Annotated in this window: 62 protein-coding genes (1 of these 62 running past the window's edge); 13 read left to right on the forward strand and 49 right to left on the reverse strand. The window is 44.4% G+C overall.

Annotation, left to right across the window (positions count from 1 at the left end):
- Nucleotides 1-124 precede the first annotated feature (124 nt).
- Nucleotides 125-3,199 carry a hybrid sensor histidine kinase/response regulator gene (locus tag AB432_RS30090; protein WP_048035438.1) on the forward strand — a complete coding sequence of 1,025 codons (3,075 nt, stop codon included), beginning with the start codon at nt 125-127 and terminating at the stop codon, nt 3,197-3,199.
- 17 nt (nt 3,200-3,216) lie between these two features.
- Here the strand turns inward: AB432_RS30090 and AB432_RS31230 are convergent, their stop codons facing one another.
- The 3 genes from AB432_RS31230 to AB432_RS30100 all read right to left on the reverse strand — a co-directional run bounded on the left by AB432_RS31230 (nt 3,217) and on the right by AB432_RS30100 (nt 4,829).
- Nucleotides 3,217-3,531 carry a bacterial transcriptional activator domain-containing protein gene (locus AB432_RS31230; protein WP_268811860.1) on the reverse strand — a complete coding sequence of 105 codons (315 nt, stop codon included), beginning with the start codon at nt 3,529-3,531 and terminating at the stop codon, nt 3,217-3,219.
- 15 nt (nt 3,532-3,546) lie between these two features.
- Entirely contained in the window at nt 3,547-4,350 is an 804-nt protein-coding gene (locus AB432_RS30095) for a response regulator (protein WP_235617582.1), read from the reverse strand.
- 101 nt (nt 4,351-4,451) lie between these two features.
- On the reverse strand, nt 4,452-4,829 hold the full coding sequence (locus tag AB432_RS30100; RefSeq protein WP_048035439.1) for a winged helix-turn-helix transcriptional regulator: 378 nt from the start codon (nt 4,827-4,829) through the stop codon (nt 4,452-4,454).
- Between the two features lie 125 nt (nt 4,830-4,954).
- Between AB432_RS30100 and AB432_RS30105 the strand changes: the two genes are divergently transcribed.
- Both AB432_RS30105 and AB432_RS30110 read left to right on the forward strand, forming a co-directional pair.
- On the forward strand, nt 4,955-5,998 hold the full coding sequence (locus AB432_RS30105; protein ID WP_048035440.1) for a zinc-binding alcohol dehydrogenase family protein: 1,044 nt from the start codon (nt 4,955-4,957) through the stop codon (nt 5,996-5,998).
- 340 nt (nt 5,999-6,338) lie between these two features.
- A complete protein-coding gene (locus AB432_RS30110) occupies nt 6,339-6,905 on the forward strand; it encodes a DUF4062 domain-containing protein (protein WP_048035441.1) in 567 nt (188 codons plus the stop codon).
- Between the two features lie 104 nt (nt 6,906-7,009).
- On the opposite strand, the gene AB432_RS30115 is transcribed toward AB432_RS30110, so the two are convergent.
- The 4 genes from AB432_RS30115 to AB432_RS30130 all read right to left on the reverse strand — a co-directional run bounded on the left by AB432_RS30115 (nt 7,010) and on the right by AB432_RS30130 (nt 11,187).
- Nucleotides 7,010-7,432 (reverse strand): tetratricopeptide repeat protein, encoded by a 423-nt coding sequence (locus tag AB432_RS30115; RefSeq protein ID WP_048035442.1) that lies wholly within the window; start codon nt 7,430-7,432, stop codon nt 7,010-7,012.
- Nucleotides 7,433-7,502: 70 nt separating this feature from the next.
- Entirely contained in the window at nt 7,503-8,000 is a 498-nt protein-coding gene (locus tag AB432_RS30120) for an imm68 putative immunity domain-containing protein (protein ID WP_048035443.1), read from the reverse strand.
- Nucleotides 8,001-8,094: 94 nt separating this feature from the next.
- Nucleotides 8,095-9,768, reverse strand: a complete 1,674-nt coding sequence (locus tag AB432_RS30125; protein ID WP_048035444.1) for a DUF6138 family protein — start codon at nt 9,766-9,768, stop codon at nt 8,095-8,097.
- Nucleotides 9,769-10,341: 573 nt separating this feature from the next.
- The gene (locus AB432_RS30130) at nt 10,342-11,187 is read right to left on the reverse strand and encodes a restriction endonuclease (protein ID WP_048036012.1); all 846 of its coding nucleotides are present in this window, start codon (nt 11,185-11,187) and stop codon (nt 10,342-10,344) included.
- A gap of 1,002 nt (nt 11,188-12,189) precedes the next feature.
- Here AB432_RS30130 and AB432_RS30135 point away from each other — a divergent pair.
- The gene (locus tag AB432_RS30135) at nt 12,190-13,086 is read left to right on the forward strand and encodes a hypothetical protein (protein ID WP_053079653.1); all 897 of its coding nucleotides are present in this window, start codon (nt 12,190-12,192) and stop codon (nt 13,084-13,086) included.
- 47 nt (nt 13,087-13,133) lie between these two features.
- Here the strand turns inward: AB432_RS30135 and AB432_RS30140 are convergent, their stop codons facing one another.
- The 5 genes from AB432_RS30140 to AB432_RS30160 form a co-directional block, all read right to left on the reverse strand.
- The gene (locus tag AB432_RS30140; protein WP_048035445.1) at nt 13,134-14,093 is read right to left on the reverse strand and encodes a caspase family protein; all 960 of its coding nucleotides are present in this window, start codon (nt 14,091-14,093) and stop codon (nt 13,134-13,136) included.
- Complete coding sequence (locus AB432_RS30145) at nt 14,094-14,504, reverse strand: TIR domain-containing protein (RefSeq protein ID WP_048035446.1); 411 nt, start codon at nt 14,502-14,504, stop codon at nt 14,094-14,096.
- A 322-nt stretch (nt 14,505-14,826) separates the two neighbouring features.
- Nucleotides 14,827-16,092 (reverse strand): M48 family metalloprotease, encoded by a 1,266-nt coding sequence (locus tag AB432_RS30150; protein ID WP_162630276.1) that lies wholly within the window; start codon nt 16,090-16,092, stop codon nt 14,827-14,829.
- A 54-nt stretch (nt 16,093-16,146) separates the two neighbouring features.
- On the reverse strand, nt 16,147-16,641 hold the full coding sequence (locus AB432_RS30155; protein WP_048035448.1) for a toll/interleukin-1 receptor domain-containing protein: 495 nt from the start codon (nt 16,639-16,641) through the stop codon (nt 16,147-16,149).
- 863 nt (nt 16,642-17,504) lie between these two features.
- On the reverse strand, nt 17,505-18,002 hold the full coding sequence (locus AB432_RS30160; RefSeq protein ID WP_327378110.1) for an ATP-binding protein: 498 nt from the start codon (nt 18,000-18,002) through the stop codon (nt 17,505-17,507).
- A 9-nt stretch (nt 18,003-18,011) separates the two neighbouring features.
- Between AB432_RS30160 and AB432_RS30165 the strand changes: the two genes are divergently transcribed.
- The gene (locus tag AB432_RS30165) at nt 18,012-18,236 is read left to right on the forward strand and encodes a helix-turn-helix domain-containing protein (RefSeq protein ID WP_048035450.1); all 225 of its coding nucleotides are present in this window, start codon (nt 18,012-18,014) and stop codon (nt 18,234-18,236) included.
- A gap of 264 nt (nt 18,237-18,500) precedes the next feature.
- Here AB432_RS30165 and AB432_RS30170 read toward each other — a convergent pair whose 3' ends face one another.
- Together AB432_RS30170 and AB432_RS30175 are read right to left on the reverse strand one after the other, a co-directional pair.
- Entirely contained in the window at nt 18,501-18,686 is a 186-nt protein-coding gene (locus AB432_RS30170) for a hypothetical protein (RefSeq protein ID WP_048035451.1), read from the reverse strand.
- Between the two features lie 126 nt (nt 18,687-18,812).
- Entirely contained in the window at nt 18,813-19,490 is a 678-nt protein-coding gene (locus tag AB432_RS30175; RefSeq protein ID WP_162630277.1) for a hypothetical protein, read from the reverse strand.
- 220 nt (nt 19,491-19,710) lie between these two features.
- On the opposite strand from AB432_RS30175, the gene AB432_RS30180 reads away from it, so the two are divergent.
- Together AB432_RS30180 and AB432_RS30185 are read left to right on the forward strand one after the other, a co-directional pair.
- Nucleotides 19,711-20,016 carry a hypothetical protein gene (locus tag AB432_RS30180; RefSeq protein ID WP_048035453.1) on the forward strand — a complete coding sequence of 102 codons (306 nt, stop codon included), beginning with the start codon at nt 19,711-19,713 and terminating at the stop codon, nt 20,014-20,016.
- A 32-nt stretch (nt 20,017-20,048) separates the two neighbouring features.
- Nucleotides 20,049-20,987, forward strand: a complete 939-nt coding sequence (locus AB432_RS30185; RefSeq protein ID WP_048035454.1) for a hypothetical protein — start codon at nt 20,049-20,051, stop codon at nt 20,985-20,987.
- On the opposite strand, the gene AB432_RS30190 is transcribed toward AB432_RS30185, so the two are convergent.
- The 3 genes from AB432_RS30190 to AB432_RS30205 form a co-directional block, all read right to left on the reverse strand.
- Nucleotides 20,984-21,892 (reverse strand): DNA cytosine methyltransferase, encoded by a 909-nt coding sequence (locus tag AB432_RS30190; RefSeq protein WP_048035455.1) that lies wholly within the window; start codon nt 21,890-21,892, stop codon nt 20,984-20,986. The two genes, AB432_RS30185 and AB432_RS30190, sit on opposite strands and share 4 nt — an antisense overlap.
- 440 nt (nt 21,893-22,332) lie before the next feature.
- On the reverse strand, nt 22,333-22,812 hold the full coding sequence (rlmH, locus tag AB432_RS30200) for a 23S rRNA (pseudouridine(1915)-N(3))-methyltransferase RlmH (protein WP_048035457.1): 480 nt from the start codon (nt 22,810-22,812) through the stop codon (nt 22,333-22,335).
- A gap of 4 nt (nt 22,813-22,816) precedes the next feature.
- A complete protein-coding gene (locus AB432_RS30205; RefSeq protein ID WP_235617583.1) occupies nt 22,817-23,083 on the reverse strand; it encodes a CxxH/CxxC protein in 267 nt (88 codons plus the stop codon).
- A gap of 2 nt (nt 23,084-23,085) precedes the next feature.
- On the opposite strand from AB432_RS30205, the gene AB432_RS30620 reads away from it, so the two are divergent.
- Nucleotides 23,086-23,496, forward strand: a complete 411-nt coding sequence (locus tag AB432_RS30620; RefSeq protein WP_162630278.1) for a hypothetical protein — start codon at nt 23,086-23,088, stop codon at nt 23,494-23,496.
- 141 nt (nt 23,497-23,637) lie between these two features.
- On the opposite strand, the gene AB432_RS30215 is transcribed toward AB432_RS30620, so the two are convergent.
- Nucleotides 23,638-24,873, reverse strand: a complete 1,236-nt coding sequence (locus AB432_RS30215) for a S1C family serine protease (protein WP_048035459.1) — start codon at nt 24,871-24,873, stop codon at nt 23,638-23,640.
- A gap of 281 nt (nt 24,874-25,154) precedes the next feature.
- On the opposite strand from AB432_RS30215, the gene AB432_RS30220 reads away from it, so the two are divergent.
- The gene (locus tag AB432_RS30220; protein WP_048035460.1) at nt 25,155-25,391 is read left to right on the forward strand and encodes a hypothetical protein; all 237 of its coding nucleotides are present in this window, start codon (nt 25,155-25,157) and stop codon (nt 25,389-25,391) included.
- Here the strand turns inward: AB432_RS30220 and AB432_RS30225 are convergent.
- The 6 genes from AB432_RS30225 to AB432_RS30250 all read right to left on the reverse strand — a co-directional run bounded on the left by AB432_RS30225 (nt 25,386) and on the right by AB432_RS30250 (nt 32,630).
- Nucleotides 25,386-26,174, reverse strand: a complete 789-nt coding sequence (locus AB432_RS30225) for an MBL fold metallo-hydrolase (RefSeq protein WP_048035461.1) — start codon at nt 26,172-26,174, stop codon at nt 25,386-25,388. The genes AB432_RS30220 and AB432_RS30225 overlap by 6 nt on opposite strands.
- A 43-nt stretch (nt 26,175-26,217) precedes the next feature.
- Nucleotides 26,218-26,991: a two-component system regulatory protein YycI gene (locus tag AB432_RS30230; protein WP_048035462.1), complete on the reverse strand. Its 774-nt coding sequence runs from the start codon at nt 26,989-26,991 to the stop codon at nt 26,218-26,220.
- The gene (locus tag AB432_RS30235) at nt 26,978-28,360 is read right to left on the reverse strand and encodes a YycH family regulatory protein (protein ID WP_048035463.1); all 1,383 of its coding nucleotides are present in this window, start codon (nt 28,358-28,360) and stop codon (nt 26,978-26,980) included. The genes AB432_RS30230 and AB432_RS30235 overlap by 14 nt, the downstream gene beginning before the upstream one ends.
- Nucleotides 28,357-30,180, reverse strand: a complete 1,824-nt coding sequence (walK, locus tag AB432_RS30240; protein ID WP_048035464.1) for a cell wall metabolism sensor histidine kinase WalK — start codon at nt 30,178-30,180, stop codon at nt 28,357-28,359. Before walK ends, AB432_RS30235 begins: the two co-directional genes overlap by 4 nt.
- Nucleotides 30,177-30,887: a response regulator YycF gene (yycF, locus tag AB432_RS30245; RefSeq protein WP_048035465.1), complete on the reverse strand. Its 711-nt coding sequence runs from the start codon at nt 30,885-30,887 to the stop codon at nt 30,177-30,179. The genes walK and yycF overlap by 4 nt, the downstream gene beginning before the upstream one ends.
- Before the next feature lie 246 nt (nt 30,888-31,133).
- A complete protein-coding gene (locus AB432_RS30250; protein ID WP_048035466.1) occupies nt 31,134-32,630 on the reverse strand; it encodes a LysM peptidoglycan-binding domain-containing M23 family metallopeptidase in 1,497 nt (498 codons plus the stop codon).
- 173 nt (nt 32,631-32,803) lie between these two features.
- On the opposite strand from AB432_RS30250, the gene AB432_RS30255 reads away from it, so the two are divergent.
- Complete coding sequence (locus tag AB432_RS30255) at nt 32,804-33,259, forward strand: hypothetical protein (RefSeq protein WP_082196027.1); 456 nt, start codon at nt 32,804-32,806, stop codon at nt 33,257-33,259.
- Nucleotides 33,260-33,325: 66 nt separating this feature from the next.
- Here the strand turns inward: AB432_RS30255 and AB432_RS30260 are convergent, their stop codons facing one another.
- The 10 genes from AB432_RS30260 to ychF form a co-directional block, all read right to left on the reverse strand.
- A complete protein-coding gene (locus AB432_RS30260; protein WP_007720197.1) occupies nt 33,326-33,541 on the reverse strand; it encodes a hypothetical protein in 216 nt (71 codons plus the stop codon).
- 131 nt (nt 33,542-33,672) lie between these two features.
- Nucleotides 33,673-34,959: an adenylosuccinate synthase gene (locus AB432_RS30265; RefSeq protein ID WP_048035468.1), complete on the reverse strand. Its 1,287-nt coding sequence runs from the start codon at nt 34,957-34,959 to the stop codon at nt 33,673-33,675.
- Nucleotides 34,960-35,140: 181 nt separating this feature from the next.
- Complete coding sequence (dnaB, locus tag AB432_RS30270) at nt 35,141-36,490, reverse strand: replicative DNA helicase (RefSeq protein WP_048035469.1); 1,350 nt, start codon at nt 36,488-36,490, stop codon at nt 35,141-35,143.
- A 24-nt stretch (nt 36,491-36,514) separates the two neighbouring features.
- Nucleotides 36,515-36,958 (reverse strand): 50S ribosomal protein L9, encoded by a 444-nt coding sequence (gene rplI, locus AB432_RS30275; RefSeq protein WP_017246819.1) that lies wholly within the window; start codon nt 36,956-36,958, stop codon nt 36,515-36,517.
- Nucleotides 36,959-36,984: 26 nt separating this feature from the next.
- Nucleotides 36,985-38,922, reverse strand: coding sequence for a DHH family phosphoesterase (locus AB432_RS30280; protein ID WP_048035470.1), 1,938 nt, complete (start codon nt 38,920-38,922; stop codon nt 36,985-36,987).
- Between the two features lie 4 nt (nt 38,923-38,926).
- Nucleotides 38,927-39,835 (reverse strand): DUF2232 domain-containing protein, encoded by a 909-nt coding sequence (locus AB432_RS30285; RefSeq protein WP_048035471.1) that lies wholly within the window; start codon nt 39,833-39,835, stop codon nt 38,927-38,929.
- Between the two features lie 101 nt (nt 39,836-39,936).
- Nucleotides 39,937-40,167, reverse strand: a complete 231-nt coding sequence (gene rpsR, locus AB432_RS30290) for a 30S ribosomal protein S18 (protein ID WP_016739387.1) — start codon at nt 40,165-40,167, stop codon at nt 39,937-39,939.
- Between the two features lie 40 nt (nt 40,168-40,207).
- Entirely contained in the window at nt 40,208-40,687 is a 480-nt protein-coding gene (locus tag AB432_RS30295; RefSeq protein WP_016739386.1) for a single-stranded DNA-binding protein, read from the reverse strand.
- A gap of 29 nt (nt 40,688-40,716) precedes the next feature.
- Nucleotides 40,717-41,004 carry a 30S ribosomal protein S6 gene (gene rpsF / locus AB432_RS30300; RefSeq protein ID WP_007720183.1) on the reverse strand — a complete coding sequence of 96 codons (288 nt, stop codon included), beginning with the start codon at nt 41,002-41,004 and terminating at the stop codon, nt 40,717-40,719.
- Nucleotides 41,005-41,147: 143 nt separating this feature from the next.
- Complete coding sequence (ychF, locus tag AB432_RS30305) at nt 41,148-42,248, reverse strand: redox-regulated ATPase YchF (protein WP_015894083.1); 1,101 nt, start codon at nt 42,246-42,248, stop codon at nt 41,148-41,150.
- 214 nt (nt 42,249-42,462) lie between these two features.
- On the opposite strand from ychF, the gene AB432_RS30310 reads away from it, so the two are divergent.
- Nucleotides 42,463-43,086, forward strand: a complete 624-nt coding sequence (locus AB432_RS30310; protein WP_048035472.1) for an NAD(P)-dependent oxidoreductase — start codon at nt 42,463-42,465, stop codon at nt 43,084-43,086.
- A gap of 66 nt (nt 43,087-43,152) precedes the next feature.
- On the opposite strand, the gene pepF is transcribed toward AB432_RS30310, so the two are convergent.
- The gene (gene pepF / locus AB432_RS30315; RefSeq protein WP_048035473.1) at nt 43,153-45,063 is read right to left on the reverse strand and encodes an oligoendopeptidase F; all 1,911 of its coding nucleotides are present in this window, start codon (nt 45,061-45,063) and stop codon (nt 43,153-43,155) included.
- A gap of 357 nt (nt 45,064-45,420) precedes the next feature.
- On the opposite strand from pepF, the gene AB432_RS30320 reads away from it, so the two are divergent.
- A complete protein-coding gene (locus AB432_RS30320; protein WP_017246824.1) occupies nt 45,421-45,507 on the forward strand; it encodes a YjcZ family sporulation protein in 87 nt (28 codons plus the stop codon).
- 219 nt (nt 45,508-45,726) lie between these two features.
- On the opposite strand, the gene AB432_RS30325 is transcribed toward AB432_RS30320, so the two are convergent.
- The 4 genes from AB432_RS30325 to AB432_RS30340 form a co-directional block, all read right to left on the reverse strand.
- Nucleotides 45,727-46,506 (reverse strand): Ig-like domain-containing domain, encoded by a 780-nt coding sequence (locus tag AB432_RS30325; RefSeq protein ID WP_048035474.1) that lies wholly within the window; start codon nt 46,504-46,506, stop codon nt 45,727-45,729.
- 114 nt (nt 46,507-46,620) lie between these two features.
- Complete coding sequence (locus tag AB432_RS30330; RefSeq protein WP_007720174.1) at nt 46,621-46,830, reverse strand: DUF951 domain-containing protein; 210 nt, start codon at nt 46,828-46,830, stop codon at nt 46,621-46,623.
- A 15-nt stretch (nt 46,831-46,845) separates the two neighbouring features.
- Nucleotides 46,846-47,721 carry a mechanosensitive ion channel family protein gene (locus tag AB432_RS30335; RefSeq protein WP_048035475.1) on the reverse strand — a complete coding sequence of 292 codons (876 nt, stop codon included), beginning with the start codon at nt 47,719-47,721 and terminating at the stop codon, nt 46,846-46,848.
- The gene (locus AB432_RS30340; RefSeq protein ID WP_048035476.1) at nt 47,718-47,999 is read right to left on the reverse strand and encodes a putative Se/S carrier protein; all 282 of its coding nucleotides are present in this window, start codon (nt 47,997-47,999) and stop codon (nt 47,718-47,720) included. Before AB432_RS30340 ends, AB432_RS30335 begins: the two co-directional genes overlap by 4 nt.
- 214 nt (nt 48,000-48,213) lie before the next feature.
- Between AB432_RS30340 and yyaC the strand changes: the two genes are divergently transcribed.
- Nucleotides 48,214-48,819, forward strand: coding sequence for a spore protease YyaC (gene yyaC / locus AB432_RS30345; protein ID WP_048035477.1), 606 nt, complete (start codon nt 48,214-48,216; stop codon nt 48,817-48,819).
- A 91-nt stretch (nt 48,820-48,910) separates the two neighbouring features.
- Here yyaC and AB432_RS30350 read toward each other — a convergent pair whose 3' ends face one another.
- From AB432_RS30350 to mnmG, 10 genes are all read right to left on the reverse strand, one after another.
- Nucleotides 48,911-49,810, reverse strand: a complete 900-nt coding sequence (locus tag AB432_RS30350; RefSeq protein WP_048036014.1) for a diacylglycerol/lipid kinase family protein — start codon at nt 49,808-49,810, stop codon at nt 48,911-48,913.
- A 168-nt stretch (nt 49,811-49,978) separates the two neighbouring features.
- Nucleotides 49,979-50,692: a DUF554 domain-containing protein gene (locus tag AB432_RS30355; RefSeq protein WP_048035478.1), complete on the reverse strand. Its 714-nt coding sequence runs from the start codon at nt 50,690-50,692 to the stop codon at nt 49,979-49,981.
- Between the two features lie 30 nt (nt 50,693-50,722).
- Entirely contained in the window at nt 50,723-51,877 is a 1,155-nt protein-coding gene (locus AB432_RS30360; RefSeq protein WP_048035479.1) for an aminotransferase class V-fold PLP-dependent enzyme, read from the reverse strand.
- Between the two features lie 15 nt (nt 51,878-51,892).
- Nucleotides 51,893-52,738: a ParB/RepB/Spo0J family partition protein gene (locus AB432_RS30365; RefSeq protein WP_048035480.1), complete on the reverse strand. Its 846-nt coding sequence runs from the start codon at nt 52,736-52,738 to the stop codon at nt 51,893-51,895.
- Entirely contained in the window at nt 52,735-53,493 is a 759-nt protein-coding gene (locus tag AB432_RS30370; RefSeq protein WP_015894094.1) for a ParA family protein, read from the reverse strand. Before AB432_RS30370 ends, AB432_RS30365 begins: the two co-directional genes overlap by 4 nt.
- Nucleotides 53,494-53,997: 504 nt before the next feature.
- Nucleotides 53,998-54,852 (reverse strand): nucleoid occlusion protein, encoded by an 855-nt coding sequence (gene noc / locus AB432_RS30375; protein WP_048035481.1) that lies wholly within the window; start codon nt 54,850-54,852, stop codon nt 53,998-54,000.
- A 634-nt stretch (nt 54,853-55,486) separates the two neighbouring features.
- Entirely contained in the window at nt 55,487-55,789 is a 303-nt protein-coding gene (locus tag AB432_RS30385) for an MgtC/SapB family protein (RefSeq protein WP_235617585.1), read from the reverse strand.
- A gap of 189 nt (nt 55,790-55,978) precedes the next feature.
- Nucleotides 55,979-56,185 carry an MgtC/SapB family protein gene (locus AB432_RS31385; protein ID WP_268811845.1) on the reverse strand — a complete coding sequence of 69 codons (207 nt, stop codon included), beginning with the start codon at nt 56,183-56,185 and terminating at the stop codon, nt 55,979-55,981.
- 162 nt (nt 56,186-56,347) lie between these two features.
- Nucleotides 56,348-57,064 carry a 16S rRNA (guanine(527)-N(7))-methyltransferase RsmG gene (gene rsmG / locus AB432_RS30395; RefSeq protein ID WP_048035483.1) on the reverse strand — a complete coding sequence of 239 codons (717 nt, stop codon included), beginning with the start codon at nt 57,062-57,064 and terminating at the stop codon, nt 56,348-56,350.
- A gap of 11 nt (nt 57,065-57,075) precedes the next feature.
- Nucleotides 57,076-57,671: the 3' portion of a tRNA uridine-5-carboxymethylaminomethyl(34) synthesis enzyme MnmG gene (gene mnmG, locus AB432_RS30400; RefSeq protein WP_048035484.1), read on the reverse strand. It continues 1,303 nt past the right edge of the window; only the last 596 of its 1,899 coding nucleotides appear in the window; its start codon lies off the right edge, out of view — the gene reads right to left on this strand; its stop codon occupies nt 57,076-57,078.

A 57,671-nucleotide genomic window follows, 5' to 3' on the forward strand; every position in this document is an offset into this window, starting at 1 on the left:
ATTCTTTAGTAAGAGGTGTCCTGAAAATCTTGTCGAAGAGTATTCATTATGAGAAAAAATGATATTCTTTGGATCTGGGGCCTAACAATTTTCTTACTACTATTCATTGAGGGTAATCATTGAAATGAAAACAGTCGCCTGGAAATGGACGAAAATGATCGTTGTTGCTCTACTAGTGGTAACAGCCATTCGCTTACTCTGGATGAGTTTTCTTACCACCTTTGACTACGCTGAAAAACCAGTGGCTGTACAAGGTGTGCTTGATTTACGCGGGTGGGAATTCTCGGAATACCAAACATTACGGTTGGATGGGGAGTGGGAGTTCTTCCCTTCTCAGTTCATAGAGGGAAACGGCCTGAAGAAACCTGAGGGACAGACATACCTCCAAGTGCCCAGTCGGTGGGATGAGGCATTCGTTCATGAGCAGGGTATACCGGACTCCTTTCACTTCGGCACGTATCGACTACGCATCTTGCTTGATCCGGAACATGAACAGACACTTGGGCTCAGGATCAATGAGCTTCGAACTGCCTCGGCCGTCTATGCCAATGGGAAATTAGTCGCCCAGGTGGGACAACCGGCAACCAGCTTCATAGAGCATCAGGCACGCAATATTCCCTATACTGTCAAACTGACACCAGAACAAGGCCAAGTAGAGTTGCTTATCCATGCTTCCAATGATGCCGGGGCAGGAGGAATCACAAAAACTATTCGCTTCGGTACGATAGAAGCTGTACAGATGCGGACGATCCTCTCCATCAGTTTGCAACTATTATTACTCGTCGTGTTTCTGATCCATAGTTTATATGCCTTGCTCCTGTACTTCTTGGGTGCCAGAAATAAAGGCTTGGTATATTTCTCTTTGGTCATGATTTGTGGAATATTGACTGTGGTAACAGCCGATGACAAGTTATTATTTGTCTGGTTGCAGTTCGACTATGATTGGACCGTTAAGTTGACATTTCTCGTCTATGTTGGTGCAGTCGCCTTCATACCTGCCTTGTTTCATCATCTGCTTCCTGCTTATCTGAACAGAAGGATTTTACAAGGTTTCGGTGGCTTGTGCTGTTTATACGCCATGTTCATCCTCTTCGTACCCGTTGGAACTATCTTAGCTATGATCAGAATACTTTCTATCGTGATGCTCCTATCCGTCATTATTTCTGCCTACATACTCTGGAAAGCCATTCGGGACAAGGAAGACATTATATTTCTCCTGCTAGCTTGCTTGTATGTAGGGGTGAATGTGATCTGGACGATTGCTTATGCCATATTAGGCATAGAATTTGTTCACTACCCCTTCGATCTGATCTTTGCCGTACTTGCTTTTGCGGCATATTGGTTTAGACGATTTTTCCGGGCAACGACTGAGACGAAACATCTTGCTGAGAAATTACAGCAAGAGGATAAGCGCAAGGATGAATTTTTGGTAAATACTTCTCATGAACTGAGAAACCCATTACATGGCATCATCAATATCACACAATCGATTATCGAGGATACAAACACGCCCCTTCATGAAGAACACAAAAAGCGTCTGGATATTCTCCTGCATGTCAGCAGACGTCTGACGCTCATGCTAGATGATTTACTGGATGTAACCCGATTAAAGGAGAACACCATTCGCCTGCATGAGAAAAAATTAAACCTGCAGTCTATCTTCGCTGGTGTTTTCGATATGGCGAAACTGATGCTGGACGGAAAACCGATTGCTTTAAAAGTGGAAATAGACGATTCGTTTCCTTCTGTTCGGGGAGATGAAAATCGGCTGATTCAAATTCTTTTTAATTTGGTGCATAATGCCATTAAATTTACAGATGAAGGAACCATCACGATTCGCGCGACAACGTCGAAAGGATTTGCGCATATCCAGGTAGTGGATACTGGGGTTGGTATCGAGGAAAAGGCTCTGCAAACCATTTTTCAACCTTATGAACAAGCGGAACTCAATTCAATCAGAGCAAGTGGCGGATTCGGGCTTGGCTTACATATTTCCAAACAGTTGGTGGAGCTACACGGCGGTACTCTATCCGTTCAGTCCACCCTGGGAAAAGGCTCTGCCTTTACTTTTACACTCCCACTAGCTACAGATTCCGTTCCAATAGAAGAAAGCAGCGCTCAGACATTGATGCAGACTTCACTAGAAATGGCCGCTGCAACGACTGATCAAATCACGACATCGACAGAAACGGTTTCTTCTATGAATAGAAAAGCAAAAATTATCGTTGTGGATGACGACAGTATTAACCTGAACATCCTTAGCAAAATGCTTGAATCAGATCAATATGAAGTAAGCACGGCAACCAGCGCTCAGCAAGCCCTGTCCATACTGGAACGTAAACCGGTGGATCTGGTCATCTCAGACGTCATGATGCCCCACGTATCCGGCTATGAACTAACACGCATCATCCGGGAACGATTCTCTGTTTTAGAACTGCCTGTCCTGCTCTTGACTGCGCGCAATCGTACCGAGGATATCATAGCCGGCTTTCAAGCAGGAGCGAACGACTATGTTAAGAAACCCGTCGATGCTTGGGAATTAAAGGCAAGAGTAAAAGCCTTAACAGAGTTTAAAATCTCCTTCGATGAACGTTTGCGTATGGAAGGAGCATGGTTACAATCACAAATCGAACCTCATTTTTTATTTAACGCATTAAATTCAATTGCCGCCTTGGGACTCCAGGACTTCACGAAAATGCAGGCACTGCTTGAAGAATTTAGCAACTATTTGCGTTTGAGCTTCGACTTTCATAATTCTGAACCCGTTATCTCGCTTCACGATGAACTTGACCTTGTTCGATCTTATTTGTATATCGAGAAGCAACGATTTGGCGATCGATTGCAAGTGGAATGGGATCTGAAGCCTGATCTCGATTTTTGTTTACCGCCCTTATCCATACAACCGCTAGTCGAAAATGCAATCAAACACGGCTTAATGCAACGCACAAGTGGGGGAACAGTCTGGATTCACATCAAAGACAAAGAGGAGTATTTCGAAGTTTCAATCGAAGACGATGGGGAAGGGATAACAGAGGAAGATCTGAATCAACTTTTCAGCCAAACCAGGCATGGCAAAAAAAGAGCAAGCGTAGGTCTGCGAAATATCGAACGGCGACTAAAACAACTATATAGCCAAGGATTAACGATTGATAGCTCACCTGACCAAGGTACGATCGTTACTTTCAGAATCCCAAAATAAGGAATAATCCACTTGGTTTATTCCTTATTTTTCTGCTTCCAAAGTTGATACCATTCTGTAATAGCCGGATTAGGCTGTTCTTGCAATTCGTTCCATAACACACTCGTTAATTGATCGTATTGCTTGTGAACCGAAGAGTGCCTTCCCATGTCAGCAAATATTTTCATAAGGAAAAAATAAGCTTCTTCCTCGAGCGGATAACGGTGACAAATGTCCAAACATAGCGTGATGGCTTTGTCCCATTCATCATTGGCGTAATACCAATCCACTACTTTCACGGCGGTTTGCACCCATTGCAGTTGTAATCTTTGACGCTCGCTTTCAGCCCATATGTAATTATGCTCTTGCTAATAATCTCCTTTACACAAAGCTATGGCTTGTTCATATTCGCCAATCGTCTCCGCAGATAAGGATAAATCAGAGCGAAAAAAACGCTCAAACTGATCCACATCCAAGATGGTTTTTTCTAGTCTTACCTTATAGCCTTCTGATGTATTGCTGATTTGAAAATGTTTACTAAATGGCGCCAACGTTTTACGAATATGATAGATAGCCGTATACAATTGATGATAGGCTTTTTCCGGTTCAAGCTCTGGCCAGAGCAACTCAATGATCGCCGTTTTATTAACCACCGCTCCCCTGTGTTGAACCAAATATAAGAACAACTGCTGCACCTTGGCAGTTCGCCAACGAAGTAGGATTTCCTGGCCTCCATCTACAATCGTTACTTGTTGAAACAGACTCATTTGTAAATTCTCCGATTTCTGAAGGGAGAAGGTCGTATGTTCTTCCATCATGGATTGAATTCGTTTCATTGTATTTTGCAGACGTTGCTTGCCAACTGGCTTTAAGACATAGTCAAGGGCGTTCAGCTCAAATGCTTTAATCGCATATCTCTCATATGCGGTGACGAAAACAATTTGTAATTGAGGTTTCACTTCCAAAAGCTGTTCGGCCAACTCGATACCGTTTAGCTTTGGTGTTTGAATATCCAAAAAGACAATATCAATCTCATTTTTTTCAATCTCTCGTTTGCCGATCATCGGGTCCGTAAACTTGCCAACAATTTGAAAATCGCCGATATTTAATAGCTGATGCTCCAAATAATTTAATGCTAGCTCTTCATCGTCGATTAAGATCGCTTTCATCATGTTCACCACTTTAATATTCTATCTATTTTTAAACTATTCCCTCCCTGAACATTTACTCAAACCTTCCCGCTCCACTACTTAGGTTGCTGCTCAACTTGCCTTTAACTCTCCTCCCCTTGTATCGTTGGATTTTCATTAAGCCGCACTTTATAAGACTCGCCCCATACTTTCATTGACATAATGACCGGTTCGAGAGTCCTTCCGAAATCAGTAAGGGAGTATTCCACTCTTGGAGGAACCTCTTTATATATTTCGCGATGAATGATGCCATCCCGTTCAAGCTCTCTTAACTGCAATGTAAGCATAAACTGCGTGATTCCCGGATTGAGGCGTCTGAATTCATTGAATCTTTTTGTTCCGTTCAGGAGCTGATAGAGAATGATCCCCTTCCACTTTCCACCAATCACATCCAGCGTTGTTTCAACTGGACATGCTTGCATATCTGGACTCGCTCCATATTTCTTTCTTCGGTCTCCCATCAGCTTATCCCCCAATGGTTTGATTTTTAATACTATACCATAAAAATATGCGTACTTACTTAAAGTAATTGAATCGATTTACAATGCAACTGTACAATATTTCCTATTTGAGAGGATGAATACCCATGAATACTCACCAAAAGATGAAAGCTGTCGGTGCTTACCAATACCTCCCCATATCCAATCCGGAAAGCCTTTTTGATCTGCACTTGGATAAACCGGAACCTACAGGCCGCGATTTGCTTGTAAGTGTGAAAGCAATCTCCGTCAACCCTGCAGACGTAGGCGTCCGCGAAAGCCATAACTACGAAGCCGATTCACCGAAAATTCTTGGTTGGGATGCCGCTGGAATCGTAGAACAAGTTGGTCCTGACTGCCAAATGTTTAAACCTGGGGACAAGGTCTATTATGCAGGCAGTGTGTCTCGACCTGGCAGTAACAGTGAATTTCACTTAGTTGATGAACGAATTGTGGGAAATATGCCAAGAAGCTTGGATTTCGCCGCCGCGGCCGCATTACCGCTCACCTCGATAACTGCATGGGAGGGCCTTTTTGATCGTCTAGGAATTAACGTAAATACAGGTGAAAACAAGAACATACTGATTATCGGTGCAGCTGGAGGAGTAGGATCGATTGCTATTCAACTTGCAAAATTAGCAGGTTTGACCGTCATCGGTACTGCTTCACGTCCAGAGTCAATTCAATGGGCTAAAGGTCTCGGCGCAGATTTTATCATAAACCACAACACCCCTTTTCTCCCTCAACTCAAGGAAGTTGGTATTGACGCCGTCGATTATATCCTTTGCTTGAATGATACGGTTCAACATCTTGAAAATATGGCGGAAGTCATTGTCCCCCAAGGTAAAATTTGCTCTATCGTTCCTACAAATAAAACGACTTGGGCAGGGAGCTTGAAAATGGACTTGCTATTTTCTAAAAGTGTAACGTTTGTATGGGAGTTCATGTTTACACGATCCTTGTTTCATACCAATGACATGATCAAACAACACGAATTGTTGAATGAACTGGCGGACTTAATCGATGATGGAAAAATAAAAACTACGCTGACGGAACGACTCGAGCCTATCAATGCAGCAAACCTACGTTTCGCCCATGAGAAGCTGGAATCTGGACGGACCATTGGAAAAATCGTTTTAGAAAACTTCTGATACTACGAAGACAAAGTAGGCACCAATAAACAACTCTAAGGCCCCTTGCTACTATGGGGCCTTTTTCGTTCAACGATATGTGCTGGCGAGACAAATTCTCCCCAAACTCTGTAAAAACTTGCCTTTACCTTGTGATAAGGCTCAGCTTGACGAGGCTATCAGCGAAAATTTGGTCACGCGCTTGGCTATTTGCCGCCAATGCTTCGGTGTTATTCATAAAAATCCAGGTGAGAGAACTGGACAATCACTTGCTTGTCGCATGAAAACCCAGTCAATTTTGACAAATAAAGTGAGTGAGTGGTAGATTCTTTTTATACAATTCTTTCATTTGGGTGGGCCTATGAGAAAAAAATTACAAATTTACATATCGTCTACTTTCAACGATCTTATTGAAGAAAGACATACCGCTGTTGAAGCCGTACTTCAAGCCGGTCATATCCCTGCTGGAATCGAGCAATTTTTCAAGGAAAGTCCTATGAAAATTAGGAAGAGATGGATCGACGAGTCCGATGTATATATCCTGATTCTTGGAGGATTCTATGGTTTAACGCTTCCTGATGAATCCAAGAGCTATACGCATTGGGAATATGAGTATGCCGCAGAAGCAGGCAAACCTAGATTTGCTTTTGTTGTCACAGATGAAGCATTAAGACAAAAGCCATACGACTTCGCAGCAATAGAATACTATCAGAAGTTTCAAGAGTTTAAGCAATCGGTCATGGAACAAATCCCTATCTATTATGTTGAAGATGTACGGCACATTAAAATGGTACTTCGTGATCTATTGCCGGAGTATGCAGCAAGAGACGATTTATATGGCTGGGTTTCCGGCAAGGATGTCCCGGACGTTCAAAAGCTATTGGAAGAGAATGCAAGATTAAAGGCGGAGTTGGAGAAAAAGAAATGAAAGAGGGGCTGACACAACCAGCCCCTTTCTTCCGTCTTCCCCGCCAGCTTAGACTTCCCTAACTCCGCGGGAACCTTTATCCCTATTGTTCTAATCCCGGAACTTCAAATCTCTATTTTTGTCTCCAGAAACTCAAGGTACTTTGGGTCATCTTCCATAAAGATCGCAATCCCGGCACCCATATAAGCCCGGGTCAGCTCGTCTGCCGCTTTATCAAGGTTTTCCTGTTCGTAATACAATTGCCCTAACCGAAGATGAACGTAGGGATTCCCCAGCCCTTCCGGACACTGTACAGCATTATAGAAACACTTGAATGCCTTATCGTAATTCTTCATTTGAAAATGGACATCCCCAATAGCCACATATATCCACGTTGCCGCCTCCCATTCTCGATGATTTTCCGGCAATAATCGAAGGGCAGCGACGTACTTATTCTTGCCCTCCTCAAGATTGCCTGCTCTCACCAAATCATCGCCTTGTTTACACAGCACGGTAATTTCGGCATGGGTGGAATCTGAAAGTTGCACCGTCGTCTCTCCTATCCTGTGTGATTTGAAGCCGCCATAGCAAAAATTTTGCCGTTACTTGTGGAATGGTTCAGCTTAACGGTGCCAGCTCATCTGCGATCATTTTTGCCTTTTCCGCAAGCTCTCTCATATCATCAGCCGGAACAAGCTCGGCTAATTCGTAAGCCAGCGGATCACGGGAAAACTTGTACAATTCATCCCGAAGCAGGTTCCTTTTTTCTTCGGAGGCATCTATATAAAGTTTGCGCGGCTGCCTATCCTCATCCAAATCATGCAAATCGACATAGCCTGATTTTTGGGACTCCAACACAATGGCTGAAAGATCAATTAGAACTGAGCAGGCAATATCAAGTTCTGCTCGAAACGTGCCGTTAGCATTTTTTATATCAAATCCAATACTTCCGCCGCTTTTCAAGTCTCCCTCGGAAAGCAGAACATCCAGACCCAAGTCCTTTAAAATCTGATTGAGCGTCACACTCGTTGAGCCCAATTGTTCCAAATAGTCTACTAATGCCAGCGAATCATCGGAACCGCCAATTAAATCTCCCCACCATTTGCTTATGTACATGTTCTTTTCCCACTTTCTTGAAGCATTGTAATTATCTAAATAAGATCGTTTCACTCAAAAACATACTTATCAATGCACTTTCACCGAGCCACCGTCAGGCTATACCCGCCGCCTTTTGCAGACGAATTATAAGCTCCTTGTGCGGTTCCCGCGCCTTGCGAGCCAATGCAGCTAACTTCTCCACATTGCCCCAAATCGGGTACAGTACCCTTTCAACCTCGTCATCCGACAGCCTCTCTATTTGTTGTACGAATAGCGACAGCTTGTCTTCGCTTTCCAGCTCCGGCTGAATCTTCAGTTTTAGCGAATCGTGGGAGCGCAGCAGGCAGGTGATCAAGGTGGGAGTCGAGCGTTCCGTTATACCATAGGTTTCGGCAAAAACAGCTGTGAACTTGTCATGCACCAACTGATGCTCGTCATCCACAAGGTCCATGTATGCTTCAACAAGCGGAAAATACCGCTCGGACGAAAGCCCCAGCCCGAACACAGCATAACTGCCCGGCATTACGCTTTTTTCACTTTCCGTATCCTCGTACCATTCATACTCTTCCATCGCCTCACGAGCGTATTCCTCCAATAGAGGATGCAGCTCGGAATAAGCCAGAGCATTCGCAAAAAAACGGTGCGTGTCCGATTTGGCTAGCCCCTTAATGGGTAAATACTCTCTCGCGCTGGATTTCAACTTGATTTTGTAGCTTTTCGGGAAGTCCTTTCGGAGCAGGGAGAGAATAAACGAAATCGCCCGCTCGTACGCCCCGGCTTCTTCCTTGCGAATAACGATTGTGAAAAGGGAAAAAACATCGTTAGCCTTGCATTCGACCAATTCATGGCGCAAATGGACGTCTTCTTGTGAGAAGCTATCGCTGCCATCCTTCAGCATACGCGCGGCTTTACCGCTACCAAGCTGCTTCGCCAGCTCCAGAAAAGTCTGTCCCATGAATTTGCTGAATTCCGGCTCGTAACGAATAATCATCACCGCTCCGTACAACAGAAGGTCGATAGGCTGATTCGGCTCATCCTTATCCTCAAAAACAGCATCCGGCTTGAGCATATACTCATTGGCCCTGTATTCGGAACGGGTGACATCATAGTAACGCGGCAAAAATACATTCTCGACCCAGTCGGTCAAAGCCCTTATGATATCTCTTCGATGCTCCGCGAGAGCCTCAACCTGTTCTTTATTCAACTCCTGAATCCTGTCAAATAAAGCGATCGTCTTTGCGGCTTCCGGTTCGGGGAACAAATACGGGTCCAGCAGATGGCGCGCCAAAAAGAAGGTTTCCAGCCTGTTTGTCGGGTAAGAGCCCTTCTCCAGTTTTTCCTCGATATAGGAGTGAATTCGCTCCAGAAGCTGCCGCTTTTTCTCTTCATATTCAGTTTCCAGCACCGTTAATTCCACCAGCCCGTCCATCGTTGCGAAGGTTCCTTGGAAGGTAAAACGGTAGTTGATCAACGGCGACGTTTCCAGCTTGTCCAGCCTCTCCCTTACGATTTCCACCAGCAGGGGCTGAACCTCATGCAATATCTGCTCCCGTGTAAAGGGTGAAGCTTTCATCGACTTTTTGCCTGCGGCACTCCCCACAGATTTCGAACTCTCAACCCTAGTCCTGCCCGGCCGATAATCCAGAGTGACAAAGTTAAAGATGCCTACTTGCAGCGTGGTGCGTAAGATCACTTCCTCTGCGTTCTTTCGATTCTCCTGTTCGTCAAACCATTTATGAATCGCCGTTTTCATCTCTTCCAGCGCTTCTTTTTGTAGTTCGTTCATTGTCTCCCGCCTTTTTGCATGTTCCATCTTAGCTCAATACAATCATACTACGAAAATGGGAAAGCTTGTTGGAACTGTATGCCTCTTCCTGGGGTTGGCTAAAGCTTAATCCTTAGGATGTAGGAAGTAGAGAGGGGGGTATTATAAGTCAATTGGCTTGGGGAGGCTTATGCACAAATAGAAGATAAGGGAGGCTATATATGAGTAGAATCTGACTCAAAAAAACACATTATCTTCCTGCAAAGCAAAAGGGAGAGCGCAACAGAGGACGTTCTCCCTTTTGTTTATCTTAGATATGCAACATATGGATCAATATATATATTAGCCATAGTTAACTGCCTTTTCCGATTTTTTGCCGTCACTTATGGTATGGTCCACCGGGGTGGATGCTTCGGCAAAGAAATGCAAAAAAGAGGGAGAGTCTGCCCTCTCCTTCGTTATGCGAGTCTATTTAAAAGGTAGAACCTTTTAAATAAGAAAAGTTGGACATACTACAATGGTCTTAGAGAGAACTGCCGACCAAGTATCCTGCTATTTTAACAAGTGCACACAACTGAATACTCTTACTGGAAACTACAAGTTATTAAACCATTCACTATTAATACTTATATCTTCAATGATCCTTTCTTCCACATGAACCCCTAGTCGAGTCTCTTTAAGTTTCTCTGTCAGTTGATCGCCATCAATGAGATCAATCGGAGAAGCTCCATCTCGCTGTGCTTCTAATCGAGCATCTCTAGTAAATGTACCGGTTGTAATTATTAATCCTTTGTCTGCTCTTCCTTGCATCGCCCCCCTAAAGTCCCTTATGACAGCTGAACTCACACTATCCCTATATCTTTTGCATTGAAAGACTACATGGAATGAGAGTAACCCTCCGATCTTTACAACTCCTTTGCCATCAATTCCTCCATCTCCACTTTTCCCCGTCACGGTTACGTGAGTAAAACCAGATTCACGCAATAGTCTCATGCATAGCCTTTCAAATGAATCAGGAGGTATCTGTTTAACTATTTCGAGTAACGAGTCTTTCCACTCAAACTGTTCTTGAATGTTCATATTTCCATCATCGTTATTATTGATACCTTCATTATTAAGTTGGTACTTTTCATCTTTAACAAAGTCCTTCACTTGCTTCTTATTAATTGATTTGGTTTGAAGCCCTTTTTGAGTTAGTGACCATACTCCTCTAGCTGAGTTATCGAGCAATCCAAATCTCTTTAAATACGTTCTTGCCCAAGCTAAACGATAGCTTAATTTTGTAGTATTACCTCTATGTATATCAGCAACATCATCCTCGGACAAGTTCAACATCTTTATTACTTCATCTTCCATTTCAGATATTGAAGACGAACCCCCAAGATTATGTAGAGCCTGTAGTGCAGGGTTCATTAATTCATCGTATTTTGGAACCGCCATACATAATAACCTCCCGATACCAACTAGATATCTCTTGTTCCTTTGAAAATAACAAGCTTTCAAACTTACCACAATCATATCACCAATTTGGAAAACACTATCGCATTTTCCCATACAAAAATCCCCCTAAACTCTAACTTTAGGGGAATACACATGTATCACTCCTATAGACCTCTACTCCTCTCTAACCCAAGTTTTCCCATCAATTATGATAAGGCTCACCGTAACGGATCGAACGTAAAATTTCTTTACGGGCATAACTATAAATCCGCCAACACGGAACATACATTCCATTCCTATGATGCAAACAATTACTGTTAATTGGTCACTCATCTTTCCAGCGTCTAATAGTTACTTTCCATATCATTAATTACTCCTATTCATCTCTGGGGTACAGAATATCTGTGGGGTTTTACTTTGATAAACTCTTAGAGACTTTCATCTAAAATATGAAAAACGATTCATTATCTCTTCCATAATTAATAATCCTTTAACGTTAACCGTCTGGATTGACTTTCGTGTTAGGGTATTAGTTTACAACCCCACTCTTTGCTTTACCTACTATCTATAATAAGGCTCACCAAGCCTAAAAAACCTGTTTAACAATTATAATATATAGAATTCCACTGAAAATCTAAATTATTTAAAAATCATTTATAAATGGTGAAAACTTCTATTATAATTTACATGATACCCAACAGTTCAAAGTCGTTGATGAATTATTGTCTTTAGTGAATGCTACCCACGTTAAAAGCACTTCAAGAATTAACAACTTTATGCTAATCCGGCAAAAAACAAATCATTAATGGCTGCAAATTTACGCTTATATAGAGCTTGTTAGATGTATCTCCAACGAGCAGAATCTGTTATTAAGTAGCCCAAAATTTCAAAATTAAATATAACTTATATTCGTCGCCTCAGATTTGAGTCACTCGATAGATACTGCACAAGGTGGCATTAAACAACGTATAAACTAAATAAATTTATCAGAGGGGAAATCAAATGAATTTATATACTTTTAAGGAATTAGTCAGCAACTTAGAAAATATTAGTTGGAAACTTGACAGGTTTAGAATCCATACTGTTAATCACATAAACAAATTTTTCGAAGATCAAAATTGTGCAGAAGCCGACATTAATCTACCTTGTGCAGAGTGGGATGAGGAAGAACGTGAGGAATTCGAAAGTGAATGGGCGTATTTAGGTAATAATGTTGTTGCATCGCTATACAGTGAGATGGGATGGGATTATGAAGAGCTTTCTTCAATTAAAACCATCCAAAGATCTTATCTTGCTGATTGTAGTTATTATAACTATACATTTTATGATGTTTGGAAGAAAATTATTCAATGCGATAACGTCGAGTTTTGCTATGCAATGAATGTATTAAGATATCTTGTTTATGAAAGAACAAAATTAGGCAACTCTATTGTCAATATTACAGACTATGCACTAAAAAAATACGAATTAATTGTGATTCGAGATTTGCTATCTCACCAAAAACGACCGACAGTTTTTATTGCCATGAGCTTCGCTGATGAACTGAGAGAAGCCGGAAGATACATATGTGATTCTATAAAGGCAGCTGGATATGAACCAATATTAATGCATCAAAAGGAACATAATGAATGGATCGTCCCTGAAATAATATATGAAATAAAACGAAGCTTATTTGTAGTTGCCGATTTTACAGGACAAAAAAACGGCGTTTATTATGAAGCAGGATTTTCTAAAGCCCTCGATAAAGTTGTCATCATGACTTGTAGAAAAGACAGCTTTAATGATGTGAATTTTGATACAAGTCAAATTAATCATATAGTATGGGAAAATGAAAATGATCTATATGAGAAGTTACTTACCCGAATAGTTAAAACAATTGGGCGCAATGAAGTTATTTAATTTTATCTAAAAAGAAGCGACCGCAAATTATTCTCGGTCGCTTCTTTTTAGATTCTCTCATTCTTCACTAGATTCCAATAATGCATTCCTAAAGGTGTTAATTCGCAGGATTTACTGTTTATGGCTGCAAAATACATATGTTCCGCACCGATCGGTACTACCAGGTTTACACGATTATAATTTTGTAGCACTCTAAATATTTTTGTGTTTTCTTCGAAGGGGTGTTCACTCTCTGGCTCGAATGAAGGATCCAGTTGAAATTGGCTACTTATTTCTTCAAAAAGGTCAGGTAGCAATTTTAAATCAGAAAGACTAATCGGTGGATTTACTTTTCGTAAGGAAACGAAATTCTTTACATTTGTTTTAAATATCGGTCTCTGCTCCCACGGACCTAATGACTGATCTATGTGAGCATACACACTTCCTGGAGTAATTTCTCCAACGAGATTTGAGGAACCACCGTTTAATGCATCAACAAAAAGTGTAGTAAACACTCCACTTCCATTCATTTCTGTAGCATATTGTTTTGCACTTGATGCGGTCAGTATCGTTACTCCTTCACTCAACAAGGCATTATTATCTGATATATTAGTACCTGCTATTCCAGAATGGCAGCTATCTAACACAATTATTTTATTTTTTGCCCTAGATGTATTCACAATAGCAAGGAGTTCATTTAAAGACAGTCCATCATCTCCATCCTTGCAATCAGAGGTAAGTAGAAAGCCACCAACACTCTCGATATATCCATGCCCAGCAAAATAAAATAATGCGACTTCACAGTCATCATAAAAAAGTTCTTGTACATTATCCTTCAACTGTCTTCTTGAAATAGCACTGTCTTCACCCATAGCTACCATCAAATTGACAGAAAAATTGATTGTACCATCACTATTTCTATCAAGCACTGATTTGATAGAATATGCATCATTTACACAACCATATAGTGGGGAAATTTCTTTGTAGTAATTGATTCCGACAACCAATGCTTTTCTGTTTATCGACATCTATTTGTTCTTCCCTTCCCCCATCATCTGGTCAATTTTCTCTGCGATTTTTTCCCAATCCCACTTTACTACCCTACTTCTTAGCAATCCATCTGGCAAATTACTGCTCGAATCCGCTCCGCCAACATAAACTCCAAATATAGGAACGTCGTTATCCTTTGCCATTTTTATCTCTTTTTTTACTCCTGTTGCACTAGCCATGTACTTTCCTACCAAGACAATGAGCATATTTGTTTTCTTTATCTTCTCTTCAACAATAGCCTCCCACTTGCTTTGAGGCATAGAGGATTTAGCCGACCAGTCTTGAATGGAGAATGGTGTTTTAGAGTTCTTACTCTGACCAATAAATAGTGTCTTTTCTGTGCTATCATGATCATAATCGAAGCTAATAAATGCTCTTGGGTCTGCCAAGTTACTATCCCCTTTCGAATATAGAAAACCACAACCATAACTCCCGTTCGCTTAGTTCATTACACTTTTATTTTTCTTACTATTCAATATATTACCTCCGAAGCAAACGGAAAACAATCCGTTTCACTGACAAAAGCAGGACGGGTTGTTTACTTTAGTAGGTAATTTAGCCTCAAATTGGATCTGAGTAACCCAGAAAATGACTTACAGTCCTACCAAAGTTACTTTTGCATCTCAACCAATCTGTTCTTCTAGGTTTTCGCTATGGTAGAAACCTTAATACAAACGGATTACTGAGGTTATCAATTCTTCTGACAGACCCTTAAAAGTCTTTAAGTTTTCTTTTTATTATTTTTTCATATATTTTAGTTATTAAAATCATTATTATCATAAGCATCAATGGGGGGATAGCTAAAAATTTTAGTTTAGGAAAAATAGCTACTATGCATAAAAAACATAATGAAAGGAAGAATAGGGATATAGTAATCAATCTTAATTTCTCTATCCAAACTTTGTTTAAACGGAATGCTCTAACTATCTTTACAATGTTCCAAGCTACACATCCCCCTGTAATAATTGCGAAAAATGTAATCAAAGCAAGATGCGTGTTTCCGTTAAATAATTCAGTCCATTTTTTTGTGGCCATATTAATTATTACATCGCCTAATTTTGAAGTGTATTGCAAGCTTTTATTTACCATATATAAAGTTCCGGTTACAGATATTAAAATGGAAATAACAATTGCCCTACTTCGTCTCCAGTCTTTACGAATGTATTTAAAATAGTAATATTTATTAATTATTTTATAGCGCATTATTGAAGGAAGATGAGAATTAAAGATTATATCATCAAACTCACCTAAAACATTTTGTTTATCCTCTCTAAATAATTTAGCGAATTTTCTACTTTTCGTTAAATCAATTGCTAATTTATCAGCAAGTATTTCATCAATAAGTATTCGATATAGATTGAAGCTTATAGATACCAGAAACAAAAACATAAATGAACAAAAAATCCAAAGTGAAGTTAAAGTATTTAATGTAAATAATTTTGAAATTTTACTATTATTAGCTTTTTCATCAACTCTTTGTAGCTTTTGATAAACACTTTTAATTAAATTGTGTATTTCATAGTTTATAAGTGTGATGCTCCAATTCTTAACGTGATGTAGTTCATGGCACACAACTGCAAGTATAATATCTTTATTAATAGATGAAACAAACAATCCTTTATTCAACGAAACAATACCATACTTGGCATTACCCACTGCATAAGCGTTAATATCATAATTGTCATTAACAAAGAAGTCTACCCTCTTAATAATCCCTAATTGTTGCAAATAGTTATTTATTGGCTCTTCATATTCAGGATATACTTTAAATAAAGGTATTCCCCTTCCTTCTAAAGTGAACGGTTCTCTAGACTTTTTAATGAATATTATTATCACAGGTAATAATACAGAAGTTGTAATTATATAATCTATCCAATTAAATACATGATCACTTAGCTGAACTGTTACAAGAAAAGGTAGGATAATTAGTTTAGGTAATAAACTTACAAACCATCCTACGGTCAATAAATATGCCACAGTGATAATTCGATATATTTTGCTAATATACGTTCAACTCCGATAAATTTTCATCTAAATTGGTTGGCCTAATTTAGTTTTCAAACTACGGTGGAATGCCTCTGCATAATTAGGTGTTATTCTTCCCAGTAACCCCCTTTCAATTGTCTGTTCCCGTATAATCACTCTCTTATCTTTAATCAGTATTGAAATATATTGATCTAAGTCATTTTTAGATTTAAGTAATGGCCATTTCCATAAATACTCTGGTATTTGATCCTGTTTGGGAAATGTAACAAAACTAGATATAGGATACTCTTTTTCAGTAGCTAACCCTATTTCGAAAGGTACCCACCATGAAAGTTTTGTATTTTCCGAAAGTACTGCAATCAAATGTGAACATTCACTTAATTTATTTCTTAGATGGTTAGTAAGATTATCACCAGAGCCACTAAGTTGCTTATCTAAGACATCCAAATAATAATCAATATTATGCAATAATAAATAATTTGCGATCCTTATCGCTGTATCACAATCTTCTTGTTTATGCGAAATAAATATTTTTAACATTTCCATTACTCTCCCTTTTTACAAAAAGTAACAACATATCTCTCTCATTCAAGACGATAAGGAACTAAAATTTAAGTTAATTGGAGAGCCTTTCGAGAGTAGTATCAATTTTCTAGTTTAGGATTTTTTACTGCATCATCAATACCAAAATATATTTATTTTAAAGTTTAAATTATACAATACTTGTAACTTCTGTTATTAAACCGTGGCGCTCGGTAGTAATTGTTCTCTACTCGAAAATACTTGATTCAGTATACTGTTAGCTAGAATATTTTCTGTAATTGCTTTGTGCATACAGGAATGCCTTGTCCACTTTATTAACCCTCAAACTAATAAAATTAACCACACTTATAACATAGGTATATATTACTACAAACAAACGTTTGTTTGCAATTTTTTACCTTAGACTTAAGACTTATTATAATTTCGCTGTATTTTTATCTATAAATTTCCAATACTCAACCTCCTAAATTAAACTAACAGTTTCAAAAAAACCTCGATCTAAAGAGATACGAGGCTCGAAAAGACATCATCATTTTTCATTTGTTTTTACTCTAAACCTTCTTGTCCGATACCACTTTTTCAACATTCTCTCTTAAGCTTATTATTAGTGTTTATCAAATACAATCTCCTGCCTAATCCTGTGTACCATCACTTATGATAAGGCTCAGCTTAACGGGTCTATCGGCGAAAATTAAAGGGCACCCATAGTAGGTGCCCTTTGAAGTTCAGAACTGGAGTTCTGTGCTATACATAAATCTACAATTCACCGTTGCTTGCTTCCAAGCATTGATCTGAATTTGCTTTCATATCTAAATGGTGAAGTCAGAAGAAAGATCTAATCACACTATTAAAGTGTCAATCTAAACAAAAAATCTTCTGAACAAGTTTGGGTATTCCTCAGGTGGTATGGGGTCGTTATTTGGTCCCTTTCTAATGTAATATTTACCGTCATACAACGAAGGTTCATTTCTACTTTCAATTTGGAATATCAGTATTGATTTTTCATAGTAATTAATAAGTTTTATATTTCTTGAAATCTGATTTTTATCAGCTTCTGAAATTGGCATAGAAGCTATTCTTTGAATGATGAATTGGAAATAGCTATCAAGACCATTTTTATATTTTGATGCTTCACCCTGAATACCAGTAATATGAAATTTATTGAATAAAGTTGAACTTGTTCCGTAAATTGCTTCCACTCGTTTGGCTGCTACATCATTATCAGCTACTCCAATAATTACGTAACCAACAATATCCGGACCAACGTTGGCCATTGCAGTTAAGGTCTTAATAACTTTCTGAAAAAGTTCGTCATCAAACCCGCCATCACCTCCAAGCCTATGAAACCCTTGTTTGATGAGCGAGTTATGGCAAAAAAAGTTATCGTAAAGATACCGGAATTAATAAAGCGTAAGGGCATTTCATTACGCAAGTTATTTCTACTAACAGATATTCGGCATGCAGCTCTAAGCGAACTCTCTAACCAGAAGCGTCAAAATATTAACTTTCAACACATTGAGCGGATAGCTGATACTTTTGAGATCAACGATATTCGTGAGATTATTGATTTAATCGATACTGAGGATAAGTGAGTCGACTATAATTAGACGTTTTTTCTTTCTATCCTAATTTCCAAATGGTTACATACTCTTTAAACAAGGTAATTACAGCGCTATCCTCTCTGCCAATAAGAATCTCAGACTAGCTAAACGAAACAGCCCCCTACGACCATTACGTCGATTTAGGGGGCTGTTACTATTAAAGGGCTATACTTCTTCTATCCGCTTAATAGCTTAATAGCTTAATAATACTATTCTAGACAAAGTGGTTACTGGCGTTTAAGTTAGTTGGACTCTTCACCTGCTTTCCTCGATTGGTAGGTCTTTATATTTGCTCCAACAATCGTATCCTTTTAACAAGTAAGCTTGATACTGATGTTGGATCCATTCCTCAAGTTCCATATTGACGTTAACGTGATATTTCAACAAATACCTCTTCATCAGCTCATCAATTTGCTCTTGGACTTCTTCCCATTTCAACATCTATTACTTCTCCTTCCAACGATTCGCTTGGTTCTCCTGATCATACGAAACTAGGTGATGGAGTCCAAAGTCTCGTTTTGGAAGTTTTTACGTGTGTCCTGAATCGATTTATTGTGGAGAACTTCTTCATTCTCCGTTATTCCTAGTTTTTCCCTTTTCGCTCTCTTCTTCCTCGATAGCCGCATATACCTCGCCCAAGCCCACAGATGCATAGTATTCGCGTGTGGCCCTTTCCATCTCGGCAAAGACTTCTTCATGCTTCTCTTCCGGTATGAACTTCAGTAGGACAGCCGTGATCGCAGCTTCCTTTCCAGCCTCACGGTGTCTAATCTCTTCTACACCATACATCGTAAGTCCACCATGCTGCCCATTTGTAAGCTTGTTCTTCATCTCAATAGCCTTGATAGCCGTTTGTGGGGATATGACTTCCATCTCTCTCAGCGTGTCCATACCCTTTTGGATAATTGCATCAAGCATCTCAAGGTCAGCCCGCACTCTTGCCTTAGAACGTTTTGTAACGACTTTCTTCACGGGAAACGTATCGTCACTCTGTTTTTTAAACTTCTTCGTTTCAGGATCATATTCACGAACAAAACCCGTACCTTCGCGAGTAATTGACTCGTAGATCGTCTTATTACGCCGTTTGGCGTAGGTGTAAACGGTAGGCGTCGAGATTGAGAAGCCTTCGCTCCGTAGCCATTCAGCGCATTTATTCGAACTAATCCCCTCGTCTAGCATTTCGTCCAAGAACGGACGTTTTTCCCACTTTAAAAGCTTGTCTAACTTACCCGCCATCATGTTCACCCCAAACCTCGCTCGTAGTATCTATGAATATAGTCGGCATTTGTTTGGAGTTTTAAAAAGGGAGATAACGGGTGACTTGTTCGTTCACATGAACAATTAGACTATTAAATAGTTCACACGCAACTTTTAAACTTTAGTTACTTCTTCTTCCACATGGTCCGATTTTAGTATTTTTGTGATAACATTATTCTGAAAAGTTGGGAGCGGTGGCAAGTCAAACATGGTGAGTTTTGAGCGTGTTAAAGCTTCGGTGGGATTATCAAACTTTGTTGAATATTACGAAGACTATCGAAAATATTTTGATCAACCTTCTGCTTCTAACAAGGAACAGCTTGCCCAAAAGTTGTTGGTTTCGAATCTACAGGCGTCATCGATCGGTGCTCAGATCACTAGAATAAACAGCACCACTATCATTTTCTCAAATAAATGGGAAAAGGAGATTCTTATGGCAGCAATTAATTCAAGTCATCCGAGTGTTAAAGAAGCAATTAAGTCCAAGGCAAGGGAGTTATTAAAGAGCTTATAAGTTTCAAGGTAATCCAAGGGGGAAACTTAAAAATGCCTGTGGTAGTCGCAGAATATCTAGGACAGCGCACTGATATTGATGAGGTACAAATTCAACCAGTTGAAGAGGGTACACAAGTACAGTGCCCATTCATGGCTGGTTATTGCAGCAAAGTCAAAAAGAAATTAAAGCCAGTCTGTTCTGTACGTAAAACGGATGGAACGGTATGGATTACATGCCAGCATAGGCTTTGTGCTACAATAAATGGGCCATTAACAGATTATCAGTCAGGAGTACTTCATGATATAGCTCGTACAGTTTTTCATACTTCAGTTAGAGCAGAAGAAGTATGTGTACGTCGTGAAGTTAGAATGACAGTTAATGATGGGACAGACTATAACGCAGACTACATAATGACATTAACTTCAGGAAGAAGCCCATATTCTGGACCGGATAGATTTGTTTTAGAAATGCAAGGTGGCGGCGAAACATCACAAACGGGGAGAATCACAGCTCATATTGCGTCGTGGGAAAAAGACCCATTGAGGACAAACGAGTTGTTGAGACAGCCAGTTGCAGCTGGAACAATTGAAACAAATGCATGGAGAAGACAACAAGAGCAGTTTATTGTTAAAGGAAATATTTCAATGAAGACGTGGAAAGGTTATGGTATTGTATTTTGTGTAGGTGCACCACTATTTGACTATTTAAAAAACAAATTAGTAGAGGCAAACTTGCCCGATCTCCGAACCTACAACTGGACATTGGCACTAATTGGTTTTTCTGAGGCTACGGATGAAGAGAAGCGACCAGGACTTGTTCCCTACAAAGTTGACCCTAATAGGTTATTATTCACTAATTACCAAACCTTTGTTCAGGCACTTATAAATCAAGGAGAGCCAAGCCCTGATGCTTTCTCAGGAACATTCATGACCTTAGATGGAAGAGAAGTAGAGATACCTCGTGATGGAATAGTTGAAGGGCGGATTTAATCGCCCTTCTTTAAATTGTATTTCGTATCTACTTCCAAGATTCTTCGACCAATCCATTCTATTACTGGTACTGCAACTGCGTTACCTAAGCTTCTGAATCGATTTCCGTCCATCCCACTGGAAACCCCTGTAGCTTCTCGTATTCCGAAGGGAGCATCCGTCTGACAAATAGCATCTGAGCTTCCTCTGGAGTCAAGTGTATAGGTTTCTCCATCATTTCGGTATCCTTTAGCTTGTGGTCCTGCTGAAGCTTTTCGTCCAATTCCGGCATGCTGGATAGCAAAGAGATTTGCAGACTGATTGCTTTCGCCAGTGGTAAGGGAAGAGGTTTTCGTCTTTCCCAAGCCCTGTCGAGGAGCGATTGCAATTGGTCCCTGCTCAAAAAGCACCTCAGCGGCGCGCTGGTTTCGATAACTTGCGACAATGTAGACTCTTCTACGTCGTTGGGGTGTTCCAAAGTATTTTGCATCCAATACTCGCCATGCGACACAATACCCGAGTTCATCCAGTGTATTGATAACGACTCTGAAGTCGTTTCCGTTATTGCTATTAAGGAGTCCTGGAACATTCTCGACAATAACCCATTCAGGTCGTCCTTGTTCAATAAGTTCGGCATATTTGTAGAAATGTCCACTTCGGTCTCCTTCAAGACCTTTCCGTTTTCCTTGATTGGCAAGGGAGACGTCTTGGCAGGGGAATCCTCCGCACCAGACTTCTGCTTGTGGAACTTCGTCGATTGAAACGTCATTTATATCACCCATTAACTTAACATTTGGCCAGTGTTTACGCAGTACTTTTTGGCAAAAGGAATTCCATTCGCATTGAAAAACAACTTCCATACCTGCACGTTCAAGTCCGAGATCGAACCCACCGATACCACTGAAAAATGAAGCTACTTTTAACATAGGCAACAACCCTCTCGATACAGAACATACGTTCTCGCTTTCTATATTCTACGTAGGGAAGTAAAAATCCTTCTTCCAAATTAATTTTTATTCGTGCTTGTAAGTATACCATATGACCTTTTCTATGGCCAGTAAAATGTTGTTATCATAAACTCTAACGTACACCTAGAAAGTATTAGCTCCACTGCTTGCTCCGTAGCCCTTTGCAAGCCCGTATGATTACCCATTGGAAAAAATTCAAGGAGAACAGCCTCTACGGCGTTCTCCTTTGCGTTTTCGTGTGACAACATTCTGTTTTTCGAGGCTATATTACTCATACATAATCTCCATAGCCTCCATCTGCGCATAAGCCTCGCCTAAGCCAATGGTAAATCCTACATAGCTCTTCGACTACTTCGACCATTACCATAAAGCGTAAGTTCAAACCCAATTTTTCGCCGTTACTTGTGATACGGCTCCCCCCTACTAATCCGAAACGCCCGATAAACCTGCTCAAGCAGTATTAACCGCACCAACTGATGCGGAAACGTCATCTTCGAAAACGACAGCAACGCATCCGCCCGCTTCAACACCTGATCAGCCAACCCCAGCGACCCGCCAATCACAAACGCCACCTGACTACGCCCATGCAAAGCCAGCTTGTCCATCTCCGCAGACAGCTTCTCCGACGACCACATCTGCCCATCAATCGCCAGCGCAATTACATACTGATCCTGCTTGATCTGCGCCAGGATGCGCTCGCCTTCCTTGCGCTTCACCTGCTCCATCTCCGCCGCGCTCATCTCTTCCGGCGCCTTTTCATCATTGACCTCGATCACTTGCAGCTTGCAATAAGCAGATAGACGCTTGCTGTATTCATCAATGCCCTCACGCAAATATTTCTCCTTCAGCTTCCCTACTGTAATAATCGATATTTGCATGATCCTACATTCCCTTCTCTTTCAAAAGCGCAATCTGCCCAGGCTCTCCACATTCCCGGCAACGCTTGTCTACCCCATCGCCCTCAATCGCCTGTGCCGCATACGTATCCGGCGCCGCCTCAAAATCATTTACGTAATCATCCAACTCCTGCTCCAAATGCTCCATGCAAGCAAACCGCACCGGATATTCCACCAACAGCTCAACTTCTTTGCCTTCTATTTGTAAGCTTTTCATCTTCATGTCCATATCGAATGCCTCTTTTCCGTTCAATAATGTCGCTTCCTATTCTACCCCAGAACCGCAACAAAACAAATGAATCCGCCAAAAAGACATCGATGAGTTTACAATCATACGCCTTTGTATTTTATAGCTTTTGTTTTTTAACTTCCGACGGACAATTAAAAGCTGTAGAGAGAAAAAAGAAGAAAAAAGCGAAAGTCTTTGGGATACCATCCGAAGCGCAATGGAAAAAAAGAAACCTGCCTTTAGCGTCCACCTCTGAGACACTGCGTAGCTGCGCGACTTTGGACGCGGGTTTCTTTTTTTACATGGAGCTGGGCAGAACCGCCTCCCAGCAGGTATCCCAAGAACTTGAGCGTTTTCTTCTTTTTTCTCTCCTCCACCTAAAGCTCAACGACCAACGAACAAAAAAAGAGAGCGCCGTATCAGCTCGGCGCTCTTAAGAAGGGATCTATTAAAAAATAGATAGAGGGGGGAACTTCAGATACTGCATATATGCAAACGGGATAAAATGCATCCCGGAATTGCCCGTCAAAGTTTGTTTCCTTCACTGCCTGCCTTCAAAACGGCTTGGTCAATGCTTCTTACTGCTGTGGCGGAGCGGTCAGCTTCACTTTGGCAGTCTTCTGGATACCATCACGATAGTACGTAACGTTCATCGTATCGCCCGGCTTTTTGCTCATCGTCAAGTACTTGCGTAGCTGAGCACTGTTGGAAATGTCCTTGTTATCCAGCTTGACGATGACATCGAATTGTCTCAAGCCTGCTTCACCCGCAGGAGAGAATTTGCCTACCTCTGTTTGCACGACGACGCCGGCTTTCACATTGTCAGGCAGATTCAAGGTTTCTTTCCATTCGTAGCGCGGCACATTGGCCAAGTCGAGTGGCTGCACACCGAGGTAAGAACGTTCCAGTGTTCCTTTTTCCATCAGCTGGTCCACGATCACTTTGACATCATTGATCGGGAGGGCAAAACCTAATCCTTCTACCCCTGCTTTGGAAATTTTCAAGGTGTTAATTCCGATGACCTGACCCTCGATGTTCACGAGGGCACCACCGCTGTTACCAGGGTTGATCGCTGCGTCTGTTTGAATGACATCCAACTCCCAGTCGTCCTGGCCATCTTCGTTAAAGTCCATTGGCATGGAGCGTTCTTTGGAACTGATGATGCCTTGTGTAACGGTCCGGGAGAATTGCATGCCAAGCGGATTCCCGATGGCAATGGCCGGTTCGCCCACCTGTAAGGTAGAGGAATCACCAAACTCAGCAACGTCCGTAACCTTGGCAGCGTCGATTTCCAGTACTGCCAGATCGGTGTAACCATCGGCTCCGACCACTTTTGCCGATACTTTTTCACCTGTTGGCAGGGCAACCTCTAGTTTTTGCGCCTTATCGATTACGTGGTAGTTGGTAACGATGTAGGCTTTTCCGCCTTTTTTCTCAAAGATGACACCAGAGCCTTGGCCCTGCTCTACATCCATCGAGTTCTGCATCCAACTGTTTCTGCGCTGACCGATGTTGATTACACCAACAATCGCATTCTCCACTTTTTTCACCGCATCTACTGTACCAGAGCCGACACTTACAGATACTGGCTTAGCAAACAGGTTAGAAGAAGAAGAGGCATTGCTGCTTAGCGCATTTTCTGTTCCAGGCTTAACCATATTAATATATCCCGCATTGGAGAGAGTCGGCAGCGTGAGCAGGACGACCATCCCCCCAATTACCGCGGACGTTACCGACGTCACGACCATACGTCCAATACTTGAACCGCGTTGTTTCTTTCGCTCCACGTGAGTCAAATCATCATAAAACCCCATGATTCATACTCTCCTTTCTATCTTCTACCATTACTAGCTTTGCAGGTTTTTCATGCTCGTATACACAATGACATGCTCCATATTTGGTTTGCATGATTAATTTCGTTGATGTCTGTTTCCTTTTGACACCCTTAGTATACGACCCGCTTTCGGCAAAATGGCGTGAGAATTATGGAAAGGTTGTGGAATAGAAAAAAGCTCCCGGAATATTTCTCCGAGAGCACGGATATGATAGATTAAGAGCTTTTTCCTGCCAGACCAAATAGAAAGGATTGATAGACTTGAAAGAAGTCCATCTCATCGCCAAACTGGCTGACCTTCAGGAAGTAGACTACCACAATACGCTTGTCCTGCATGCCTTGATCGAGCTGCTCGTAGCCAAAGGACTGCTAACACATGACGAGCTGACTTCGAAAGTGAATGAGCTCGATACACAGTTAACTTTCCATATCGATACGTACGCGAAGCTCACAGAGCGCATCACCAGTCGTCAAGCGGGGATCAAACCGATCTTATAGCTCTTCCAGCTTGGTAGGTCGATCCGGGTACGTATCACGCAGATGCACATCGTTACCAACAGACAGCCCCCGCTCCTCCAGGATGTTTTTGACCGTCAGTCGGGCCAAATCAATCATGTTGTTTTCCTTACTCAAGTGGGCGAGGTATACACGTTCTGCCCCACCTGTTAGACAATCGAGCAAAGCATCGCCCGCCGCTTCATTGGACAAGTGCCCGACATCACTCAAGATACGTCGCTTGATACTCCAAGGATACTGGGACATGCGCAGCAGCTCAACGTCATGATTGGACTCGAACACATACGCATCTGCTCCACGAATCGTCTCCTTGATCCGATCGCTGACATACCCCAAATCTGTCGCGACACTGAGCTTTTTCTTGCCATGATAAAAACAGAAGCCCATCGGCTCGGCGGCATCGTGCGAGATTCCGAATGACTCGATGCCCAAATCCTCCAACTCTTTCTTTTCCCCCACAGAAAAGAAGCGTCGCTGATCTTCCTTGATCGTCCCGATTTGCCCATCCAGCTCCGACCACGTCTTATCATTGGCGTAAATCGGCAATCCATATCGTCTCGCCATGACGCCGACTCCTTTAATGTGGTCGACGTGCTCATGGGTAACGAGAATAGCGCTGAGCTCTGCTGGATTGACACCAATGGTCTCCAGTGCCGCTTCTGCCTGCTTTCCTGTAATGCCTACATCGATCAATACGGAAACACGGTCTGTCGCCACGTAAATGGCGTTGCCCGTACTCCCGCTTGCCAACACACTAAATCTCACCGAACATCCCTCTTCCCGTATCTTTCCCAGGTTGTCTATCTATTCAGCGCTGCGTTACCATCGGACGCTCCAGAGCCCCTGTAATCGCGTTGACAAAATGCCATTTGCCATCGTGAACCACGCGCCATACAGGCACCAGCGTCTGAATATCCGCATCGTAAGAACCGTAATAACCCAGGCTGACATTCTCAATCCGTTCCCCTGGTGAAATGATTTGCTTGTCCACCAGAGAGCGTAGTGCCGCATAACCAGAGATCACCTGTCGTTCCCCCTGCTGCTTGCGAAGGTGGAAAAAGGTCTGCCTGTATCCGAGTATCGTTCCGTTGTCCAAATACATTTCCAACGGCGCGACGAATACTGGCATTTTATCATAGACCTGCCAATACAAGAGGCGCGCTTGATTCGATTGATACGGATCGGCCACGTATTGATCGGAATAAACCAGCCTCGGACCAATTTGACGCAAGAGCTCCTGAGGATTCAGTTGACCACGAATCTGCATTGGTGGGTCCAGCTTGGCAGCCAGCGCCATCTTTTCTACCGTCGCCTGAAGTCCTGATATCTCATGCAAGGAAATCGGATTAATTCCGATATACTCCGCATCCAAATTGGACATTTCCGGTGTATCCTGCGGCACTTCTGTATCCAATGTGATATTTTGCTGATTCAAGTACAGCTCTGTATTCCATTTCTCGCTCTGCGCGACTTCCTTGTCATTCCACAGGCTAATGCGCGTCACATACACCTGATACAGGAGAAATAAATCGAGGAGAAGAAAGGCCCAGATCAGAATCGTTTTCGTCCTACTCCAATCCATGCGCTTTCCCTCCTCCCTGCTTGGTGTGCGCAGAAATATACAGGTTCGCCTGATTCGCCAATTCCACAACCCAGATTGGCATCAGGTCCACGTATCCTTCACCTACTTTGGTATGGTAAGCCAAATAAGCGTTCGTGATTTTTTCTGTGTCCGCCAGCTTTTTGTCGCGGATATATTGATACAGCTCCGGACCAGACATAACCGTCCACTCTTTGTTATCGATATACTTGTCCAAATCCAGCAGCGATCGGCTCATCGTCACAACCTGGCCTGCCTCTGAAGTAATTTGGATCGTATCGATCTGCTTGGCCTCCCCTTCGCTGATCAAGGGATACGCCCCCAAGTACTGGCGGAACGTGATCAAGTCCTTTTCATTGTAGCTCTTTTTGATTCGTTCAAAATGGTACTCATCCAGCCAGCCTAAGTGTTGATTCATGAAGGTAACGGCACTCTGCACTTTTTCTTCATCAGACAGCTCCTGATCCCGCTGTTGGTACGCCGGATCAGTAAACGTGAACGCCTGCTGCTCTGACCTCAATTGAATCGATCTGCTGCCATCTGTAAAAATAACCGTTTTGTCCCGCTCCATGATCTGTCTGACGAGCGATTGATCGATAAAGTAGGACTCGATCAATCTTTCATTTGTAACAGGTACGTAGCTGTAGCGGAATTGCTGCATGCGCATCTGATTCTTGGGCAAATAGTACGTGCTCCACGTGAGCGCAGGTCCTTCCAAATCAACGAAGCTTCGCTCTGGTTTGACGATTTTCATGATTTGCTCAGGCATTAAATCACCAGAAGCCAAATACGATTCTCGCAAATCCTTTGGGCTGATCGATGTTCGAGAACGCATCATTCGACCTTCCTCAGTCGACAAAAATAACGCGTAGACGACATCCTCGTCCTTTTCGTAGTACAACCACAATCGGTCAATCCCTTTCATTCGGTTGTCAAACTCATCCCGAAAGGTTACCAGCCGACCTACAATTGACAAGGGAACCGTGCTCCGAAAGCGCACTTCCAAACCCATCTTTTCCCGGGCAATATCTTCCCATTTCTCATTGGAGATGGTGAGCGGAGAAAAATCGAGAAAGATCCATTTCGACATTTCTCGCACGATCAAACTGTAAGGAGCATCGGTCGCGGATGCTTTCGTGTGGCGATCTTCCCCATAATGAAAAACAACGGATTCCGGGGTAACGAGCTGTTCGAGTTGTTTTTCCTGAACTGGCTTTGACTGCGTGTACTCTGCCGGTTCAATAAATTGAAGGTTAGGTTGATTCGACCACAACATCGCTGTCAAAACAAAGCTGGCAAGCACTAGCAAATTGAGTAAGACGGTCTTGGCAGGCTCTAGCATCCGCTTCATCCCGTTTTTCCTCCTTGGGCAAATGGCACCCAGAACGTGACTGTCGTTCCCACGTTCCATTCGCTTGTAATCTCGATATCTGCACCGTGTGCCTGTACTAATTCACGGGCAATCGCCAATCCCAGACCTGTTCCACCCTGACCGCGCGAACGCGCCTTGTCTACGCGGTAGAAGCGCTCAAAGATTCGCTTCAAATCGCGGCTGGGAATACCGATTCCTGTGTCGGTGATGGAGATTTGTACCCGCTTTTGCTTGTGGTTCTCTTTTGCCATGAGAACCACAGTGCCTCCTTGAGGCGTATACTTGATCGCATTGGACAAAAGATTATCCAACACTTGATTGATTGCATCCAAATCAATATAAACCGGCGGAAGCTTGCTCGGCATATCCAGACTGAGCTGAACCTCCTGTTGCTCACTGAACATGGAAAAACGATCAGCAGCATAGCGAAGCAATCGATTGATGTCCGCTTCCTTGCAATGCAGACGAACCCCCTGCGAATCAAAACGCGATAGCTGCAACAAATCGTTTACCAAGCGAATCATGCGTTCTGTCTCCGACGACGTAACCTTCAAGAACCGTTGGGACAGCTCTGGCTCTTCCACTGCGCCATCCAGCAGCGCTTCCACGTAGCTTTTAATGGTCGTCAGTGGTGTTCGCAGCTCATGTGATACATTCGCCACGAATTCGCGGCGCTGCTGCTCCAGTCGCTGCTGCTCCGTCACATCAGCCACGACAGCAATGATCCCGCCCATTTTTTTGCTATCGTGCTGCAAAGGAGTAAACGTCACACGCAGGATCACTTCTTCCTTATTAGGCAGCGTCATCTCAATGAAAAGTGGCTCTTCCTGCGCATAGAGCGACATCTCATCTTCTGGCGGCAGGCCCAACAGATCATACAAGGTGCGTCTCTTGAGAAGGACGTCAGCCATCGTCACCTGTAACATATCTTCTGCTGCCCGATTAAACAGGATGATCTGTCCATTCCGGTTAGCGGCAATAACACCGTCCGTCATGTTGCTCAAAATTCCCGCGAGCTTCTCACGCTCTTCCTCTTGCTGCAAAATCGCTTCCTGCAAACGCAAGGTCATATGATTAAAAGCCATACCGAGCTGGCCAATTTCATCATCGCTATAGACACGTACACTACTGTTAAAATCCCCGTCTGCCACCAATCGTGCCTGACGGGTCATCTCCTTCACAGGCTTGGTGATGGTACGGGCCAGCACGACCCCGAGCACCGCCGTAATGACCATTGCGATCATCGTACCTGTCCCCAAGATGCCGTTCATTTTACCAATCGTCGCATAAGTGCCTTCCATCGAAGCAATCATGTAGACCGCACCGTATACGATCTGGTCGCCCTTAACAGGTAGCGCCAATACTTTTACCCGCGCCCCCGTCTTCGGGTCGATCCGCATCGATTCACTGCGCGTCCCGAGCAAGGCAACCGTCACTTCAGGCTGCGAGGTCCGCTGTCCAATTGTATTTTTGTCCTCCGTCGTCGCAACCACGGTTCTTGTCTGGTCAATGACCTGCACATTCGCTCCGTTGATTTTTACCAGGTTGTTGATCAGGTTGTCGATGTCCTGGCGGTTTTGTTCGGCGTTGGATTCCTTCCCGTCATGCGGACGCAAATCACTTTCCAGCAAACTCGCTAACAAACTAGCTTGTCCATTCAATGCCTCGGAAAAGTTGTTGATGTAGTAGCTCTCGACTTCCCGGGCAAAATAGGCGCTAATAAATTGCATCGCAAGCAAAATCAACAGCATGTAAATGATGACCATTTTCCACTGAACGGTTTTGAACAGCCGCCTCATCCAGGCTGGCCTCCCATGCCGGGATTGCGTAATGTATAGCCCAAACCACGCCGCGTAATAATGTACTTCGGCTGGCTAGGATCATCCTCTATTTTTTCTCGCAAACGACGGATGGTCACATCTACCGTTCGCACATCGCCAAAATAGTCAAATCCCCAGACCGACTGCAGGAGATGCTCTCGCGTCAATACTTGTCCCTGATGGCGAGCGAGGTACACCAGCAGCTCAAACTCACGGTGTGTCAGCTCTAATGCTTCTCCCACCTTTTCGACGGTATACGAGTGCAAATCGATTTCCAGCTCATGCACGCGCAGTACATGCTGGCTATCCTTCTCTTCCACTTTCGAGCGGTTACGGCGCAAATGGGCCTTTACACGAGCTACCAGCTCCCGCGTACTAAATGGCTTCGTCACGTAATCGTCCGCACCCAATTCCAGCCCGAGTACTTTATCCAGTTCAGAGTCTTTGGCAGTCAGCATGATGATCGGAACATCATACGTTTGACGAACGGTTCGGCATACGTCCATCCCGTCTCTGCCTGGAAGCATAACATCCAGTAAAATCAGATCCGGTCGCTCATCCTTAACCACGACAAGTGCCTCATCACCATCGTAGGCGCATACGACCTGATACCCTTCTTTTTCAAACGTGAATTTCAAAATATCTGCAATCGGTTTTTCATCGTCAACTACGAGGAGTTTTGCCATCCTGCGCCCTCCTTTTTCCAAAAATAGTTCATTCAAAAAGTCGGCTTTTCAGCACCGAGAAAATGGCGAGAACCTCAAAAGACGACTTTTTGAACTTCCTGATCAAGGATTCCACTTTGACTGTCACTATTCCTCTACAATACACCATGTACGCCGTGTAAAGAAGGGCTTGGCATTCAATCCCTGCCAACAAAAAAAAGGGCCCCCCTCCTAAGAGTTGCCCTTTCCTTTCCAGAAATTACTTGTCTATTTTAAGTAACGAATCGGGTTTTGATTTCGTCCATTTTGTAGAACCTCAAAATGCAGGTGGACGCCGGTCGATTGTCCAGTAGAACCCTTTACGCCGATTTTCTTTCCTTGGCTAACGACATCGCCGACTTTCACATTAATGCTGCTCATGTGACCGTACAATGTCTTCATTCCATTGCCGTGGTCGATGATAACCGATTTTCCATAGTCACCATTCCAACCAGCGAATGTGACACGTCCATTGTCTGCCGCCATGACAGAACCAGCACCGGCAATATCAATTCCTTTGTGCATGCTACCCCAGCGTTTGCCGAAGCCGCTGCTGATATACCCACTAGCAGGCCAGCTCAAACGGCCTGTCCCGCGCGATGGAATTACTTTTGTACCGCGCTCCATAATTTTGGTTACAGGCTGCACAGTTACATCTTGTTTGATGACTTTGCGATTCACTACTTGTCCATTTTCTTTCACAACTTCGTACTTAACTGTTTTACTGCCGTTTTTACCTTCTTGTACGACCTTGGTTTCGCCTTTAGGAACCTTGTCATTGTTTTTAATTTGGGTATTAAAAGCAATAACCTCTTGTTGATCTACTTCTTCTTTGACTTGTACTGTAACCAGCGGACGCACCGCAGTTACATTGATTTCTTGTCCCAATTGAAGGACGGTATTTTCCGTAACACCTGGGTTGTTCGCGTAAATATCTTTTGACGTAATGCCGTATTTCTTCGCAATGCAACCGATGCAATCGCCTTCTACGACCGTGTGCTTCATATCCTTGAAGGTGCCTTTTACCAGCAACTCCTCCAGTTTATCGGCAGACAAAATTTGAGATGCATCGACTGTTTCGGTTTGCATCTCTACATTTTCTTTAAATGCAACTTCTTTTACCGGATTTGGTTTGACTGGGACTGTGGATGCTGCTGCTACAACAGCCTTTTTCCCAGTAGTTGCAGGAACTCCGGAATATCTTTGCTTCACTTCAGCCAGTACTTGATCAGCCGATTGCTGGTCTGGCATGTAACCTACCACTTTGCCGTCAATCGTCAGCTTAACGCCCTGAACCTTGATATCCGCTACGGACGCAAGAGCTTGTACAGCGGCATCATTATTGAACGGTGCCTTGAATTCACGCTCTTCTTCGAATGTGATATAGTCAGCCAATTGCAAGTTGAGGCCTGTTTTTGCCTTTTCCTCTTCCAGCTTGGATGCTGTCCAGTTATGTATCACATTTGGATCATTTACCACGCCAATCTCTTTGCCGTTCACACTGACATGGTAGACAGAATTGACATTGCTTGTGTAATAGTATTGTGCAGATGCTCCAGCAGCAATCGTCAAAACTAGACCTGCCGCAATTGAAAGCGATTGTTTTTTATGCGACTGGATATAAGAGCTTGTACGTTTCATTGTACGTTTCGCCAGATCACTGCAATCCCGAACGATTCGTGATGACCGTTCTTGCAGCTTGGCCTTCCATTCCGACCAATGCATAACTTGTCCCTCCTGAAAACAGATACAACTTGCTCGTTCCATTTCCTGAAAATTTTTAATTTATTGACTAGGTCGTAAATCCCATAATTTAGTTTCCATTAATCTGCCAAATTGCCTAAAGAAACCAACTATGTCGACTTTACCATAAGAATAACGACAACATCAAGTGTAAATTGCTGTCGAATAAAAAAATAGACACAGAGTCACTATATGTACAAACAATTGGTAGCATTTATCATATCTGGAGGCTGATATACGTGAAGGAACGTAATATTCTTGCAGGATTTCGCACCGAAGATGATGCCGAAAAAGCAGAACAAGCACTTCGACAAGCTGGTTTTTCTATCATTCAGATCGACAGAATCGGACAATTCCCAGGTGACGGGAATGAACAAATCCTGAACCCTATATCCGGAGATTTTCCCAGCTTGGGCAACCTTACCCTGGCAGGTGACTTCCCAAGCGGCAGGGATGCAAGCGTCATGGCCGCAGTAGATCCAGACGCCAGCGGCATGGCTGATCGGGGCGATGACAATTTGAATCGCAGTGTCTTGTTAACGGCAGTCGTACCAGAGGAACAAGGTGACCTTGCGACTGAGATCATCCGATCGTATGGAGGCACGATCTAAAATAAATATAGCCATCTTCCTAAATGACTAGGAAAGATGGCTTATTTCGTTATGGACATCTGTGACTCACACCTCTTGCATCGAGGTAACGTCTTTTAACGCAAGTCTGCGTATTTTCGTTTTCTCGGCGTCATTTGGTTGTTTGTATGTGGTGATAAAGCATAGGTAGCCATTGTTGAAATGAGTCATGGTTCCCTTGATGACGACGCCATTGATCATCTTTACCTGTACATTTTTGCCCAGCAGCTTCATGGCCTTTTGGTCAAATCCAAAACCCATCATCACTTTTCACCTCTCCATTTCTCCCTATGTCTATCCATATGCCCAGAGGGTGTCGTTTCGTGTCTGTCCCTTGCAAAAAAAAGAAAGCTGCCGAATGCTCGACAGCTTTCTTCTATTATATAGTCGATAGCTTATCCGTAAATGCCACGAACAACAACCGTTTGCTCACGATCTGGTCCTACGGAGAAGATCGACATTGGGATACCAGTAAGTTGTGTGATGCGCTCAATGTAGTGACGAGCGTTTTCTGGCAAGTCGTTTAGATTGCGAACACCGGTGATATCCTCAGTCCAACCTGGCAGCTCCTCATAAACTGGCTCACATTTCGCCAGCAGGTTGAGGTTCGCCGGGAACGACTCGATAACTTCTCCATTGTATTTGTACGCTGTGCAAATACGCAGTGTCTCAATGCCAGACAATGTATCCAGCTTGGTGATCGCCAAACCGGTAATACCGCTGACACGACGAGCATGACGAACAACTACACTGTCGAACCAGCCTACACGGCGAGGACGACCTGTTGTTGTACCATATTCGAAGCCAACCTCACGAATATGGTCGCCAGTTGCATCAGTCAGCTCAGTCAGGAACGGACCGTCACCTACACGCGTGGTGTAAGCTTTTGCCACCCCGATTACTTGGTGGATCTTGGTTGGTCCAACACCAGAACCGATAGTCACACCACCCGCAATTGGGTTGGAGGACGTTACGTAAGGATACGTACCTTGGTCAATATCGAGCAATACGCCTTGTGCACCTTCAAACAATACGCGGTTGCCGCTATCAATGGAATCATTGAGGACAACAGATGTATCGGTTACGTAAGGACGAATGATTTCTGCCAGAGCCAAGTATTCATCCAGAATTTCTTGAAGCTCAAAGCCAGTTGTGTTGTACAGCTTCTCCAGCAGCATGTTTTTCTCTGCCAGGTTGCGCTCTAGCTTGCGAGCAAACTCTTCGCGATCCAACAAATCAGCGATACGAATACCGATACGCGCAGCTTTATCCATGTAAGCAGGTCCGATACCTTTACGGGTCGTACCAATTTTGTTAGCACCGCGGCTATCTTCCTCTACGCCATCCAGCTTGATGTGGTAAGGCAGAATCACATGCGCGCGATCACTGATTTTCAAATTGCTTGTAGAAAAACCGAAGCTGTGAATGTACTCCAGCTCTTTTACCAATGCTTTCGGATCGATTACCATACCGTTTCCGATTACGCAGGTCTTGTCACTATAAAAAATTCCGGATGGAATCAAATGCAGCTTATACTTGTTACCATCAAAAATAATGGTATGGCCTGCGTTGTTACCGCCTTGATAACGAGCCACTACCTCTGCACTTTCAGCTAGATAGTCTGTAATTTTACCTTTACCTTCATCGCCCCACTGGGTTCCGACGACAACGACTGTTGACATCGAAAAACACCTCCTGATATTATCATGTCTTTTCGGGCCTGAAACAATCTAAGTTTACTAAACGAGACTCCCCGTGTCAACGCTAAATACGAACATTCATATAGTTAGTTCTTAATATGTTCGGCAATTCAATATAGAAAAAAAAGCCGGAATTTCTCCGGCTTTTCTTCCATTCGAACTATTAACCTGCTTGATTCCGAAAGCGATGATCCAAGTTAACGAATTTGTTGAATTCTTTCAGGAACGCCAACTCCACCGTTCCGGTCGGGCCGTTACGCTGTTTGGCGATAATGACTTCGATGACATTCTTGTTTTCTGATTCCTTGTCATAGTAGTCATCACGGTACAAAAAGGCCACGATATCGGCGTCCTGCTCAATCGACCCTGACTCACGAATATCGGACATCATCGGTCGCTTGTCCTGCCGTTGCTCTACACCACGGCTCAACTGCGACAGGGCGATAACCGGCACGTTCAGCTCACGCGCGATCCCTTTTAGCGTACGAGAGATCTCAGATACTTCCTGCTGACGGTTATCTCCTTTGCCTCGTCCATGAATCAACTGAAGGTAATCGATCAGGATCAAGCCCAAGCCCTTCTCTGTTTGAAGGCGACGGCATTTCGCCCGGATGTCCTGTACAGTAACCCCAGGTGAATCATCGATGTAAATCGGCGCTTTCGCCAGCGTACCGATTGCCATCGTCAGCTTTTGCCAATCGTCTTCCTCCAGTGTACCGGAACGCATCCGGGACGCATCCAGATTGCCCTCCGCACAAATCATACGCTGAACCAGCTGAGAAGCACCCATCTCCAAGGAGAAGATGGCTACGGTCTCACCTGCACGGGCTGCTACGTTTTGCGCGAGATTCAAGGCAAAAGCCGTCTTCCCTACGGAAGGACGGGCTGCCAAGATAATAAGGTCACTGCGCTGCAATCCTGCTGTCATCTTGTCCAAATCCGTATAACCCGTAGAAATCCCCGTAATATCACCGCGTCGCTGACTTAAAAACTCAATTCGCTCGTACGTTTCCAGAAGGGCATCACGAATCGGTGTAAAACCGCCACTGTTGCGATTTTGGCCGATCTCCATGATATACTTCTCCGCATCCGCGATGATCTGCGTGACATCATCCTCACGGGAGTATCCGTCATTGGCAATCTTGGTAGCTGTATGAATCAATCGCCGAAGCAGCGATTTTTCTTCTACAATTTTTGCGTAGTATTCGATATTGGCAGCCGTTGGAACTGAACTGGCGATTTCCGTGAGATACGTAACCCCGCCGACCTCATCCAGCAGCTTGTGGTCCTGTAGATCCGCTGTAACCGTAACCAGATCGACCGGTTCGCCTTTTTCATACAGGTCCACCATCGTTTGAAAGATGCGCTGATGCGCTGTCTTGTAAAAATCCTCCGGACGGAGAATCTCAATGGCCGTGATTAAAGCTTCCTTAGACAAGAACACGGCACCCAGTACCGATTGTTCCGCTTCCTTGTTCTGTGGCGGCACACGATCCAAAAACAGGTCGCTCACGTCACACCCCCCACAATTGAGACATTATTCTTCCACAACGTGTACTTTCAGAGTCACGGTTACTTCGTTGTGCAGTTTTACTTTGATTTGCGTCACGCCCAAAGCACGGATTGCATCCATTTCGAGCTTACGCTTGTCTACTTTGATTTTATACTGATCTTCCAGCGCTTGCGCTACTTGTTTGCTGGAAATTGCACCGAACAAGCGACCACCTTCGCCTGCTTTTCCTACTACTTTCACTGTCAGCTCTTCCAGCTTTTTGCCCAGCTCCTGAGCATCCAGCTTTTCTTGTTCCTTGCGCTTATCTTCGCTGCGCTTTTGAGCGTCGAGCGTTTTCACGTTGCTATCTGTCGCTTCTTTTACCAGCTTCTTTGGCAACAAGAAGTTGCGTACATAGCCCTCTGACAAATCCTTCACTTCGCCTTTTTTCCCTTGGCCTTTTACATCTTGAAGAAAAATGACTTTCATCATCGTTTCCCCCTTTATATTTTGGCCTATACGACCGAGTCAATCGCTTCTTTCAAACGACGTGTAGCTTCTTTAATTGATATGCCTTGAATTTGTGTGGCAGCACCCGTGAGGTGACCGCCTCCACCCAGCAGTTCCATGATGGACTGAACATTGATGTCGCCCAGAGAACGCCCACTGATCAAGATCGTATCATCGGATCGCTCTGCAACAACAAACGACGCCTGGATACCTGACAAAGTGAGTAGCTGCTCAGCAGCTTGCGCCACCTGTACCTGGGTGTAATCCTCAGACGGGTCGCCTACGGCAATCGCCATGTTGTCGCGGTACGTTTCCGTGTTCATGATGATTTTTGCCCGCTTCACATACTGCCCCAGATCTTCCTTCAACAGACGCTGGACAGCCGCGGTATCGGCCCCGTTACGGCGAAGGAAAGACGCCGCTTCAAAGGTCCGCGAACCTGTACGGAAGGCAAAGCTTTTGGTATCTACCACAATCCCTGCTAACAGTGCCGTTGCAATCAGATTGTCGATATTCAATCGCTCGCTCTGATATTGCAAGAGCTCCGTAACCAGCTCGGCTGTAGAAGAAGCATATGGTTCCAGATACAAGAGTACTGGCTCAATGAACTCCTCCGAACGTCGATGGTGGTCAATCACCACAATTCGGCTCGTTTCTGTCAACAGCTTCGGCTCAATCACCAGCGATGGTCGATGTGTATCGACGACTACCAGCAATGTGCGGCCAGAGATGAGTCGGATCGCCTGTTCTGGCGTGATAAAGGTCTCAGCCAACTCTTCGTTGGCATAAATCTCTTTCATCAGACGCTCGACAGAATGATTGCCTTCGTCCATGACGATATAAGCCGTTTTGTTGTGCAACTGCACAGCCTTCAATACACCAAGTGATGCCCCGATGGAATCCATGTCAGGCTGTTTATGCCCCATGACGATGACGTGCTCCGCCTCATGAATGAGATCACGCAAAGCATGTGCAATAACACGAGCCCGGACACGTGTCCGCTTCTCCACCGCATTCGATTTCCCACCGTAGAAAGTGAGCTTGTTGCCAATCTTGACAGCGCACTGGTCGCCACCGCGCCCCAATGCGATATCCAAGCTTGATTGTGCCATTTGTCCCAGCTCAATGTAAGTGGTAGCGGCCGCTCCAACCCCGATACTGAGCGTAATCGGAATTTTGTTGTCAGCCGTCATCTCCCGAACTACATCGAGAATGTCAAATCGCGATTCTTCCAATTTATCAAGTGCTTCCCGTTCCATCAGAGCCAAAAACTTGTCGGCCGTGATTCGGCGAAGATATATGCCATGTTTGTTGGCCCACTCTGTAATCACACCAGCCACGCTTGTAGAGAGCAGCGTACGGCTCTGATCATCCATGACTTGTCCGACCTCGTCCAAATTGTCGAGGTGAATAATGGCAAGTGCAGCCTTTTCTCGATGGTAACGAGTCGTCAATTCTTTGAAGTCCGTAATGTCCTTGAAATACAAAAGACGCTCATCGGACCGCACAATGACCTCGTATACCCGCTCGTTATAAGTAAACTCCAGCCGTTTTTGCTCCGGCTTCCAAACCAGTTGGGGGAATACCTCTTGAAGGCTTTTCCCGATCATGGATTCATCCCCGGACATATGCGTCATATACGGGTTTACCCACTCAATTGCCTTTTCCTCGTTGTATAAAAGAATTCCGATCGGCAGTTCCTGGATAACGCCTTCTCCCGCCTTCTTCACGCGATGGGTGACCGTCGCCAAATAAAGGCGCAAGTCTCTTTGGAACCCCTTTTCTGCTTGAAGAGCGTAAAGAACCAAGCCAATCAAGCAAATCATGCCGATCGCCCCGTACATCCAATGGAACAAGGTCAAAATCCCCAACAACAGCAAGCTAAAGCTGAGTGCCAGGACCATATGCATCCCGTACCAACGCTTTAACAGGAACTTGGGCATTTCCTCAGCCCCTCTTCACTCTTGTTTCCAGTTTTTCACGCAAACGAATTCCTAGGTCAAATATCCCTACTAGACTAAGTATAGTACTTAGGGGTGGAAAAATAAATAGACAGACAATGAGCACGGGAGTCAGTCTCTTCCAGCCGTACAAATAGGCAGCAAATAGACAAAAACTCAAGCCCTGCAAAACAAAAATAACATCCAGCATGACTTTCAGGTTCATCAGGGCGATTTCCCAAAACGTTCCCTGCATGCTTTCAGCAAACAACAATAGACTGATCATCGCAATGAAGTAGTAATAAATCAACGAACGCGGGAAGTTCCATTCCCGAATTGGCTTCAATGCTGGAATCGGTCTGCGCAGACGTCGTCCAATCAGACTCGCCAATCCATGAATAATGGCGGTCGATAAAAAGCTGAACATGACAAAACTCGTAGGCAAGACGATTTTACCCAGTTCAAGGAGCTGATCAAACTGCTCTTTTGGCATCATTGCTGGACGCAGCTTAGCAACCTCTTGAATCATGGCATTAAAATCAACGTTCATCCCGAATGCCATGAATGCCAGCATGGAAACGACACTCAAAAAGGCAACGCCTGCCCCTGCCACAATCGCCGGAAGAGCCGCTCCTTTTTTCGCATAAACAATCCCCATGACTGAACCCCAAACCGCACTCGAAAAAGCAAGTGTTGCCGCAAACGGACCAGTAACGATCCAGCCCAAAAACGTAAAAGCAAGGGTGATCCAAACCATGTTAGGTACTGTTCGATTTACTGCCAAAAGGATAAAAGGCAGAGGTATCAAGAAACTGACCAGTCCTCCCAGTACCGTATATGTACTGAGAAACAGCAGCACCAGTGCGATACCCAGCATAAGGGCATTTTCAGCCAAGTGTTTCGTTTTGGACGGCATGTCAGCACCTCATTATTCATGTCTCATGTACACTCTCCATAGAAAACTATGGAAAAAAGAGGGCCACGCAATTGTGCCCCCCTTTTTATAGCTTTTGCAACTTATTCAGCAGTGTAAGGCAACAGTGCTACTTGACGGGATCGCTTGATCGCGATTGTCAGTGCACGTTGATACTTCGCAGAAGTACCAGTTACACGACGTGGCAAGATTTTGCCGCGTTCGCTGATGAACTTTTTCAGCAAGTCAACATCTTTATAATCGATGTGCTTGATTTTGTTCACTTTAAAGAAGCATACTTTACGACGCTTATTAGGACGTCCTTTGCGTGCCATGATAGTCCCTCCCTCTTAGGAATGTGAAAGTTATACGATACTAGAACGGCAAGTCATCATCTGAAATGTTGATCGGCTTGCCTGCACTCGCGAAAGGATCACCAAACGGATCATAGTCATTATTTCGTTGACCGGATGGTTTGTTACCGCCACCCATGCCCGGTCCTGGATCGTATCCTGAATTGTCTCCGCCGGATTCATTACCTCGACCGCCCAAAAATTGAACGTTCTCCGCAACGACTTCCGTCACGTATACCTTTTTACCTTCTTTATTATCATAGGAGCGTGTTTGCATACGTCCTTCGATGGCTGCTTGTCTACCTTTACGCAAATAGCTTGCGCACAGGTCGGCAAGTTTTTGCCAAGCGACAATGTTAATGAAGTCCGTTTCTCTCTCTCCCGCTTGATTGGTGCGGGGACGATTCACGGCCACAGTAAAAGTAGCAACGGCAACGCCATTTGGCGTGTAGCGAAGTTCAGGATCTTTCGTCAGGTTGCCGATGAGAATGACTTTATTCATCTTGGTTCCCCCTCTGATCGCGACAATGATTACTTCTCATCACGAACAAACATAAAGCGGATTACGTCGTCATTGATTTTCATCAGACGCTCAGCTTCCGCAACAGCATCGGAGTTCGCTTTGAAGTTCATCAAAACGTAGTAACCTTCACGGAACTTGTTGATCTCGTACGCAAGACGACGTTTACCCATTTCTTGAAGCTTAGAGATTTCGCCACCATAGTTAGTTACAACATCGCTGTAACGAGCTACATTGGATTTTACTTTCTCTTCTTCAAGGTCTGGACGCAATACATACATTACTTCGTATTGGCGCATACCTTTTCACCTCCTTATGGACTTTAGCGGCCCTGTTCGGGCAAGGAGCGAGTGCTAAAACGAAACGCACAAAACATGCACTCCATAAATACTCGCATTATCGTATTATAGCAAAACGCCTATAACGAATCAAGAATTTCGTACTAAACGTTGAAGCGGAAATGCATAACATCTCCATCTGCCACTACGTACTCTTTCCCTTCAAGACGGTACTTCCCACGTTCTCTGGCTACTGCTACGGAACCAGCATCTACCAGATGATCATAAGCAATCACTTCGGCACGAATGAATCCGCGTTCGAAATCGGTATGAATCACGCCTGCCGCACCTGGAGCCTTTGTACCCTGACGGATAGTCCATGCGCGAACTTCTTGTACACCTGCAGTGAAATAAGTTACTAATCCCAACAGTTTGTAAGCTGCACGAATCAAGCGATCGAGACCAGACTCAGTAAGTCCGAGCTCTTCCAAGAACATTTCTTTGTCCTCGCCCTCGAGCTCAGCGATTTCTGCTTCTACTTTCGCGCTGATCACAACCACTTCTGCACCTTCACTCGCTGCATGCTGACGAACTGTCTGCACATGCGGGTTGTTATCTGCATCGTTAATGCCGTCTTCCGCTACGTTGCACACGTACAGCATTGGCTTGATTGTCAGCAGATGCAAATCGCGAATCCATTTGCGCTCTTCGTCATCGAGTTCAACACTGCGAGCAGATTGACCCTCTTCAAATGCGGCTTTCAACTTCTCCAGCACGTCCAACTCTTGCTTGGATTCCTTGTCGCCGGATTTCACTTTGCGTGCAATGCGATCAATACGACGATCAACAGAGTCCAGGTCAGCAAAAATCAGCTCCAGGTTGATTGTCTCGATATCGCTCAAAGGATCCACACGACCTGCTACGTGCGTGATGTTCTCATCTTCAAAGCAACGTACAACATGTGCAATCGCGTCCACTTCACGGATGTGTCCGAGGAACTGGTTACCAAGACCCTCGCCTCTGCTCGCACCTTTTACCAAGCCAGCAATGTCCACGAATTCAAACGCTGTCGGAACTACCTTGTTCGGAACGACGATCTGTGTCAGCTTTTCCAGACGCTCGTCTGGCACCTCCACAATACCTACGTTAGGGTCAATCGTACAGAACGGATAGTTCGCCGATTCAGCACCCGCTTGTGTAATGGCATTAAACAATGTCGATTTCCCTACGTTTGGAAGACCGACGATCCCGCAAGAAGCACCCATCTATATACACTCCCTTATCATCATCCTGATATCCTTTTAAGTATATAGATTTGGTTTTCAGATTACAATTGTCTCCTTGTGGAAGCTTTTTTTACTTGTCTCCTCCTGTGCTCATCATAGCTTCAGGTGGTGGGACAAAAAAAGAAATGCTAGACTAGACAAACAGAATCTGTTTGCTACGGTAATAATGAAAGGTAACGAGGTGACTACAAAAATGAAGCTCTTACTTCTCGGTGCCACTGGTCGCGTAGGAAGCCATATCCTCGACTATGCATTAAAAGATGGGCATGAAATAACCGTTCTCGTTCGCTCCGCAGACAAGCTTCTTCATCTGCCTGCTGAAAATCTGCACGTTTTGACCGGAAATGTTCTCGATCAAAAAGATGTTGCTTCCGCCATGTGTGAAGTTGACGCGGTCATTAGCGCGCTTGGGACAGATAAAGCGACGACGTTATCTGAAGGAACTCCCTATATTATTGAAGCAATGAAGCGAGAAGGCGTTTCACGCATTATTACAGTGGGCACCGCCGGCATCTTGCAAAGCAGAGTTTCTCCTGACCTGCTCCGCTATCAATCCAGTGAGTCCAGACAAAAATTAACGCGTGCTGCCGAGGAACATCACAAGGCATACTCGCTCTTGGAACAGTCTGAGCTCGATTGGACCATTGTATGTCCGACTTATTTGCCTGATGGCGAGTATACGGGGATTTACCGGGTCGAAGCCCACCAGTTGCCTGTAGATGGGATGCAAATTTCCGTGCCCGATACGGCGGAGTTTACGTATCAGCAGCTTTCTAGTTCCGAATACATACATTCGCGAGTCGGCATTGCCTATTGATGCATACAGGAAAAAACAGGCTCCTATCCGTAATGGAAGGGAGCCTGTTTTGCTTCTGTCGTGTCTTTATTTCTCGTTCACCAGCTTTTCCAGCTCATTCAATGTCTCTTCGAAAATTTCCATGGCTTGCTCGATTGGCTGGGACGTGGACATGTCCACACCTGCTGCTTTCAGCACCTCGATTGGCGGAGCAGAGTTACCCGCTTCGAGGAAGTTTTTGCGAACTCGATCCACTGCTGGCTGACCTTCATCCATGATTTGCTTCGCTAATGCTTGTGCAGCGGCAAAGCTCGTCGAGTATTGATAGACGTAGTATTTATAGTTGTAGAAATGGCTCACACGTGCCCATTCCATACCGATTTCCTCATCGGAAACCATGTCTTTTCCGTAGTACTTTTTGTTGATATCGAGGTAGATTTTCTTGATCGCTTCCGCATTCAGAGATTCCCCAGCTTGCTCCTTCTCGTGAATCGCTCTCTCAAACTCCGCGAACTGCGTCTGACGGAACAGCGTGGAACGGAAGTTTTCCAGATAGTGATTCAAGAGATACATCTTCTCTTCCTTCGTCTTCGCCTTCGCGTACATGCTCTTGAACAGCAAGGTTTCATTCATGGTAGAAGCCACTTCTGCCGTGAAGATTGGATAGTTGGATGAAATGTAAGGCTGGTTTTTGTTCGTGTAATAGGACTGCATGGCATGTCCCATCTCATGGGCGATGGTATACACATCATCGAGCGTACCTTGGTGATTCAATAGTACATACGGATGTGTATCATAAGCACCCCATTGGTAAGCACCCGTGCGCTTGTCATCTGTGGAGTAGACATCTACCCAGCCGCCATCCAGGCCGTCAGACATTGCCTTCACATAGTCATCACCCATTACCTCTAACCCGTCAACTACAATTTTCTTTCCTTCGTCGAAGGAAATATATTTGTCATCAGATGGAACGATCGGCACGTAAATGTCGTACATGTGCAATTCCTTCACGCCAAGCATTTTCTTTTTCAAGGAAATGTAGCGATGCAGCAATGGCAAATTGTCATTCACCGTGTCAATCAGCTCATCATACACCTTCGTCGGTACGTTGTTCGGTGTCAGGCTAGCTTCCAGCGCAGAATCGTAATTGCGTACCGCTGCGTAGAAATTATCACCCTTTACTTTGGCAGCCAACGTCGATGCAAACGAGTCTTGGAAATCGATCAGAGCGCCATAGTACGCTTTGAACGCTTCTCTACGCACATTTTGATCTTTACTTTCCATATAGGAAATAAAATTGGCACGAGTCAACTGAACTTCCTTGCCTGTCTCATCTTTGATTTTAGGGAACCTCACGTCTTTGGACAGCATGCTGTAAATATTAGTCGGTGCACCGCCCAACGGAGACGATTTTGCCAAGAGCTGTTCCATATCCGCAGAGAGTGAGTACGGCTTCGTTCTCAGCATGTCTTCAATAAACAGCTTGTAAGGCTCCAGTTCCTTTTCGGACAGCAAGCTCTTTATTTTGTCATCGGAAATCGCAACGATTTCAGGCTGTACCCAAGAGGTTTTTTCCGTGACAAGCGTGTACATTTTCTCAGCGCGGTCTCCCAGCTTTTGCAGATCAGGGTTCGCGGAGTTTACATCGAGAGACATGTTTGCATACACGTATGCTTTGTCATTTAAGCGCATCAATTCAACATAGTCATCAAATGCCGCCTGCATTGCAGCAGAAGAAGTACCCAGCTTGCCTTGGTGCTTTGTGAAAGCGTTTGCCAAAGATTCAACTTTAGCAACATCCTTTTCCCATTCCTTAACAGTCGGATAAATATGATCCAGCTTCCACTTGTACGCATCTGGGATCTCAGCGCGAGTTTGATAAGAAGGCTTTTCAGCAGCAAGAGCTACCGCCTGCGTGCTGTAAGGAATGAATGGTACGGATACTGTCGACAATGCAATGGCCAAAGCCGTAACTGATGCAAATACTTGCTTCTTCAAATCTCAATCGCCCCTTTTCTTCTATCTATTTTTGCCAAATTTATAAGTGTGTAATTATATTTTCACCTGCCAAATTCCTTCTTACTAATAAAAATTTTTCAAATATTCAATAACAACCGTCAATTTATCCAGAGAAAATCTTCTTTTGTGGATAAATCTGTGGATAAGTATTTGCTAACAACTTTTTATTCCCTGCAACGTTTGCAGACACTCCTTCTCTTCGTAAAAAGTTGTCCACATTTTCTGTGGATATGCTGTGTATAACTTATTTTCTTTGGAACTGGGGCATCCGCCTATACCCCGTTGTGGGTTCCTACATAGCATGAGTATTGAAACTACGGTAGGAGGTGTTAGCAAGTGGGTATCTTTAACGGCTTCGACGATTTCGCGCTGATCTTGGTTCTGTTCATCCTTCTCGTTATCGTAGGTTGCGACTGCGACTAACCTACTCCGCTGCCATCCAGCCTATCTGAAGGTAAGCTTGCTTCCTCAGCATCCTTACCTTCTCCAATTCCACATAGATCATAGCCAAGGCAATGCAGCCTAGGGATAATGATCAGTCATAACCTAAGTACCATCACCGGGAGATACATTTGATCGTACAAAAGGAAAAAAGGATGCAGCCAATAGAGGCGCATCCTTTTTTTTACCCACATACTTGGACTATTTCGACCCGGTCTGAAAAGTTATCCACTGCGCTTGATTTACATTACCTGCTATGTCCTTAACCAAACCCGCAATGAGACTTACCTGATATCTCGTATGTGGCTGCCATTTTCCTTTTGGCTTCACAGACAGCATCCGCTTGCTTTTGTTCCACGTAATGGTATGCGGAACGATAGCACCTTTTTCATCTGTCACACGAACTAATGGCCCGGCCGTTTTGCTGGAGAGGACACCACCACCAACCAAAGCAATCTCTTCTGCAAACTGGAGTGTCACTTTATCCTGGAGCTTTACATTTTTGGCCCCGTGACCGGGCAATATGACTGCTTGTGGAGCAATATTATCCACAGGTTTTTTCGTTTGAAACGTGCTGGTTAGCTCTGGATTCAAATTGCCTCGCCGATCCTTCAGTTTTTTGGCCAACAAGCTTACTCGGTAGGACGCCCCTGCTTCCAGATTTCCTACCGGATCAATCGTCATACTTCTATCTGTTTGGTTCCATTTTGCCGTAAAACGAACCTTCTTTTTTTTCGCATCCGTGAGCGAAATGATCGAGAGACCAGACTTATCAGAGAGCTCTTGCCCACTTTTTAACGAAACTGGCCCCGAAAACGTCAGTGTAATGATTTGATCCGGGTCAATTTCCGCCGATTTGTTAGCCGGGGATATTCTCACTCCCCATTCGTTTGCCGACTTTGCCCACGCTCCCTGTGATGGAAGTAGGAAAAGCGCAAGCACTACTACCCATTGCAACCACCGAACACTCATCTTTTTCATCGAACCCCTCCCGTCTAAAACGACAAAGCCGCTTCCGGAAGCATATAAACGCGTCGCTTCATCGTTTACAGGCATTGTAGAAAAAGACAGATGGGTTGATCAAAGAAATATGGTCTATGCTTGCGGTTCTTCCTCCGCGCGAATCAGTATCTTTTTCAGCTTGCGTTCAAATTCTAGTCGCCCAATCATCACACTATGATCGCACCCCGTACATTTGATTCGTACATCCATGCCCATGCGTATGACCTTCCACGCATTCGTGCCACATGGATGTGGCTTTTTCATCTGTACGACATCCCCCAGTCCAAATTGCTTGCGTTCCATTTCTCTTTCTCCTCTCTACACTGTTCCCTTTCCAGACACCGCGACGATTTTTGGATACGGAATTTGAATGCCTCGGTTGGTTAATTCCGTTCTGATCTTCGCACGCAAATTTCGATTGACCCCGTGATGTGTGTTCGGCTTGCACTCAGCCGTAACCCGGATGATGACTTCGGAAGGTCCCAGTGCATGTACTCCCAAAATTTGCGGCTCAGCTACGATATCCGTCAATTCTGTTTGAGCCGATGCCAACACTTCTTTGAGCACAGACTCAACTTGATTCAGATCTTCTTCATACGCTACAGATACGTCAACAACCGCTAACGTATTTTGCAAAGAAAAGTTGGTCACTTGATTAATCGTACCATTTGGAAAGATGTGCACCTCACCCGTCCAGCTTCGCACCTTTGTAATGCGCAGACCAATCTCCTGTACCGTGCCCGTCAAATTGTTGATCGTTACGACGTCTCCGACAGCAAATTGGTCCTCAAAAATAATGAAGAATCCCGTAATGATATCACGCACGAGACTCTGCGCCCCGAAACCGACTGCCAGCCCCAGTACCCCTGCGCTTACCAAAACAGGACGCAAATCAATGCCCAACAGCTGCAAGATCATGAGAATCGCCAAAAAGTAAATGCCATACTGCACGACATTGTTGACAAGAACCCGCATCGTGTCTACTCGGCGTTGATCCATTTGAATCTTGCTTCCATGGCGGTGCTGGAACACTTTATTTACACCTGATTGCACAACGGAAACGACAATTCGCGATAACAGGATAATCGCTACGATTTTCAGTACAGCCATCCCTATATTTACCCACATATCTGCATCGGTCACATACGCATATACTTGGGCATAAATTCTCTCAAAAAAACCAGCCTGATTCATTCCTCCCGCTCCTTCTGCTCCCCGTTTTGGTCGACCTCGCTATACTGGCCAAAAAACTGACGGAAGTATCCTCGTATTACCACATGTTGCTCCATCATGATCGCTTTTGCTCGTGAGTAATCCGACAGTGGGAACTCAATGGAAAGGGCGCAGCCTGCCGTTATTTCTTTCGGCGTCGGTCTTGTATCGATCTCAATATCTTCGTACTCTAGCAGCATTTCTGCCCGCAAGGCTTGCTGCGTGGAATCAAACGCGATCAGAACTGTCTCTCCTCCCATTTCACTCCCCCTTATCTTTTTCACACAAACTGCTATAGGCTCCTCTTATTTTACCTGTTCGCTTTCATGCATGCCAGCCTCGCTGAGTTTTCAAAACCTACGTAACTTTCCCATTAGCAGGTATAAAAATGTCATATCGGTACGATACTGTGAATACTTTTATATAACCTTTTACAGGTTGGTTTAAGCCAAGTCGGCAAGAGTGGGGGTTTCCATGAGTACATCCGATAATCGCAAGGATTATTCTTTGCCACCTTTTAAAGTGGAATACCGCAGTGAAAACGCAGACGAGCACCTCGCCGGTCACCTTGCGCAGCGCTTTCGCTTAAATCGGTTCGATGACGACCTTGTCATTGTATGTATTGGGACAGACCGTTCTACTGGTGATGCTCTAGGCCCATTAGTAGGAACCAAGCTCATCGCACAGTCACCTCGTTTTTTGCAGGTGTACGGAACGCTTGAGGACCCTGTACACGCCATGAATCTTAAGGAAAAATTAGAGCTCATCCACGCGAATCATCCGACAGCTACACTCATTGCAGTCGATGCCTGTTTAGGTCAATTTAGCCACGTCGGAAACATCAATGTAATTAATGGTCCACTAAAACCAGGGGCCGGTGTAAAAAAAGAGCTGCCTCCTGTTGGTTGCTTCCACATTACCGGAATTGTCAACGTAGGAGGATTCATGGAGTATTTTGTCCTTCAAAATACCCGCCTCTCCATCGTCATGAACATGGCAGATATCATAGCTTCCGGACTGGCAAAAGCCGTAACACTGGCTTCTACGCCTAGTCGATTCGATAGTGTCTTATATGATTGACCGTTTTTCCCTGCAAAAGGTTCCATCCCTCTTTGGAAAACTTGCTTTTCGATCTGTTCTCTCCCTTAACGGATGACAGGTCTATTTTTTTTTATACAAAAATCGTCAGGCGCTTTTCGAGCACTTGGGCGCTAATCGGCGTTGGTGCTACGCTTTCTCCATCTGCATGGACAGGCAGTTGCCCTGCTGCTTGTATCGTTACCTGCTTGGCCCTATAAAAACGGACACCCGGATGATGACGGTGAGCTCCTGTGAATATTTTCGGAAAAGCAGCTAACAATCCGAGTCGACTCATACCACTTACTACGCAAATGTCCGCAATGCCGTCGTCCGGTTTAGCATCGGGACAGATCAGCATTCCGCCTCCGTAATTCGGAATATTGGCAGCAACAACTAGCCAAACAGCCTCTAAACGAGTCTCATGACCATCAACGTTCAGGACGATGTCACGTGGCTGATACGTACGTACGACGCGAATGACCGATATAATGTAGGCCAGCGCTCCGAGCTTGTACCGATTCAGCCAAGCTTTGTACACAGCTTGATCCGTTATCTTTGCTACCTGTGCATCGAATCCAGCCCCGATTGAATTCACAGCTACTTTTCCATTCAATAAAATCAGATCGATTCGCTTTTCCCCTTTTTCCGACAGAATTCGCTCTAATGCCTGTAACGGTTTCATCGGAATTCCATGCCCGCGAGCGAAATCATTCCCGGAACCAGCCGGCACCAATCCAAATCTGCATTCTTGATTCGATTCGTATATTCCGTTTATCACGCCTCGGACCGTTCCATCCCCTCCGACAGCAATGATTTTTTTTACTCCCTCTTTTTGAATCAGCTCTTTTGATAATTTTTCGGCGTCCCCCTCTCCTGATGTCAACCTGACATGAAAAGGCGCTCCTAGACGTCGTAGCGTCGGCTCAATTTGCCTCCATACGCTCAACCCTGTGCCATTGCCCGATACAGGATTGACGATTACACCAAACATCATCATTCTCTCCCCAACATGCTGTCGTACTTGTACTGTCCCGTCCCACTTATCCTTACTTGCTCGCAAATCAAGTTTTTGTATCATATTATCGCATGCAATTTTTATCGATGATAGTTGATTTTTCATAAAAAAAGACTCCTCCCGAAGGAAGAGTCTCTGTGCTACCTATGAAAACAGCTTTGAAATCCAGTCTATAAAGGGAACTCCCACTGCTGCGATCACTAATGCCGGCATCATGTTGGCTACCCTTATCTGTTTGATCTCCAAAACGTTTAACCCAATGGCAATAATCATCAAGCCACCTACCGCCGTTACTTCTACCAGGATGGCATCCAGCATCGTTTCGCTCACCACACTGTAAATGCTCGTAGATAATAACGCAATCATGCCTTGATATAAAAACACGGGCACTGCCGAAAAGATGACACCGATTCCTAGTGTTGATGCGAAAATGATCGCAGAGAATCCATCTAGCATTGCTTTCATAAACAGTACTTCGTGGTTGTTACGCAACCCACTGTCCAATGAACCGAGTACAGCCATGGCACCAATACAGTACACCAGCGTCCCCGTGATAAAACCAGTGGCGATACTGCCTTGGCTCCCCCCGACTTTCCTCTCCAGCCAGTGCCCCAGATTGTTTAGACCTTTTTCAATCCCAATCCATTCACCTAGTACTGTTCCTAGCACAATACTGATAATCACGAGTAAAAAATTATCCGAACCCAGGCACATTTTAATGCCCAATACGAATACGGCCAGAGCAATTCCTTGCATGACGGTTTGTCGCATCGACTCCGGAATTCGCTTCAACATTCTGCCTAACAATGCCCCTAAGATGATTGCTCCGGCGTTGACCAATGTTCCCAGCAAGATCACTTGCGCTGTCCCCCTACAGATGCCTAGCCTTTACACAAACGCTGCTGCTATTTCCCGAACAGCGTTATGAAGCGCTTCTACATCTTTCTCTGAGTTGAAAATTCCAAAGCTGGCTCGAACCGCTCCACGTTGTTCGGTACCGGCAGTCTGGTGACCCAGTGGCGTGCAATGAAAACCCGATCTGGTGGCAATCCCGTATTGTTGATCCAGGATAAACGACACCTCTGCTGCATCTACCTCTCCGATATTAAAAGCAACCACTCCTACACGTTCGGTCTCAAGCCCCGGTCCGTAGACATGTACTCCCTCGATTTGCTGCAACCCAATGATCGCTTGTTTCACCAATTCCCATTCGTGCTGACGAATGTTGTCCACACCTTTTTCCATGACAAAATCAACGCCTGCTTGCAGCCCTGCCAAACCAACTGTGTTGAGTGTCCCGCTTTCGTATCGGTCTGGACGAGTTGTTGGTTGATCGATCGCTTCAGACTGACTGCCTGTCCCCCCATGAATCAAGGGCTCGAGATCAATATGACTGCTCACGTACAAACCACCTGTACCTTGTGGACCATACAGCCCTTTGTGCCCAGGAAAAGCAAGCATATCAATATTCATTGCCTCTACATCGATAGGCAAAACACCCGCAGATTGAGAAGCATCTACCAAAAACGTAATTCCATGCTCTTTTGCCAGCTTTCCCAGTTCGGCTACAGGCAGGATGACACCTGTCAGATTGGAAGCATGACTCACAACGATTAACCGCGTCGCGGGCGTAATTGCCTTGGCAAAATCCTCTACATAGAATTGATGATCTTCTCTCGGCTCTACAAAAGTAGCTTCTACTTGGTTGTTTTTGCGCATGTACTCAATGGGACGTCTTACCGAATTATGCTCAACAGACGAAGAAATAACATGATCGCCTGCTTGTAAGAATCCTTTTATCGCCTGATTAAGCGCTTGAGTGGCATTGAGATAAAAAAAGAGGTTATTCGGGTTTTGAATCCCAAACAACCGCGACACTTGCACCCGTGTCCGAAACACTGCTTTACTCGCTTTCATCGCCAGTGCATGTCCACCTCGGCCAGGATTTGCAGCAAAATCCTCGATGACCTCTGCCATCATTTCTTTGACTGCTGGTGGCTTCGGCCATGTAGAAGCTGCGTTATCTAAATAGATGATCGCCATGACTACCTCCTGGACTTACTTCTCTATATTCAACATCTCGATGATTCGCTCCAAATCTTCCTGTGAATAGAAGTCAATTTCGATCTTGCCGCGCTTCGATCCTTTTTTAATCTTGACCGCTGTTCCAAAACGACTGCGTAGCCGTTCCTCCATCTCGATCAAAACTGGCTCGTTTTTCGCTGGCTTTTTCTTTTTTGTTTCACGTGAAACATTGAGCTGCTTCACAAGCTCTTCCAACTGACGAACACTCAAGCCTTTTTCCACCACGTCATTTGCAAGCTGTTGTTGTACTTTCTTATCCGTTACCCCAAGCAAAGCTCGCGAATGTCCCATAGATAGTTCCGCTGCCGAAACCATTTTTCGGATCTTCTCTGGAAGTTGCAGCAAACGCAGCATGTTGGCTACATGCGGTCGACTCTTCCCTATCTTTTGTGCTAGTTGTTCTTGCGTATAATCATGGTGGGAAATCAGCTTGTCGTAAGCCTCGGCCTCTTCGAGAGGATTCAGATTTTCCCGTTGCAAATTCTCAATCAGGGCAATCTCCATTAATTGCTGATCGGTGTACGCCTTTACTACTACCGGAACCTCTTTTAACCCCGCTACCTTTGCAGCGCGCAATCGTCTTTCCCCAGCTACCAGCTCGTAACCTTTGATGCTTTTCCGAACAATTAACGGTTGGATGATCCCATGCTCTTTGATCGACTGCGCTAGTTCCTCGATAGCTGATTGCTCGAATTCTTTCCGGGGCTGATAAGGGTTAGGACGAATCTCATTGATGGAAACCTCTTTTACCTGTTCCCCTTCTTCGATGAGATTGGAAGTAATAAGCGCATTCAGCCCTTTTCCCAATCCTCTACTCATACCCCTACCACTTCCTTCGCCAAATCAGTATAGACTTCCGCTCCTCGTGAGCGTGGATCGTACGTAATGATGGCTTGTCCGTGTGACGGTGCTTCGCTCAAGCGAACATTTCGAGGAATAATTGTTTTGTATACTTTGTCCTGAAAATACTTTTTCACTTCTTCAATCACTTGCAAACCGAGATTCGTACGTGCATCGAGCATCGTCAGCACGACACCTTCGATGGCAAGCTGTGAATTCAAGTGTTTTTGGACCAAACGAATGGTGTTCAACAGTTGGCTTAATCCCTCTAGCGCATAGTACTCACACTGGATTGGGATTAAGACAGAATCAGATGCTGTCAAAGAATTAACAGTCAAGATCCCTAAGGATGGCGGGCAATCGATGATGACATAATCGTACTTGTCCTTGACTACTTCCAGCGCCTTTTTCAGACGAACCTCACGAGAAATCGTAGGAACCAACTCGATTTCCGCACCTGCCAATTGGATGGTGGCAGGAATGATCATTAATCCTTCAATTTCAGTTGGCAAAGTCGCATCGACAGGGTTGATATCATTGATCAGGACATCATAAATGCAGTACTTAACATCTGCCTTATTTACCCCGATCCCACTGGTTGCATTTCCTTGCGGATCAATATCAACCAGCAGCACCTTTTTCCCCAATGCGGCCAAACAAGCGCTTAGATTGACGGACGTAGTCGTTTTCCCGACGCCGCCTTTCTGGTTCGCAACCGCAATGATTTTTCCCAACTTCTCCACCTCTTTTTTGTCGTGTAGGAAAGCTTGTGGCTTGACCAGTACACTCTCCAGTACGTCTTTCAAAGTCATCTTCTGTATCCTCATCTAGTTAGTCATTCGAGTCTATTTACGATTTGCTCGTATTCTTGTAAAACGATGATCTTTTATACGATTTCCTTCGTTCGCTGCCATTTAGCAACCTTTACATGGCCTGTACATGATAAGACGAAAAAGTCTCTACAAAGTTATCCTCATTTATTATCGAGTAAACCTGCAAGTATGCACAAGTTGGTACTCTCCATGTTATCAGATTTGCAGCTTGGTCGTACGCTGTTTTTTTTAGACAGTGGGACAAAAAAGCCTTATTTTTGTCTCAAAAATGCAGATTATCCCAGATTGTTATGAAAAATGCTTATTTCTGGAAATTAAAAGCTACCGAAAGCCTCATTTTCCTATAAATAATCAACATTTGCCCAAAAAGAAAGGCGACCTTGTCGCCCTTTTTGTTACCATCATTTATTTCCCTGTATCCTTGTTTTTCGGAATACGAATGGTGAATTGATAGAATTCATCAAGGTCTTCTTCCGCTGTCTCTACAGGTAGGCCCGTCTGGATCACCATATCGATCGATTGTCGAACGGTATTAATCGCAATCCGCGTATCTCTTGAAAATGCTTTCCAACGAGGCTTCGCATCTTTTTCCGATTTCGGGTTCTCAGCCAATTCTAGAAGCTGCTTCACGCGCACTTCCGTCTGTTTCACATTCCATTCCCGCTCCAAAATCTCCAGCAGGACTTTATTTTGTAATTCTGGATCTTTTAACGGAATCAAAGCTCTTGCATGACGCTCTGTTACTTGTCTGGACAATAATGCATCTTGAATTTCTTGCGGTAAATGGAGCAAGCGCAGTTTGTTTGCGATTGTCGATTGTCCTTTGCCCAAACGTTGAGCAAGACTCTCTTGCGTCAAATTATGCAAATCAATCAGCTTTTGATATGCGACTGCCTCTTCTATGGCTGTCAAACCTTCTCGTTGCAAATTCTCAATCAATGCGATAGAGGCTGTTTGCGAGTCATTAAACTCTTTGACAATCGCAGGAATCCTCTCCATGCCCAATTTTCTAGTTGCGCGCAAACGTCGTTCCCCAGCAATCAATTCATAACGACCATCGCGAACCCGCACGACAATCGGTTGAATGAGCCCATGAGTTCGTATCGTTTGACACAACTCATCAATTTTCTCGTCATCAAATACAGTACGAGGCTGATATGGATTCGGTACAATCTCCTCAACTGGTATTTGTTTGATTTCTTCATTATCTGTCTTGTCCGTCAAGCCAAAAATCCGAGAAAATGAATCTTTAACTGCCATAGAAAAATCCCCCACTTCTACCCGTTCCATCCGTGCTATTTTAAAGTCTTTGAAGAGGTGTTCAAAAAGTCATTTTTGATCACGAAGTAATCCTGAAAGATTGCGCAACAACGAAAGTGTTCACCTTGGAAATCCCGGTGCTCATGTAGCTCCTCTACATTCCGCTCCTCCTTCTTCAGCTTCTCGCCGCCTTCTTGGTGCTGAAAAGACAACTTTTTGAATACGTCCTAGAAACTGAAAAAGGTCCTGTCCAATCAACGACAGAATCTCCCTCGAAACATTTTGTATCCCTCGCCCATCCATTGTCCGGATATGACAGATTGAATATGTTCTTTGATTGTTGCTGCTAAGGAAAAATGGCATATTGGCGTCGTAAGTGAGTTCAGTCCTACTCTTTTTACATAGGTCCTCCTCTTACATCGTTAAAGACAGCATGCGTCTACTTTTAAAAAAGCTTCACAAGCCCTATCGTACATACTGCTTAACAGACTCTTCTTGCCCATCCGGTCGGTTTGTAAAATTGCCTTTGACCTAATCTTCTTTCCCTACACGCTTTCTTCAGGTTCATTTATATATATGTAATTCTGCAAGATTCGTCCAATTCCTGCTAACGAAAAACGTTTCACGTGAAACATCAATCATGATCTTCGACATAAAAATCGCGATCGTCACGGTGCTTTGGCCTCTCATCACTTCCGATACTCTCATCAGTAGGATGTGAAATCTTGGTGACAGAAAACAATCGAGGAAAAAGTCTATGAAAGTCTAATGTCAGGTACGAAAAAATCGCGGCAACGATCGCAGCGACATACATCCCTGCACTAAACATTAGACCAATGGCTGAAGCAACCCACATCCCTGCTGCTGTCGTCAAGCCTTTCACCGTACCATTGAATTTGATAATAGTTCCGGCTCCCAAAAATCCCACGCCCGTCACGACTTGTGCAGCTACCCTCCCAGGATCATGATTTACGCCACTCGAAGAAAAACCATATAAAAACTCCTATCGAAGTCTATTCATGGAGGAGCGACCGCGTTTTTGTGGAAAGTTTTACCGAGGTTATGCCAGATGCGGACGCTGAGGTACCTTGTTATGCGCTCCAAAAAGTTTAAACTTTCTTTCACGTTAAATGGAAGCTAGTCCAAAAAGACACGAACCAAAGCAAACGAGACTATACGTTCGAAAACCAGCACCTCTTTGCCTACTCACATCCTTTATAAATCTCTCTCGCTCCCATCCCATGATGGCACCTGCTAGAAAAGCAAGAAAGAGCCGAAGCAATATGGTCGGGAGTTCTGGCGGAAAAAAGGAGGAAAGTACTGCTGCTTGCATAGTCTAATCACCCTCTCATACGATGTCATTCTTTCGAAGGAGCTAGTACTATGTATATGCCAAGTTGTAGACTCCATGATTCAAGAAGCTAACCTGAGAGACTACTTTCAAAACAAAAAAAGGCCGCAGCACGTGGCTACGACCCTCTCTTATGACTGACTCCTACACTAACGGCTTTTTCGCAGGAACTCCTGCCTTGCGCGGATAACTTTTCGGAGTCGCTTCTATTTTTTCCATGATGACGATGTTACGCTCTCCCGCTTCCTCTAGAAGCTGGAATGTCTCGACCTTTCTCGTCTTTCCACCAAGCGTCTTGATTGCCTTTTTCGCTTCTGCAAGCTCTGGAGTAATCTCCGCTCCCTTGAGAGCGACGAAGTGTCCTCCAACTTTGGCAAAAGGAAGGCAGAACTCCGATAACAGATTGAGTCTCGCAACAGCACGTGCCACTACGAGATCAAATTTCTCCCGATAAACCGCTTCTTGCCCACGATCCTCAGCACGCCCATGTACGGGATTCACATTCTCCAGCCCCAGCTCCTGTGCTACATGTTGCAAAAAGCTCATACGCTTGTTCAGGGAATCAATGATCGTCATTTTCAGATGTGGGAAGCAAATTTTCAAAGGAATGCTCGGAAAGCCTGCGCCCCCACCGATATCTACAACTGATTGCACCTGGTCAAATGGGAAGTAAAAAGCTGGCGTAATCGAATCATAAAAATGCTTGTTGTACACTTGCCCCTCTTCGGTAATTCCCGTTAGATTCATTTTCTCATTCCATTCGACTAGCAGGCGGAAAAAATGATCAAACTGATCCTTTTGACGATCCGTCAAAGAAATCCCCTGGGCTGCAAGTACCTCGGCAAACTGTTCTTTCGTCATAGCTTTTCTCCTTACTCGGCTACTCCCACGCGTTTGTACTCCAAATATACCATTAACACGGAAATGTCTGCTGGAGTAACTCCTGCGATACGAGCCGCCTGCCCGATATTCAACGGACGAATTTTGGTCATATTGTCGCGGGATTCCTTGGACAAACCGGAGATTTGGTGGTAGTCAATATCCGTTGGGATGCGGCGCTCCTCCATTTTTTTCATCCGCTCTACTTGTTGCAATGACTTTTTGATGTAGCCATCGTATTTAATCTGGATTTCAACCTGTTCGGTCACATCCTCTGGCAGTGCTTCTGGTGCAGGGACCATTTGAGCAATGTGGCTGTAGTTGATTTCCGGACGACGCAGCAGTTGAGCCAGCTCGATGACATCTGTCAGTTCAGGAGAGCCTGCGTTGCGCAAAACCTCTTGGACATGTGCCATTTCAGGACGTACGCGTGTGTTTGCCACACGTTCTTTTTCTTGCTCGATCAGCTCGCGTTTTTGATTAAATCGATTGTAGCGCTCTTCGCTAATCAGACCAATTTCATGGCCGATATCCGTCAGGCGCAAGTCCGCATTGTCATGACGCAGCAGCAACCGATATTCTGCACGAG

The organism is Brevibacillus brevis (assembly GCF_001039275.2).
Lineage (GTDB): Bacteria > Bacillota > Bacilli > Brevibacillales > Brevibacillaceae > Brevibacillus > Brevibacillus brevis_C.

Excerpts from the sequence above, each read along its gene's own strand:
- AB432_RS30260 (WP_007720197.1), bottom strand. The coding sequence starts at position 33,541 with ATGATGGGTTTTGGATTTGACCAAAAGGCCATGAAGCTGCTGGGCAAA.
- AB432_RS30215 (WP_048035459.1), bottom strand. The coding sequence starts at position 24,873 with ATGGGGTTTTATGATGATTTGACTCACGTGGAGCGAAAGAAACAACGC.
- AB432_RS30285 (WP_048035471.1), bottom strand. The coding sequence starts at position 39,835 with ATGCCGTCCAAAACGAAACACTTGGCTGAAAATGCCCTTATGCTGGGT.
- AB432_RS30350 (WP_048036014.1), bottom strand. The coding sequence starts at position 49,810 with ATGTTTGGTGTAATCGTCAATCCTGTATCGGGCAATGGCACAGGGTTG.
- rplI (WP_017246819.1), bottom strand. The coding sequence starts at position 36,958 with ATGAAAGTCATTTTTCTTCAAGATGTAAAAGGCCAAGGGAAAAAAGGC.
- AB432_RS30165 (WP_048035450.1), top strand. The coding sequence starts at position 18,012 with ATGGCAAAAAAAGTTATCGTAAAGATACCGGAATTAATAAAGCGTAAG.
- AB432_RS30230 (WP_048035462.1), bottom strand. The coding sequence starts at position 26,991 with ATGGATTGGAGTAGGACGAAAACGATTCTGATCTGGGCCTTTCTTCTC.
- AB432_RS30310 (WP_048035472.1), top strand. The coding sequence starts at position 42,463 with ATGAAGCTCTTACTTCTCGGTGCCACTGGTCGCGTAGGAAGCCATATC.
- AB432_RS30250 (WP_048035466.1), bottom strand. The coding sequence starts at position 32,630 with ATGCATTGGTCGGAATGGAAGGCCAAGCTGCAAGAACGGTCATCACGA.
- AB432_RS30620 (WP_162630278.1), top strand. The coding sequence starts at position 23,086 with ATGTCGCTTCCTATTCTACCCCAGAACCGCAACAAAACAAATGAATCC.
- AB432_RS30110 (WP_048035441.1), top strand. The coding sequence starts at position 6,339 with ATGAGAAAAAAATTACAAATTTACATATCGTCTACTTTCAACGATCTT.
- AB432_RS30105 (WP_048035440.1), top strand. The coding sequence starts at position 4,955 with ATGAATACTCACCAAAAGATGAAAGCTGTCGGTGCTTACCAATACCTC.
- AB432_RS30330 (WP_007720174.1), bottom strand. The coding sequence starts at position 46,830 with ATGGAACGCAAGCAATTTGGACTGGGGGATGTCGTACAGATGAAAAAG.
- AB432_RS30365 (WP_048035480.1), bottom strand. The coding sequence starts at position 52,738 with ATGAGTAGAGGATTGGGAAAAGGGCTGAATGCGCTTATTACTTCCAAT.
- AB432_RS30325 (WP_048035474.1), bottom strand. The coding sequence starts at position 46,506 with ATGAAAAAGATGAGTGTTCGGTGGTTGCAATGGGTAGTAGTGCTTGCG.
- ychF (WP_015894083.1), bottom strand. The coding sequence starts at position 42,248 with ATGGGTGCTTCTTGCGGGATCGTCGGTCTTCCAAACGTAGGGAAATCG.
- rsmG (WP_048035483.1), bottom strand. The coding sequence starts at position 57,064 with ATGACGAAAGAACAGTTTGCCGAGGTACTTGCAGCCCAGGGGATTTCT.
- walK (WP_048035464.1), bottom strand. The coding sequence starts at position 30,180 with ATGAGGCGGCTGTTCAAAACCGTTCAGTGGAAAATGGTCATCATTTAC.
- AB432_RS31385 (WP_268811845.1), bottom strand. The coding sequence starts at position 56,185 with ATGCAAGCAGCAGTACTTTCCTCCTTTTTTCCGCCAGAACTCCCGACC.
- AB432_RS30095 (WP_235617582.1), bottom strand. The coding sequence starts at position 4,350 with ATGATGAAAGCGATCTTAATCGACGATGAAGAGCTAGCATTAAATTAT.
- AB432_RS30155 (WP_048035448.1), bottom strand. The coding sequence starts at position 16,641 with ATGTTAAAAATATTTATTTCGCATAAACAAGAAGATTGTGATACAGCG.
- AB432_RS30265 (WP_048035468.1), bottom strand. The coding sequence starts at position 34,959 with ATGTCAACAGTCGTTGTCGTCGGAACCCAGTGGGGCGATGAAGGTAAA.
- AB432_RS30170 (WP_048035451.1), bottom strand. The coding sequence starts at position 18,686 with ATGTTGAAATGGGAAGAAGTCCAAGAGCAAATTGATGAGCTGATGAAG.
- AB432_RS30280 (WP_048035470.1), bottom strand. The coding sequence starts at position 38,922 with ATGCCCAAGTTCCTGTTAAAGCGTTGGTACGGGATGCATATGGTCCTG.
- rpsF (WP_007720183.1), bottom strand. The coding sequence starts at position 41,004 with ATGCGCCAATACGAAGTAATGTATGTATTGCGTCCAGACCTTGAAGAA.
- AB432_RS30185 (WP_048035454.1), top strand. The coding sequence starts at position 20,049 with ATGCCTGTGGTAGTCGCAGAATATCTAGGACAGCGCACTGATATTGAT.
- yyaC (WP_048035477.1), top strand. The coding sequence starts at position 48,214 with ATGAGTACATCCGATAATCGCAAGGATTATTCTTTGCCACCTTTTAAA.
- yycF (WP_048035465.1), bottom strand. The coding sequence starts at position 30,887 with ATGGCAAAACTCCTCGTAGTTGACGATGAAAAACCGATTGCAGATATT.
- AB432_RS30180 (WP_048035453.1), top strand. The coding sequence starts at position 19,711 with ATGGTGAGTTTTGAGCGTGTTAAAGCTTCGGTGGGATTATCAAACTTT.
- AB432_RS30190 (WP_048035455.1), bottom strand. The coding sequence starts at position 21,892 with ATGTTAAAAGTAGCTTCATTTTTCAGTGGTATCGGTGGGTTCGATCTC.
- AB432_RS30235 (WP_048035463.1), bottom strand. The coding sequence starts at position 28,360 with ATGAAGCGGATGCTAGAGCCTGCCAAGACCGTCTTACTCAATTTGCTA.
- rlmH (WP_048035457.1), bottom strand. The coding sequence starts at position 22,812 with ATGCAAATATCGATTATTACAGTAGGGAAGCTGAAGGAGAAATATTTG.
- AB432_RS30090 (WP_048035438.1), top strand. The coding sequence starts at position 125 with ATGAAAACAGTCGCCTGGAAATGGACGAAAATGATCGTTGTTGCTCTA.
- AB432_RS30140 (WP_048035445.1), bottom strand. The coding sequence starts at position 14,093 with ATGTCGATAAACAGAAAAGCATTGGTTGTCGGAATCAATTACTACAAA.
- AB432_RS30100 (WP_048035439.1), bottom strand. The coding sequence starts at position 4,829 with ATGGGAGACCGAAGAAAGAAATATGGAGCGAGTCCAGATATGCAAGCA.
- noc (WP_048035481.1), bottom strand. The coding sequence starts at position 54,852 with ATGGCAGTTAAAGATTCATTTTCTCGGATTTTTGGCTTGACGGACAAG.
- rpsR (WP_016739387.1), bottom strand. The coding sequence starts at position 40,167 with ATGGCACGCAAAGGACGTCCTAATAAGCGTCGTAAAGTATGCTTCTTT.
- AB432_RS30295 (WP_016739386.1), bottom strand. The coding sequence starts at position 40,687 with ATGAATAAAGTCATTCTCATCGGCAACCTGACGAAAGATCCTGAACTT.
- AB432_RS30360 (WP_048035479.1), bottom strand. The coding sequence starts at position 51,877 with ATGGCGATCATCTATTTAGATAACGCAGCTTCTACATGGCCGAAGCCA.
- AB432_RS30135 (WP_053079653.1), top strand. The coding sequence starts at position 12,190 with ATGAATTTATATACTTTTAAGGAATTAGTCAGCAACTTAGAAAATATT.
- AB432_RS30125 (WP_048035444.1), bottom strand. The coding sequence starts at position 9,768 with ATGAACGAACTACAAAAAGAAGCGCTGGAAGAGATGAAAACGGCGATT.
- AB432_RS30340 (WP_048035476.1), bottom strand. The coding sequence starts at position 47,999 with ATGGGAGGAGAGACAGTTCTGATCGCGTTTGATTCCACGCAGCAAGCC.
- AB432_RS30335 (WP_048035475.1), bottom strand. The coding sequence starts at position 47,721 with ATGAATCAGGCTGGTTTTTTTGAGAGAATTTATGCCCAAGTATATGCG.
- AB432_RS30120 (WP_048035443.1), bottom strand. The coding sequence starts at position 8,000 with ATGTACATAAGCAAATGGTGGGGAGATTTAATTGGCGGTTCCGATGAT.
- AB432_RS30130 (WP_048036012.1), bottom strand. The coding sequence starts at position 11,187 with ATGGCGGTTCCAAAATACGATGAATTAATGAACCCTGCACTACAGGCT.